A 55,525-nucleotide genomic window follows, 5' to 3' on the forward strand; every position below is an offset into this window, starting at 1 on the left:
GGCTTCGGCCGCTCGCTGCCCCGGGGGTGCGGGTCAGCGCTCGCCGGCGGTCCGGGTGTCCCCCGTACTGCCTTCCGGACGCGTCCGGAGGGATCCGGAGGACCGGCGGCGCCGGTTCCCCCCGGCGCGGGAGGCGGAGCGGCCGGTCTGCCGCCAGGTGGCGGCGGCCGCGTCCAGGAGGTGCCGGACGGCCCGGGAGCGGTTGGCGAGGCCGAGGCGCCGGCCGCGTCGGGGCCACCAGTCCAGGACGGCGAGGAGCGCGGAGTCGCAGAAGGTGACCCGGGCGGTGTCCAGGACGAGACCGGTGTAGCCGTTGTCCGCCGCGGAGGCGAGGAGGGTGCGCAGCGGGGCGGCGCTGTAGTGGTCGATCTCCCCGGCGAGGTGAACCACCAGGGTGGCGCCGAGGGTGGTGCAGGAGGCGACGACTATGTCGCCGGGCGCGGTGTCCGCGCCCGAGTCGTGCACGGCGGGGGCGACGGAGGAGACGGGGGAGACGGTCAGTATCGGAGCTCTGCTTGCGGTACTCACACCCGCTCCAACGCCCTCCGCCCCGGGCCGGGAACGGCCCCTGACTCCTGTTCACCCCAAGCGACCAGCAACGATCCCCGAAAAGGGGGAAAGTTCCCCGCCGGTGCGGGGAGGTGCTTGCCGGCCGTTCCCACCGGCCGTCCCTCCCGGGGCCCCGATGGCCGACGGCGGTCCCCGGTCCGCCTTCGAGCGGCGCCCTCGGGCCGGAACCCTAGGCTGGGGCCCGTCGCCGGAGACGGCTGCGGACCGCGTCCCGTCCGTTCCCCGTGACGCCCGTCCCCGTCGTCCGCCTCCCGGCCGACCCGACCCGCCTTCTGGAGTTCGCGTGCCCCGCCCGTACGTCCTGCTGTCCGCCGCCGTGTCGCTCGACGGCCACCTCGACACCCGCCCGGGCGAGGAGCGGCTCCTGCTGTCCAACGAGGAGGACTTCGACCGCGTCGACTCCGTACGGGCGGGCGTGGACGCGATCCTCGTCGGCGCCGGGACGCTGCGCGCCGACAACCCGCGGCTCCTCGTCGACTCGGCGGAGCGCAGGGCGGCGCGCGTCGCGGCCGGCCGCCCGGAGCACCCGCTGAAGGTCACCGTCACCGGCACCGGCGCCCTCGACCCGGCCTGGAGGTTCTGGCACCACGGCGGGGAGAAGCTGGTCCTGGCCGTCGGGGAGGAAGCCGCCGCGACGGCACGCGCCCGCCTGGGCGGCCTCGCCGCCGTGGAGACCGTCCCCGCCGGGGCCGTGTGGCCGTCCGCCCTCGACGTCCTCGGCGACGCCCACGGGATCGGACGGCTCATGGTCGAGGGCGGCGGCACGATCCACACCCAGCTCCTGGAGGCGGGGCTCGCCGACGAGCTCCACCTCGTCGTCGCCCCGCTCCTGGTCGGCCAGGCCGACGCGGTGCGCATGCTCGGCGCCGCGGACTACCCCGGCGGGCCCTCGGCCCGCCTCCGCCTCCTGGAGGTCCGCCGGATCGGCGACGTGGTACTCCTGAGGTACGCCCCCAAGGACACCTCGACGGAGCCCCGATGAGCACCCTCCCCTCCCCCGGCGCCCCGGGAACCGGCCGCGAGCCCAACGCCGCCGACCGCGGCTGGCTGGCCCTCGCCTGCGAACTGGCCGCCCTCTGCCCGCCCTCGGCGACCGCCTTCAGCGTCGGCGCGGTCGTCGTCGCCGCCGACGGCACCGAACTCGCCCGCGGCCACTCGCGCGAGAACGACCCCCACGACCACGCCGAGGAGGGCGCCCTCGCCCGGCTCTCCGCCGAAGACCCCCGGCTCGCCACCGCCACGATCTACAGTTCCCTGGAACCCTGCGCCGCGCGGGCCTCCCGGCCCCGCCCCTGCGCCCGGCTCATCCAGGACGCCGGCCTCCGCCGCGTCGTCACCGCGTGGGTCGAACCCGACACCTTCGTCGTCGGCGCCGACGGCACGGGCGTCCTCGAAGGGGCCGGCGTCGTGGTCGTCGCGCTGCCGGAGTACGCGGACGCCGCGCAGGCGCCCAACCGTCACCTGCTTTGAGCTCCGGGGCCGGTTCGCCCCGGCGCCCCGGTCCCGGGGGACCGGGGCGGCGAGACCGCCGGTGCGGTCGGACGGGATCGGCACGGGGTCCGCGAAGGCCCCTGCGCACGGAACACCGCGAACAGCGCGCAGGGCCCTTCCGGTCGGCAGGCCGAGGACGGCGAGAGCCACTCCTCCCCTTCGGTGGCGACGCGCCCCGGTCGAGCAGCCTCCGGCCTCCGGGCGCGAGGGGACGCGGGCACGGCCAACGCCCCTCCCGCACGGCGTCCCTCCCCCACGGCGTCCCCCCCAGCGGATCGTCCAAGAGGGAGAAGGGCCTTCGGGACACATCTGCGAGGTGGCTTCCCGGTCGCGTCTCGCCGATGCGCTCGAAGGATCCGCGCGGCGCGTTGCCCGTCTCCGGGACGGAGCCGCCGGACGGCGGGTGAGGGTCCGCCCCCATCGGCGGGTCTGCGGGCCCGCCCCATCGGCTGGTCTCCGGAGGAGGGGGATCCGTCCGGCCGGCGGACGGGACAGGGGGCACCGCGCGCCGGTCTCAGGACCAGAGCCGCCGGCGCTGCCAGCCGGCGGGCTCGCGCTCGTAGCGCAGGCGGACGTGGACGCGGTCGGCGGCGGCCTGCCAGAACTCCACGACGTCGGGCACCACGGTGTAGAGCGTCCAGTCCGGGTCGACGAGGCCGGGGTCGGCCTCGACCCGGGCCAGGCTCTCCCGCAGGGCGCGGTCGCCCGCGCCGGGATCGGTGAGGTAGCGGCTCTGCCGGCCGAGGAGGGACTCCGCCCGCGCGGTCGCCCCGCGGGCGAGGAAGTCGGCGGCCGAGCGCTCCGGCGCGTCGGGCGTCACCGCGCCCCGGACGCGGACCTGCCGGCCGAACTCGGCCCGATAGAAGGTGAGCGCGGCCCTGGGCGCGCCCGCGAGCTGCACTCCCTTCGGTCCGGCGGCGTGCGCGGCGAACTGGAAGCCGGAGGCGTCCACGTTCTTGAGGATGAGGACGCGGGCGTCGGGGTCCCCCGCCTCGTCGACGGTGGACAGGGTCATGGCGTGCGGGTCGGGGACTCCGGCGTCCACCGCCTCCGTCAGCCACTCCAGGAACAGGGCGGCGGGTTCGGCCGGCGCGCTCCCCGGGTCGAACGCGGGCAGCGGTCGGGCGAAGACCTCGATGCCGCGCAGCCAGGCGCGCACGGCCGAGGAGTCCCTCTGCGGCATGGGGTCCTCCCGGGGTCTCAGAGGGTGACGACGGTCGTCTCGGTCGCCTTGACGCTGCTCCAGACGGGCACGCCGTCGGCGAGGCCGAGTTCGGCGGCGGCCTGGGGGGTGATCTCGGCGACGAGGTCGGGGGCTTCTTCGGAGGTGACGAGGACGCGGAGGCGGCTGCCGCTGGTGGTGATCTCGCGTACGGTGCCGGGCCAGACGTTGCGGGGGCTGCCGGCGGGCCGCTCGCGGTGCAGGGAGACCGCTTCGGGGGCGACGATCGCGAGGGCCGGGGTGCCGGGCGGCGGGGGTTCGGCGGCGACGAGGACACCGCCGCCGTCGAGGGCGAGGCCGTCGGGGGTGGCGGTGCCGGGCCAGGCGTTGCGGCCGAGCATCCGGGCCACCCAGGGCGAGCGCGGGTGGCGGGTGACCTCGGCGGGGGCGGCGTCCTGGAGGGCGCGGCCGTCCTGGAGGACGAGGACGCGGTCGGCGAGCGAGACCGCCTCCACCGGGTCGTGGGTGACGATGAGGCAGACACCGCCGAAGCCGGCGAGGTGCGTGCGCAGGGTGTGGCGCACGTGCGCGCGCGTCGTCTGGTCGAGCGCGGCGAGGGGTTCGTCGAGGACCAGGAGCCGGGGCCGGGCGGCGAGCGCGCGGGCCAGCGCCACGCGCTGGGCCTGGCCGCCGGAGAGCTGCGCGGGCCTGCGGTGCCCGAGGCCGCCGACGCCGAGGCGGTCGAGCCAGCCCTGGGCCTCGCGGCGGGCCTCGGCGCGGGGGACGCCCTGGGCGCGGAGCCCGTAGGCGGTGTTGGCGAGGGCCGACAGGTGCGGGAAGAGGGCCCCGTCCTGCGGGACCCAGGCGACCCGGCGCCGGTGCGGGGGCAGGGCGGTGACGTCCTCGTCCCCGAGGCGGAGCTCCGCGTGCGCGCGCGGGGTGAGGCCGAGGAGGGCGCGCAGCAGGGTGGTCTTGCCGGCGCCGTTCGGGCCGACGACGGCGATCGTGGTGCCCGGGGCCGCGTCGAGGGCGAGGGCGGTGAAGCCGGTGACCTCGGCGTGCAGCGGCCAGCGTTCGCCGGGGGGCGCGGGAGGAGCGGCCGGGCCCCGCGGCTCGACGGCGATCGGGTCCGCCCCGTCCGGGACGGGCGCCCGGGCGGCGCGGCCGCGCCCGCTCGGGGTGCCCGTCCAGCGCCCGCGCAGGGCGATGAGCACGCCCATGGCGATGGCGAGGAGCAGGAGGGAGACCGAGGTCGCCGCCTCCGGTTCGTCCTGGAGGAGCAGGTAGACCTGGAGCGGCAGGGTCTGCGTCGTGCCGGGGAGGTTCCCGGCGAAGGTGATCGTCGCGCCGAACTCGCCCAGGGCCCGTGCCCAGGTGAGCGCCGCTCCGGCCAGCACGCCGGGCGCCACCATCGGCAGCGTCACGGTGAAGAACACCCGGACCGGCGAGGCGCCGAGGGACGCCGCCGTCTCCTCGTAGCGGGGCCGCAGTCCGCCGAGGGCGCCCTCCAGGCTGATGATCAGGAAGGGCATGGCGACGAAGGTGGCGGCGAGGACGGCGCCGGAGGTGTGGAACGGCAGGGTGATGCCGAAGGCGTCCTCCAGCCAGGGGCCGAGGAGTCCGCGCCGTCCGAAGGCGAGGAGCAGCGCGACGCCGCCGACGGTCGGCGGCAGCACCATCGGCAGCAGCACCAGCGAGCGGACGAACGCCTTGCCGGGGAAGGAGACCCGTGCCAGGAGCCAGGCGAGCGGGACGCCGAGGAGCAGGGACAGCCCGAGCGCCCAGAAGGAGACGAGGAGCGACAGCTTCAGCGCCTGGACGGTGCCGGGTGAGCGGAGGTGCGCGGCGAGCTCGCTCCACTCCGTGCGGACGAGGATGCCGATCAGCGGGAGGGCCAGGAAGGCCACCGCCGCGAGCGCGGGCAGCGCCAGGGCGAGGGGCGGGCGCGCACCCGAGGTTCGTGCGCCTGATCGTTTCATCGGAGGTCCCGGGGAGGTGCGGACGGGGAGCGGAGGGGCTGTCCGGTCCCCCGGTGCGGACAGCCCCCTCGCGGTCTGGACGGTCCCGGACGGTTACGGCTTCTGGAAGCCCGCGTCCTGGAGGATCTTCTGGCCCTCGGGCGAGGACAGCCAGGCGACGAACGCGGCGGCGGCCTCGGCGTTCTTCGAGCCCTCGACCGTGGCGGCCGGGTACTGGGCGATCGCGTTCCGGTCGTCGGGGATCTCGACGGCGTCGACCTTGTCCTTCGCGCTCTCGGCGTCGGTCTTGTAGACCAGGCCGGCGTCGGCCTCGCCGAGCTCGACCTTGCTGAGCACGGCGCGGACGTTGGGCTCCTGGGAGACCGGCTTCACCGTGATGCCCTGCTCGTCGAGGATCTGCTCGCTGTACTTGCCCGCGGGCACCTCGGGCGCGGCCAGGACGACCTTCAGCTTGGTGTCGGCCAGGTCCTTCAGGTCGTCGACCTCGAAGGGGTTGCCCTCGCCGGTGACGATGACCAGCCGGTTCTTCGCGATGATCGCGGGGGTGCCGGTGTCGGCCCTCACCTTGTCCATGCTCTTGGTGTCGGCGGTGACCAGGACGTCGGCGGGCGAGCCCTGCGAGACCTGGGCGACGAGCTCCTGGGAGCCGGCGAAGGAGAAGGTGAGCTTCGTGCCGGGGTGGGCCTTCTCGTACGCGGCACCGGCGGTCTTGAAGACGTCGGTGAGCGAGGCGGCGGCGAGGACCGTCAGGTTCGCCCGCGGCGCGGCGCTCGCGGAACCGGAGGCCGGGGACCCGTCGGCGCCCTTCCCGGTGTCGTCGCCGGAACAGGCCGCGAGCGGGGCGAGCAGGGCGGCGGTGAGCACGGCGGCGGCGGTGCGGCGTCTGGTGAGGGTGAGGGACATGAGGGTCGGAACTCCTCGCGGGGAAAGGAATGGTGACAAGACAGGCCGGCCGCGCCGACGGCCGAGGTGTGCGGTGCGTACTGCGTGAGGGGTGGTCAGGTGCGGTCGATGTGCACGCTGGTCGACTTCACGCGGGCGGTGGCCTGCATGCCGACTTCCAGTCCCAGCTCCTCCACGGCCTCACGGGTGAGGAGGGAGACCAGCCGGTGGGGCCCGGCCTGGATGGTGACCTGGGCCGCGATGTCACCGAGCTTGATCGCCGTGACGATCCCCGGGAACGCGTTCCGCGCCGAGGTGTACGACGCGTCCTCGTCCTCGCTCTGCGCGAGTTCCACGGAGAACGCCGCGAGCGACTTCCCGTCGATGACGCGCCGGCCGCTCTCGTCGCGGTGGGTCGCGACCCGGCCCGCGTCCGCCCAGCGCCGCGCCGTGTCCGGGCTGACGCCCAGCAGACGGGCGGCCTGCCCGATGGTGTAGGACTGCATATGCGACACCGTAGGCGGCTTCCGCGCTCATCTGCAACAACATCGTGGGACTCTCCATCGCTGATGAGAGGCCGGCCGTAGAAAGCGACGAGAGGGGTTTCCCGCCGGTCTCACGCCTCGGACGGAGGGGTGCCGCCGAGGAGGTGCCGGCCGTTCCGGACGCCGGTGACGGCGCTGACGTACCGGGCCCCGCAGCGGTCGGACGGCACGACGAGCCGCGGCCCGGCGCCGTCCGGCTCCCGGTCGTCCATGCGGGTCGCCAGGAGCACCGGGGCGTCGCCGAAGTCGGCGTCGATCTCCGCCCACGACAGGACCGTGTGGTGCCCTTCGCCGCCGCTCACCGCGAGCGGGAAACGGGAGCGCTCCTTGCGGCGCGCGGGGTCGAAGCGGGGGCGGACCGCGGCCACGACCTCGCGCAGGAGGGGGCCCGCGAAGGTGTGGTGCCGCGGTCCGGCCGTGGCGCAGTCGAAGACGACCTCGGCCCGGCGCCGCTCCCAGCCCGCGCGCAGGTCGGCGACGGTGAGCGAAAGGGGCTCGGCCACCTCGCCCCAGAGGGTGAGGGGCAGGGTGGCGGCGGGCGTCGGCTGGGGTGAGGTGTGCGGTCGGATCATCGTCGGTCCCCTCGCGGCGGTCGGTGCGGCGGCTGCGCGCAGTGATGCCCGACCGCCGGAGGGGGGAACCGTGTCTGCCATGCCGGATCGGCCTTTCGACCGGCATCTGTGAGCTTGGTACGAGTGCGACCCTCATGAATGCCTGGTTCATCGGCCGAGTTCCCCGGCCCGGTCGGCCAGGGCGAGCCAGACGCGGTCGCGGGTCACGGGCAGCTCGGTGAAGCGGATGCCGGTGGCGTCCCTCAGCGCGTTGGCGAAGGCGGGGGCGACCGGGTTGAAGGGGCTCTCGCTCATGGACTTGGCGCCGAGCGGGCCGATCGCGTCGGACGTCTCCGTGAAGTGGACCTCGGTCCGGGGCACGTCCGCGTACTGGGGAAGCCGGTAGCGCCGGAACGCGGCCGTCGTCACCTCGCCCCGTCCGTCGATCCGGACGGTCTCGAAGAGGGTGGCGCCGAGGGCCTGCGCGACGCCGCCCTCGACCTGCCCCCGGCACTGCATCGGGTTCACGACCTTGCCGGCGTCGGCCGAGTGGACGCTGCGCAGGATGCGGACCTCGCCCGAGCCGGGGTCCACGGCGACGCGGAACCACTGGGCGTTGAAGGCGACCGAGCGCGGCGAGCCGCCCCAGTGCCCGTCCGCCGCCAGTTCCTCCGCCGCCCCGAGGGCGTGCCCCGCCTCGTACAGCTCCTTGAGGGTGACGAGCCGTCCGGCACAGTCGACGGACTCGGCACCGAGGACGCACAGGTGCCGGGCGACGCCGGTGTGCCGGGCGGCGAGGGTGCGGAGCCGTTCGGCGAGGGAGGTCGCGGCGAGGAGGACGGCCTTGCCGGCGACGACGGTGCCGGCGGAGCCGAAGGCGCCGGTGTCGTGGCGCACGACGTCGGTGTCGGACTGGCGGACGGCGAGCCGGTCCTCGGTGGTGTTCAGGGCGCCGGCGGTGATCTGCTGGTGGACGGTGGTGGTGCCGTTGCCGAACTCGGCGGTGCCGACGGCGATGTCGTACGTGCCGTCCTCCAGCAGGGAGACGCGGGCGTCGGCGTGGTGTCCGCCGGGCGGGCCGGTGGCGATCATCGCCATGGCGGTGCCCTGCCCGACCAGCCAGCCCTCCGGCGCGTCCTCGGCGCTGCGGTCCTCGGCGAGCGCGTTCCGCACGACGGAGAGGCACTGGTCGAGTCCGTAGGAGGCGATGTACAGGTCCTCCTCCCCGCCGATCGGGCTGTGCATCGCGTCCCCGGGCCCGATGACGTTCCTCTCCCGGAAGACCAGGGGGTCCATGCCGAGTCGGCGGGCGAGCTCGTCCATGACGGACTCGACGGCGAAGGTGACCTGGCCGAGGCCGTAGCCGCGGAAGGCGCCGGCCGGGACGACGTTGGTGTAGACGGAGTAGGCGTCGACCTTCTTGTGCGGGGCGCGGTAGACGGCGAAGGACTCGCCCACGCTGTGGAACATCACCGCCGGGCCGTGGTTGCCGTAGGCGCCGGTGTTCGACACCACCCGCATCCGCACGGCGGTCAGCGTGCCGTCCTTCCGCGCCCCGGCCTTGACGCCGATGGTGAACGGGTGCCGGGTGGTCGCCCCGTAGAACTGCTCGGCCCGCGTGTACTCCAGCTTCACCGGCCGCCGCAGCTTCAGGGCGGCGAGCGTCACGACGTCCTCCGTGAGCATCTCCTGCTTGCCGCCGAAGCCGCCGCCGACGCGGCCCGCGACCACCCGCACCTCGTCCTCCGGCAGGCCGTACAGCGCGCACAGCGCCCGGCGGGTCAGGAACGGCGTCTGGGTGGAGGAGCGGACGGTGAGGCGTTCGCCCGTGCCGTCCTCCTTCGGCTCGAAGTACGCGACGCAGCCGTGGGTCTCCAGGCCGGCGTGCTGCACCCGCTGGGTGCGGAAGGTCTCCTCGTACACGACGTCGGCCTCGGCGAAACCGTCCTCGACGGAGCCGATCTCGCCGTGGACCTCGCCCGCCACGTTGTTCTCGACCCGGGCGATGCGCGCCTCCGGGCCCTTGCCGGCGTGGATCACGGGGGCGCCCGGACGCATCGCCTCCTCGGGGTCGACCACGTACGGCAGTTCCCCGTACGTCACCTCGATCCTGCGGCAGCCCTCCTCCGCGGCCTGCTCGCCGTCGGCGACGACCGCCGCGACCCGCTGCCCGACGTACCGGACGACGTCGTCCAGGACGCGGGTGTCGTCGGGGTCCTCGGTGGGGTGCTCGTGGCGGGCGGAGGAGTACAGGGTGTCCGGGGCGTCCTCGTGGGTGAGGACGGCGACCACGCCCGGGACCCTGAGAGCGGCGCTCGTGTCGATCGCGAGGATCCGGGCGTGCGGGTGCGGCGAGCGCAGCAGCTTCATGTGCAGCAGGCCCGGGACCTCGACGTCGAAGGTGTAGCGGGCCGTGCCGGTGACCACCTGCGGCCCGGCCGGCGCCCCGACGTTCCGGCCCACCGCCTTCCCCGCGCAGGGTCGTTCGACGTGCTCGACCCCGCGCACGGCGTCCTCGATCGCCCGGTAGCCGGTGCAGCGGCAGATGTTGCCCTTGAACGCCCGGGGCAGGTCGTCCAGCTTGCCGTCGTCGTGCGGGGTGCCGCGCTCCGCCTCCAGGGCGGCCGTCGTCATCAGGAAACCGGCCGTGCACATGCCGCACTGGTAGCCCTGGGCGTCCAGGAACCTCTGCTGGACGGGGTGGAGTTCGCCCTCCGGGGAGGCGAGTCCCTCCACGGTCGTCACCGCTCGCCCTTCGGCCCGTACGGCGGGGTGGACGCAGCTGTGCACGGGCTCGCCGTCGACGTGCACGGTGCAGGCGCCGCAGTCACCGGCGTCGCACCCCTTCTTCACGCCGAACCAGCCGCGCTCGCGCAGATAGGTGCGCAGGCACTGGCCGGCGCGCGGCTCGGTGTCGAACGGGCGGCCGTTGACCTGGATGCCGAAGCTCATCGGGCACCTTCCCCGGGGGTGTGGACCAGCTCGCGGCGGACCTCCTCGGCGAGGCGCAGGCCCATGTGCCGCCGCCACTCGGGGAGTCCGTGGATGTCGTCGAACCACTCGTCGCCGGAGACCGCCGCGTCGATCGTCGTCCGGAGATGCTCCGCGGTCGGCGGGAGCGGGAACCAGAAGCGGAACGGGCGGGTGGTGGCCGCGGTGACCGTCACCGCCAGCGACCCGTCCACCGGGTCGAGCGCCCCGATCACCAGGGCGCCGGAGCGTCCGAGGCCGTACAGCGACGCCTGCCGGAAGGCCGTACGGCACTCGAGCGCCCGCCCCGGCAGCGTCACCGACCGCAGCAGCTCGCCCTCCGCGAGGTCCTTCACGCCCGCGCCCCGGACGAAGCCGGCCGCCTTCACCTCGCGCGTCGACCCGTCCTGGGCCAGGAGGAGGCAGCTTCCGTCGAGGGCGGCGGTGAGCGAGATCATCGGCCCGGCCGGCAGGCCGTTGCACAGGTTCCCGCCGACGGTGGCCGTGTTCCAGATCTTGAAGGAGGCGAGGAAGGCCCGGCAGCACTGCTCGAAGAGCGGGGCCGCCGGGGCGTCCAGGAAGCGCCTGCCGTAGCGGGACAGCTGGGTGATCGTGCAGGTCGCGGCGATCTCCAGCGAGCCGTCCGGGCAGCGCGTGAGCGGCTCCCACCCCATCCGGCTCAGGTCGACCAGCCGCCGCAGGTGCGGCTGGGGTTCGGAGAACAGGTACGTCCCGCCGCCCAGCCACGCGTCCCCGGGCCGCCAGGGCTCGCGCAGACGCGCGTCCCTCACGTCCTCGACCGTGTTCAGATCCATGCCGCCCCTGCCTCCCGACCGATGCCTTCAGGCCAGTGAAGCCCGGGACGGACCCCCGGCACGACTGGAGGGGAACCCGGAAAACGGCCCTCGGACAGCCCTCCTCCCTGGAGGATCGACCAAGAGGCGTTTTCCGCCTGGACCTGGGCACTTACGATGCAGCGACTCGCATTCTCCTCGTGAATGTGAGCATGGGCTCCGGCCCGCGACCGAGCAGGGAGCCCCGCATGCACGTCGACCACCTCCTCCGCCTCGACCGTCTGGACCTCTTCCTCGTCTGGGGCGACGAGGCGCTGCTCGGCCAGGAGATCGCCGGGGTCACCGCGACCGACCTGGAGGACCCGGCGCGCTTCCTCCAACCGGGAGAGGTCGTGCTGAGCGGACTCGTCTGGTGGAACCGCGACGGCGCCGCGGCCAAGACCGAGCGCTTCGTCTCCGCCCTGCGGCAGGCGGGGGCCGTGGCGCTCCTGGCCGGCGAGGAGACCCACGGGCACGTCCCCGGAGAACTCGCCGACGCCTGCCGCAGGCACCGCGTCCCGCTCATCGCCGTGCCCCCGCACACCAGCTTCCGGGCCATCACCGAAGCCGTCTACCTGCGCCAGTGGGCCGAGCTCAACCGCCATCCCGCGAGCCACCACGCCCTGCCGGAGAACGTCCGCCTGGACCTCGACCGGGCCCTGGAGCACCGCGCGACGGCCGGTGAACTCCTCGACCGCGCCTTCGCCCACCTCGGCGCGCCCGCCTGCCACCTCCTCACCGCCTCGGGCCGCACCGTCGCCCGCACCGGCGACGCCCCCCGCCTCCCCGCCCGGGAGGCGAGGGAGGCCCTCGGCGGCGCACGCGGCACCACGCTGCGGATCGACGCCGAGGGCACCGACTTCGACACCTGGTACCTGCACCTGCCCGAGGAGGGGCAGGTGCCGCCGAGGGTCCTCCAGGAGATAGCCGAACTCCTCGGCCGCCACCGCCGCCGGCAGGACGGGGAACGGGCCGGGCGCGGCCCCGCGACCGGCCGGCTCCTGGAGGCCATCGGCACGCCGCGCGCCGACCCCGGCCGGCTCCAGCGCGCGCTGGCCTCCTGCGGGCTGGCCGACCGGCCCTCCTACACGGTCGTCGCCGCCGCCCTGGAACCGGACGGGAACGCCGGCGCCGACGGCGTCGCCGCGCTCGCCGAGGCCCTCGGACACCTGCCGTCCGCCGCGTTCGCCGTCGCCCTCGGCGACGACGACGCGGCGACGGCCGTCCTGGCGCACGGCGACGACACGGCGCACGCCACGGCGGAACGACTGCGCGAGGCCGCCGGCCTGATCCGGTCCTGCCGGCCCGGGAGCACCTGGCACATCGGCCTGAGCGAACCCGCCGACGCGAACGGCCTGAACACCGCCCTCGCCCAAGCCCGTTACGCCCTCGCGGGGGCCCGCACCACCGGGGCGCCGGCCTCGCGCGTCGCGCGGCTCCGCGACCTCGACGGGCTGGCGATGCTCCTCGCCGGCGTGCCCGCCTCCGTGCGCGACGTCTACCGCGAGACCGTCCTGGGCCCCCTGACGAGGGCCGGGCGGGGGTCGGGCACCATGCTGAGGGAGACCCTGGAGGTCTTCCTGGCGCACGACTGCTCCTGGACGCGGACCGCCGAGGCCCTCCACGTCCACGTCAACACGGTCCACTACCGCGTCGAACGCATCGAGACCCTCACCGGCCGCGACCTGTCCCGCCTCGACGACCGGCTGGACCTGCGCGCCGCGCTCCTGAGCCGCTGACGCCCCGCGCCTCAGGGCAGGTCGATGTGGACGCTGGTCGACTTCACCCGGGCCGTCACCGTGACGCCGACGTCGAGCGCCAGCTCCTCGACGGCCTCGCGGGTCACCAGCGACACCAGCCGGTGCGGCCCCGCCTGCACCTCCACCTGCGCGGCCACGTCGTCGACGCGCAGGGCGGTGACGATCCCCACGAAGGAGTTCCGCACCGACGTCGGCACGTCGTCCTCCGGCACGGCGTGCAGCCCGGCCCCCCGCTCCCGGGCGAAGGCGGCCAGGGCCACGCCGTCGATCACCCGACGGCCGGCTCCGTCGCGCACCACGGCGAGCCTGCCCCCGTCCGCCCACCGGCGGACGGTCTCCGAACTCACTCCGAGCAGCTGCGCGGCCTGCCCGATGCTGTACGACGCCACCTGCGCACTCTAGCCACACCCCCGCCCCGGCGTCCCGGCCGCCGCCGAAGGGGTGCGCACCGGCATCGCCGTGGTCCCGCGCTCCTTCGGCGCCCGGCCGCGCGGCCGGGGAGCCGTCGCCCTCGACGGCCTGATGGAGGACGCCGCCACCGCCGAGATCGCCCGCGTCCGGATCCGGCAGTGGCCGCGCCACCGCGTGATCGGCCGGGAGGCCGTGCTCGGCATGCCCGACGAGGAGCCGGCACGACTCGGCGCGGAACACCCGTGGGCCGCGCTCGACGAGATCGGCGAACTGTTCGAGCGGACCGCGCTCGTGCCGGAACCGCCCCCGTCCTTCACCTCCGAGGCCTCCACGCGCCGCCTCGTCCGGACCGCCGCCACGGGGGCGGCATGAGCGCCGCCTCCTTGGGGTCCGCCGGAGCCGGAACGCCGCCGGGTCCCGCCCCGCGCGAGCGGAGGGACGAGGAGCTCAGCCGTACTTCATCAGCGTCTCGAAGCCCACCGCGTCGCAGTACGCCGACACTCGCTTCTCCGCCTCCCGGTCCTGGTGCGAGACCGCCTGGGCGGTGTCGTTCAGGATGTGGCTGCCCTCGTGGTCGAGGTGCTCCCGGTCGATGACCTTCGCCGCGGAGATCACCGCCGCAGCGGTGAGCACGGGCTCGTTGCCGTACCCCTTCACCGGCGGGTCGTGGGTGATCCGCTGCCAGGCCGCCAGGTCCGAGCAGTAGTCCTCCCGCCAGGAAGCGACCCGTTCCGGATCGGGTCCCTGCTCGCCGCAGGCCGAGAGGACCGCCGCAAGGAGCACGGCCCATGAGGGCGACGCTCTCCGCCCGTTCGTCTTCCGCATCCTCAACCCCCCGTCTCCGGATACAGGTTGGAGCAGACGCGGCCGATGATCAAGCCGGTCTCCGCCGGTGCCCGACCCGGTCACGCGCCGACAGGCGGCGGCCGTCGGCGGCACGGCGGCTGCGGTCCGTGCGCTGCCGGTGTCGGCCGGCCCGGCCCCGCCGTCCCTTCGCCGGCTTGAACCCCTCCCGGCGGCGGGGCAGGGTGGTCCTATGACATGGACCGTGCCACCGGTCGAGCGCGCCGGGCAGCTGGGCGACCTCGGCACCGTGACCGAACGTCGGATGCTGGAAGGCTGGCTGGTCTGGCACCGCGAGACCCTGCTGGCCAAGTGTGCCGGGCTCGCACCGGAGCAGCTGGCCCGGACGACCGTGGAGCCGTCGAACCTCACCCTCCTGGGCCTGGTCCGGCACATGGCGGAGGTGGAGCGGTGGTGGTTCCGGCGGAGCTTCGCGGGTGAGGACGTCGGCGACGTCTTCACCGGCCCGTCGGACGGCGACGAGGGACTCGAAGGAGTGCGTCCGGCCGATGCGGAGGGGGACTTCGCACGGTTCCGGACCGAACTCGACGCGTGCGACGCGGCGGTGGCCGGGCGCGGCCTCGACGAGACCTTCGTGTCCTCTCACGGGGTGCCCCTCAGCCTGCGCTGGATCTACCTGCTGATGATCCAGGAGTACGCGCGCCACAACGGCCACGCCGACTTCCTCCGGGAACGGACCGACGGGGCGACGGGCGACTGAGCTTCGGGACGAGCGGCTCACCCCGCTCCGGCGTCACCGCGTGCGGCCATCCGTCCCGGTGGCGACACCCGTCCCGGTGGCGATCAGACGGGGCGGTTCCGCCGGGGTGTCGGCGAGGCGGTCGCGGACGGCGGTGGCCAAGGCCGGGGCCTCGTCCGCGCCGTCCTCGGCGGTGGCGGTGACGACCCGGACGCCGTGGGCGCCGGCCCGCTCCGGTCCCTCGCACCGGGGCGGGGGGCCGAACGCGTCCGCGTGCACGGCACGGACGCCGTCCGCGTACGCGAGCAGGCTGCTCCCGGAGACCGGCCGGACGGGGACGGGCATCAGGCGGCTCCCGGAGACCGGCCGGACGGGGACGGGCATCGGGCGGCTCTCGCCGGGGGCGCGGACAGCGGGGTCAGGGAGGCGTGCTCCAGCGGCGCGGACGGGTCGATCGACACGTCCAGCGGGGCGGGTCCGGCGCCGGAGCGCACGAGGAGGTCGCCGACGGCCGCGATCATGGCGCCGTCGTCCGTGCACAGCGTCATCGGCGGCACGCGCGGCTCGATCCCGGCGGCGGCGCACCGCCGTTCGGCCAGGCCGCGGACGCGTGAGTTCGCGGCGACGCCGCCGACGACGATCAGCGTCTTCACGTCGTACGCCCCGCAGGCCGCGAGCGCCTTGCGGGTCAGGACGTCGGCGACGGCCTCCCGGAGGGCGGCGGCCCGTCCGCGACGGCCAGCTCGGTCCCCTGCGCCCGGTGCTTCTCGACCCAGCGGGCGGCGGCCGTCTTGAGCCCGGAGAAGGAGAAGGCGTACGGGTCGTCGCCGGGCCGCGTGAGGGGCCGGGGGAAGTCCACGGCGCGCGGGTTCCCGTCCCGGGCGGCCCGGTCGATGGCCGGCCCGCCGGGGCAGGACAGGCCCATGATGCGGGCGGCCTTGTCGAAGCGCTCCCCGGCCGCGTCGTCGAGGGTGTCGCCCGGGTGCGGGATCGGCTCCCGCACCAGGTCCCGGACGAGCAGGAGGGACGTGTGACCGCCGGAGACGATCAGGACCACGCACGGGGTGGGCAGGGGTCCGTGCTCCAGGGTGTCCGCGGCGACGTGCCCGGCGAGGTGGTGCACCCCGTACAGCGGCGCCCCGGCCGCGTAGGCGAGGGTCTTCGCCCCGGCCAGGCCGACCTGGTGGTCCCCGGAGAGGCCGGGGCCGGCGGTGACGGCGGCGGCGGCGTCGATCCGTCCGGGCCGCAGACCCGCCCGGTCGAGCGCCTCCCGGACGACCGGGGTTTCCTCCGCGTGCCACTCCCGCGCGCGTTGCGCCGCGTGCGCCGATCACCGGACGGCGTGCCACGCCTCGTGGAGAGCCCGTCCGCCGAGCCCCGGCCCCGCGCCCCCGCCCTCCCGCGGATCGGAGGTCACGCGGAACACACCGAATGATGTAACCGCTGCTACATTCTCCGTCGTGTCGAAGAGTGAATCGGCGTCGGGCGAGCGGTGGCTCGTGCTCGTCGTCAAGGTCCCCGCGGAACCGTCCCGCCACCGGGTCGCCGTCTGGCGCGAGCTGCGCCGCATCGGCGCCCTCTCGATCGGGCAGGGCGTCTGGGCCGTCCCCGACGTGCCCGTCTTCGCCGACGGGGTGTCCCGCGCCCTGGAGTTGACCGAGAAGGCCGGCGGACAGGCCCTCAGCCTCCACGCCACGGGGCGCGGTCCGGATGACGCCGCCCGCTTCCGGGACCTGTTCAACGCCGCCCGGTCGGCGGACTGGGCCGAGTTCCTCGCCGACTGCGGGAAGTTCGAGGCCGAGATCGCCAAGGAGATCCGCACCGCCAAGTTCACCCTGGCCGAACTGGAGGAGGAGGAACAGTCCCTGGAGCGGCTGCGCCGCTGGCACCGGGACCTGACCGCGCGCGACGTCTTCGGCGCCCCCGAGGCCGCCGGGGCCGCGGCCCGGCTCAAGACCTGCGCCGCCGTCTGCGAGGACTACGCCGAACGGGTCTTCACCGCCCTGCACGAGACCGCGGAGGACCCCCGATGACCGCCACCGCACCCGCCGAGGTGCCGCCCGCGCACCGCATGTGGCCCCTGTACGCGGCCGGCTTCACCACCGCGTTCGGAGCGCACGGCATCGCCGCCAACCTCGGCGGCTTCTCCGACGACGCCGTGACCTCCCTGCTCGTCCTGGGCGGACTGCTCGCCCTCTACGACGGAGCCGAGGTCGTCCTCAAGCCCGTCTTCGGCACCCTCGCCGACCGGATCGGCGCCAAACCCGTCCTCGTCGGCGGCCTCGTCGCCTTCGCGGGCGCCTCCGCCCTCTACGTGATGGCGGACGGTCCCGGCTGGCTGTGGGCCGCCCGCCTCGGACAGGGCGCCGCCGCCTCCGCCTTCTCCCCCTCGGCCTCCGCTCTCGTCGCCCGCCTCAACCCGTCGGCCAAGCGCGGGCGGGCCTTCGGCAGTTACGGCTTCCACAAGTCCATCGGCTACACCCTCGGCCCCCTCCTCGGCGGCCTCCTGGTCTGGGCCGGCGGCCTGCGCCTGCTGTTCGTCGTGCTCGCCGCCCTCGGTGCCGCCGTCGCCCTCTGGGCCGCCGTCGCCGTCCCGGCCGCACCGCCCCTGCCCAAGCGGCGGCAGACCGTCCTCGACCTCGCGCGGCGCCTGGCGGACCCGGTCTTCCTCGGCCCCACCGCGGCCCTCGCCGCCGCCACCGCCGCCCTCTCCGTCGGCGTCGGCTTCCTGCCCGTCACCGGAGCCGTGGCCGGGCTCGGCACCATCGCCACCGGCGCCGCCGTCTCCGTCCTCGCCGCCACCGCCGCCTTCGTCCAGCCCGCTGCGGGCCGTGCGCTCGACGCCGGCCGCCTCACCACCGGAACCGGCCTCGCCTCCGGCCTGGCCCTCACCGCAGCCGGTCTGGCCTGCGCCGCGCTGCCCGGCCTGGCGGGCCTGCTGGCCGCCGCCGCCCTGATCGGCGCCGGCACCGGCCTCATCACCCCCCTCGGCTTCGCCGCCCTCGCCGCCGGCACCCCCGAGGAGCGCATGGGCCAGACCATGGGCGCGGCCGAACTCGGCCGGGAACTCGGCGACGCGGGCGGCCCCCTCCTCGTGGCCGCCGTGGCGACCGTCGCGACGCTCGCCCACGGCTATGCGGCCCTCGCTCTCCTCACCGCGCTCGGCGCCCTCCTCGCCTTCGCGCGCCGCTCCTCGCGGGCACCCGGGGGAACGGCCTCGGCGGCCCCTCGCCCCGCGCCCGCGCCCGCGTCGCCCGCCCGGGCGGATCCGGATGCCCGGTAGCCGTATCCCCGCTCCTGACGAACCGTGCCCGCCGATCGGGTCGTTGCCGCCCGTCCCGGCGCCGAAGCCGGTGACGGGGGCCGCGGGCGCCGGACCGGCGGGAGACGCGCCGCGGAGCGCACGGGTGCGCGGGAAGGCCGAAGGCCCCGGGGTGTGCCCGGGGCCTTCGGCGGTGGTGCGGCGGGGAGCGGTCAGGCGAACTGCCTGACGGAGCCCCAGGTCGCGCCGCCGACGGTGACGGTGGTGCCGTTGTTGAGGGTGCCGTCGGCCTTGCCGCTGTAGTAGTGCAGGGTGCCGTCGCCCCACACGGCCTTCAGGTCGGCGACGCCGTCCTCGTTGAAGTCGCCGGCGGTGAGGTGCTTGATGGTGGACCAGGTGGTGCCGCCCATCATCGTGGTGCCGGCGTTGAGCTGGCCGTCGCCCTTGCCCGTGTACCGGTGGAGGGAACCGTCCTCCCAGATCGCCATGAGGTCGGCGACGCCGTCCTTGGTGAAGTCGCCGGCGGCGATGTGCTTGACGGTGAGCCAGGTGGCGGCTCCCTGGGCGACGGTGATGCCGTTGTTGAGCTGGCCGTCGCCCTTGCCCGTGTACAGGTGGAGGGTGCCGTCGCCCCAGATGGTGATCAGGTCGTCGACGCCGTCCTTGTTGAAGTCGCCGGCGGTGATGTTCTTCATCGGCGCCCAGGTGGCGCCGCCCAGGGTGATGGTGCGCGGGCCGTCGATGGTGCCGTCGCCCTTGCCCGGGTAGTAGTGCAGGGTGCCGTCGCCCCAGATGGCGATCACGTCGGCGATGCCGTCGCCGGTGAGGTCGCCCTTGGTCAGGTGCTTGATGGTGGCCCAGGTCGTGCCGCCGAAGAGGGGGACCTGGTTGCCGAGCTGACCGTTGCCGAGGCCGGCGTAGGAGTGCAGGGTGCTGTCGTTCCAGATGGCGGTCAGGTCGGCGGTCTTGTCGCCGGTCATGTCCCCCTGCGCGCGGAACGCGGTCGCCGTGACCCAGGTGCGCACGTCGTCGGTGCGCGTGGCGACGGCGTCGGTGCGGGTCTCGAGGGAGTCGGTGCCGAGGCAGCCGCCCTGCCAGGACTTGCCCACGACGGCGACGAGCTCGCGGGTGGTGCCGTTCACGCGCACGACGGGGCCGCCGGCGTCGCCCTTGCAGAGGCCGGCGCCGGTGGAGGCGGTGAGGTCGACCGAGGTCGTGCCCACGGTGCCGGCGGTGAACGCGGCGGTGTGCAGGCGGTCGGGGACCCACGAGGTCTTCGTGCGGCCGTAGCCGGCCGCGCGCAGCTCCTGGCCGCCGGCGGCGGGCGTCGCGGCGAGGGCGACGGGCTGGACGTTGTTGACGCGGGCCGAGAGCTTGACCATGACGAGGTCGCGGTCGGGATGGGCCACGAGCGCGGTGGCGGTGCGGGCGGCGCCGGCGCCGGTCTGGGTGAGGTCGGGGCGGCCGACCGTGACCTTGGTGGCGGCCTGGGGCTTGCCGGGCACGACGCCGGAGGCGTCGGCGAAGCAGCTCTTGGAGGTGAGGACCCACTGCGGGGCGACGAGCGCGCCGCTGCAGGCGCGGTCGGAGTCGCCGACGAGGATGTGGGCGCTGTAGGGGTGGGCCGCGGCGTCGGAGTCGACGCTCTGCAGGGCCTGGGAGGGCGAGCTGACGAGGCTGGTGGCCAGCGCGGCGATGGCCGCGCCGCCGATCCAGGTCGCGCGGGTGCGCGCGTGGGACATGGCGAACTCCTGGAGGTGGTTCGGGTCCGTCCGCGGCGGAGGACGGGGAGCGCTGTCGAGGCGCGCCGCCGGGTCTTCGGCCGGTGGACGGGAAGCAGTGGGTGCCCTGGGAAGGCGGGCGGCCTGGGCTGAGCGCCCGTGGCGCTGCGGCGGGCGACGTCCCGGGCCCGTCCCGGCGCGTGCCGGGTCCGGGTGGGGGTCCGCCGGCCGGGCCGGGCGTGTCAGCCGGTGATGCGGAGTTCGACGAGCGTGGTCGGCGCGTCGCCGAGGCCTTCGCCGACGCCGACCATCTTGTCCTTGGCGACGTTGACCGTCTGGGCCTTGCCGGCGGCGGTCAGGTCGGCGCTGATGGGGTGGTCGGTCGTCTGCAGGGCGAAGACTTCCGGGACCTCCAGCGTGAGGAAGCCGGTGGCCGCGGTCGCACGGAAGCAGAACTTGTCCTCGGCGTCGCTGGTGCGGCTCCAGATCGTGATCTGGTTGGCGGTCGCGTCGCAGGTGGCGACCACGATGTGTCCGTCGCCGCGGAGCAGCTTGAGCTTGGTCTGCTCGAGGATCCCGGCGGCGTCCGGGTAGTTGAAGTCTTCAACCAACGAGGGCATGCCCGTGGTGGACTCGGCCGTGGTGACGGCGGCGACGGCCTGCGGAGCAGCCTGGGCGCCGGTGGCCATGGTGGCCGCCGCGAGGCATGCGGTCGCCACGCCGGCGACTGCGAGAGCGACGGTCTTACGGGTAGGCGATATCGCCATCTTGTTCTCCCCTCCCTGAAACATGAAACGAGCGGTCCCCCTCCGCTTGGCGGAAGTAAAGCACAAGGGCGATCCACGGAGGCAGGGCTGCCGCACCGTCTCGCGACGCCTGGAGCTGGCCCTCCAGGGCGGTACCCGACCCTGCGCAGAGGCTGGGCACGACTTCGACTCATGTATGTCTGCACTGATCAACGACATGATAGGGCCACCGAGGGGGCTGTTCGGCGCCTGCCGGCGGGACCTTATGCTGTGCGCTCCATCAGTCGCGCTGGCAGCGGGGGTCCAGCATTTCCGGGGAGGGTTCGTCCGTTGAGACGGGGTTCCAGTTTGCGTTTCAGAAAGGCTTCAGAGCGCCGCAAAGGCGAGCGGGGGCGTGGGGGGAACGGGGCAAGTGCAGGCTTTCCGCCGTCTTCGCCATCGTTTCGCGTCATATGCCTGAGTCTTCTGCTCGCGTTGCTCGTCGGCGGCATCGGTCCCGCCCCCGCGATACAGCGGGCCGCGGCGGTCGACGCCCCGTCGTCCGAGGCTCCGGCCGACATCCCGGCGACGGACCGGGGACGGGTCGTCGAGCTGTGGAGGGCCGGCGGTCCCGGCGTGAAGGCGGCCGCCGAAGTGGCGTTGACGGGCACCGACGCCGACGTGCGGCGGTTCCTCGACCACGAGAACGCCGTCAAGCAGGCCAGTGACAGCCGGGTGGCGGCCTTTCAGATCCACTCCGCCGGCGGCAGGTCCGTGCGCGCGGCGGCCGAACAGGCCCTCGGCGGCACTCCGGCGGAGCTCGAGGCCTTCCTGAAGGACGGCTGGAAGGCGCCCCTCGAAGAGGACCAGCGCGTCCGGGCCACCCAGATCATGTCCGCGGGCGGCCGCGGCGTGAAGGAAGCCGGCACCAAGGCCCTCAACGGCACCATCGAGGACGTCCGGACCTTCATCGCCGAAACCCAGTACGCCGCCCAGGACGAGGACGACCGCGTCCAGACCGTCCAGATCATGAGCACCGGCGGGCCCGCCGTGCGCGACGCCGCCACCACCGCCCTCAAGGGCGACATCCAGGACGTCCGCGAGTTCCTGGAGGTCGGCCAGCACATCGCCCGGACCCGCGACCAGGAACTCGCCACCGTCTCCGAACTCGCCGCCCTCGCCGAGGAGGCGGGCCGCCGGGCGAAGAAGGAGACGGAGGCCGCCAAGGAGGCGTCCAAGCGCGCGATCGACGCGACGGCCCTCGCCAAGCTGGAGGCCGAGAAGGCCGCCGCCGAGACCGCGGCCGCCAAGGAGAAGGGGATCGACGCCTCCGAGGCGGCCGGCCGCGCCGCCGACTACGCCAGTGGTGCCGCCAAGGCCGCCCAGGAGGCCATCAGTTCCTCGCGCGCCGCGAACACCTCGGCGCGCATCGCCGCCAACGCCGCCTCCCAGGCCGCCTCCGCGGCCGCGGGCGCCGCCCAGGCCGCCTCCCAGGCCCGCAACGCGGCCGCCGCCGCCGCGACCGACGCCTCGAAGGCGTCCGCCGCCCGAGCCGCCGCCGACACGGCCCGCAAGGCCGCCGAGGGCGCCAAGAAGGCCGCGCAGGCGGCCCAGTTCGCCGGCACCGCCGCCACCGAGGCAGGAAACGCCGCCAAGGCCGCGGCGAGCGCCGGCGTCAACGCGAACGCCGCGGCGGACGCCGCGGAGAGGGCCGGCGGCTACTCCAACGTCTCCAGCGCCCAGGCCCAGCGGGCCAAGGCCGCCGCCGCCGACGCCCGCCGCCACGCCGCCGCCGCCGGTGCCGCGGCCGACCGCGCGACCAGCCTCGCCGGCAAGGCCGCGAAGGCCGCCTTCGAGGCCCGCGACGCGGCCAACGCGGCCGCGACCCACGCCGAGAACGCGGCCGCCGCCGCCGACGCCGCGGCCGACCACGCCGGGGACGCCGCCACCGCGGCCACCGAGTCGACCAAGCACGCCCAGGCCGCCAAGACCGCCGCGGACTCCGCGACCGCCGCGGTCGCCAAGGCCCGCACCACCTTCGACCTCGCCCGCGAGGTCGAGGCCGCCGAACTCGCCGACCGCACCACCACCGCCGTCGAAGAGGCCAAGGCCGCCAAGATCACCGTCGACGAACGCAAGGCGACCGCGCAGCAGGACGCCGAGCAGGCCCGCCGGAACGAGACCGAGGCCCAGCAGCTCGCCACCGAGGTCTCCCAGCCCGGCGCCGACGTCCCGGCCCTGGCCCCCAAGGCCCGCAGGGTCGCCCTGCACATCGCCAGGACCCGCGGACCCTGGGCCGCCACAGCGGCCCAGGTGGCCCTCGCCGGATCCGACGGCGACGTCGTCGAGTACGTCCGCACCGGCCGCGCCCTCGCGGACCAGTACGACCACACCGACCGCGTCACCCGCCTCGCCTGGGACTCCGAGTACGCGGCGGTGCGCACGGCCGCCCAGACCGCGCTCGCCGGCGACCCCGCCACCCTCCGCGCGTTCCTGGAGACCGGGCAGCACACCGCGGCCGCCAGCGACTACCGCGTCCGCGTCGTCCAGCTCATGGAAGGAGCCGGCCCCGACGTCAGGAAGTACGCCCAGGCCGCCCTCGAAGCCCAGACGACCCAGGCCCTGCGCGACTTCGTCTCCACCGGCTACTACGACGCCCGCACCAGCGACGAACGCGTCCGCGCCGTCCAGCTCATGGAGAACGGCACCGCCGAGGTCAAGTCGGCCGCGCAGGCCGCACTGGCCGGCCCGCCGGAGCTGCTGCACACCTTCATCGAGGTCGGCCAGTACCGCGCCCTGCGCAAGGACCAGCTCGGCGCCACCCACATCGCACGCGTCCAGAAGGTGATCGCGGGAGCCGCGAGCACCGCCGCCACCGCCCAGCAGCAGGCGGCCCTGGCCGCCAAGGTCGCCGCCGAGGCCCGCAAGGCGGCCGCCGAGGCCGAGGAGTACGCCCGGCAGGCCGCGGCGTCGGCCACGCAGGCCGGCAAGTACGCCGACGACGCCCGCGCCGCCGCCACGGCGGCGGCCGCGTCCGCCGCCCAGGCCGCGCAGTCGGCACAGACCGCGCGCAAGGCCGAGGCCAGCGCGCACAACGCGGCCGTCCGCGCGACGAACTCCGCCTCCCAGGCGCAGTCCTCCGCCTCCTCCGCGCAGCGCTCGGCAAGCAGCGCCTGGGCCTCCGCCGGCGCGGCCCGCGCCTCGGCCGAGCAGGCGGGCAAGGACTCCGCGGCCGCGCAGCAGGCCGCCAAGGACGCCCTCATCGTCGCGGTCAAGAAGCAGCAGGCCGAAGACCTCGCCAAGCTCAAGGACGAGGAGGCCCGGGACTTCAACGAGGACGTCAAGGCGTTCAACGACTACCTGAGCCGGTCCGAGGACATCGACTGGGGCAAGGTCTTCTCCGAGGGCGGGCACTTCGCGCTCGACGTCCTCGGCCTGATCCCGGGTCTCGGGGAAGCCGCGGACGGGGCGAACTGCGCCTGGTACGGCGGCGAGGCGGCCACCGGCTCGAAGGACGCGCTCGGCGACGCCGCGCTTTCCTGCGCCGCCGCGATCCCGGCCGCCGGCTATGCCGCGAGCGGCGTCAAGTTCGGCAAGTGGGGCGACAAGGCCGGCAGCTTCTTCAAGTCGATGTTCGGGAAGGGGAGCAAGGCGCTCAAGCAGTGCAACAGCTTCACCCCCGGGACGCCCGTCCTTCTGGCCGACGGTTCCAGCAAGCCCATCGAGGACCTCGCCGTCGGGGACCGCGTCCTCGCCTCCGACCCCCTCACCCGGGAGACCGGATCGCGCTCCGTCGACCAGGTCTTCTCCAGCACCGCGCTGAAGGACCTGGTCAGCATCACCGTCGACGAGGACGGGCCGGGAGGAAAGGCCGCCGGCACGTTCACCGCGACCGCCGCCCACCCGATCTGGACCGCCAACCGGAACGGCTGGGAGCTCGCGGAGAGCATCGTCGCGGGGGACACGGTCCGTACGCCCGGGGGCGCCGCGGCAACGGTGGTGGAGACGCGGGAGACCAGCCGGATCCAGCAGGTCTACAACCTTTCGGTCAGCGGCCTGCACACCTACTACGTGCTCGCGGGAGAGACTCCCGTCCTGGTCCACAACACCACGTGTCCCATCGGCTTCCAGGACATGGGCGGCGACTACTTCGTGTCGCCGGGAGGCCTCACCTACGGCCCCTCGAAGAAGGCCAACAAGCCGCACAAGATCGAGCACGTCCTGGAGCACACCCGCCCCAACCCCGACAGGCTGCAGCACACGGTCTTCCTGGAGAAGGACCCCAAGAAGGTGTTCGACCTGATCGACGAGGCGTGGACCAGGACGCCCCTTCCCTCCTCCGACGCCGGCGCGAAGGTCTTCGACATGGGCAGGGTCGTCGGAACGGAGGGCGAGAAGTTCCTCAAGATCGCTTTCGACCCCCAGACGGGTCTGATCAACAGCGCCTACCCCGTGAGCGGCGGCTGAGGTCCCGAAAGGGCCACTGACCGCGCGATTCCCGCATAAAGGAGTGGGGGGTCCCGAGCACTCGGGACCCCCCACGGTCCTCTCCCCTCAGGCGATCCCGTAGAACGTGGCACCCGTCACGGGATTGACGAATTTCCTGGTGGCCGTTCCGAAAGTAGACGGCACACCGGGGTGCCGCTCCTGCATCTCGACGCAGAATTCCGCCAGGACGCCCTCCGCCCGCCCCATGTGCAGGCGAATCTCTTCCGGGCCGGAATCGAGAAAAAGCCGATTCCAGGACCGAGCGCCCTGACCGACCGGAGCCGGCCAGTCCTCCGACCCCGGGACCGCACGCGTCCCGGCCCGACGGGAGCCCTCGTCCCTCGCGGCGTCGATCCTCAGATCCGCGACGGACATCACCCTCCCCCGCGCCATGGCCAGCCGCATGGCCTCCGCGATGGCCGTGGACAGGAACTCGCTGTGCCCCTCGTCGTAGCCCCAGCTGGCGATCCCTCCCGCACGCAGGAGGCAATCGTCGAACGGGTCACGCCCCTCGTTGCCCCTGCGGTACTGGTCGACGAATTCCTGTACGTCGCTGCTCAACCGGATCTCCCTGCGACACCCCGAACAAAACACTTCAGCCATCGAAAAAATTAGCACGATCACCGCCCTCCCCCGCGATGCCCGCGTCCCCCGACCGGTCGTTCCTCAGCCGGTCACCGGCCGACTTCCGCGCGAGGAACTCACGCCCGACGAAGCACCACGGACCCTGGGAAAGGAAAAGCCGGACGTCTCGCGGGAGTCGCCGCCGGTGAACTCCCCACGACCTTCCGGACCACCCCCTCCGCGAAAAGCCGCCCGCCTCCGCCGAACCGCGCCCACGGGTACGGACGCTCCCCCGTGCTCCCCGGACCGCTTCGCCGCCGCACGAAGCCCCTCGACGCGGAACCGGCCGCTTCCGGTCGCGACGCACCGGTGCGCGACCGCGCCCCCTCTCCGATAATTGCGTCATCATGCACAGATGCAGAGAGCACCCTCCCCCCGTCGCGCCTGACGACCCGCCGGAAAGCCGGTGACGGGTCGGCACCGGTACCGCGCGAAGCCGCGCCCGAGCGTCGTGGGCCGCCGCGATCGATGACCCGTGCTTCCTGCTCCGACCCGCGAGAAGCCCGCTCATTCGCCTGTCCGTCAACCTCACCGGGAGATGTCCATGAGGATGTTGATCAACGTGCCCGAGACCGTCGTGGAGGACGGCCTGCGGGGGCTGGCCGCCGCACATCCCGAGTTGACCGTGGACGTCGAGCGGCGGGTGGTGGTGCGGCGGGACGCGCCGGTGGCGGGGAAGGTCGCGCTGGTGTCGGGGGGCGGGTCGGGGCACGAGCCGTTGCACGCGGGGTTCGTGGGGCCGGGGATGCTGGACGGCGCCTGCCCCGGGGCCGTGTTCACGTCGCCCGTACCGGATCAGATGGTGCGGGCCGCGGCCGCGGTGGACAGCGGGGCGGGGGTGCTGTTCGTGGTGAAGAACTACACCGGCGACGTGCTGAACTTCGAGATGGCCGTCGAGCTCGCCGAGGACGAGGGCGTCCGGGTGGCGACGGTGCTCGTCGACGACGACGTGGCCGTGACCGACAGTCTGTACACGGCGGGGCGGCGCGGGACCGGGGCCACGCTCTTCGTGGAGAAGCTGGCCGGGGCGGCGGCCGACGAGGGGGCGCCGCTGGAGCGGGTGGAGGCGCTGGCGCGGCGGGTGGTCGCGCGGTCGCGGTCGTTCGGGGTCGCGCTGAGCTCCTGCACGACGCCGGCGAAGGGCAGCCCGACCTTCGACCTGCCGCCGGGGGAGCTGGAGTTGGGCGTCGGCATCCACGGCGAGCCGGGGCGGGAGCGGCGCGGGATGATGACCGCGCGGGAGATCGCCGAGATCGCCGTGGACGCCGTCCTCGACGACCTGCGGCCGTCGGATCCGGTGCTGCTGCTGGTGAACGGGATGGGCGGGACGCCGCTCCTGGAGCTGTACGGGTTCAACGCGGAGGTGCGGCGGGTGCTGGACGCGCGCCGGGTGCCGGTGGCGCGGACGCTGGTCGGGAACTACGTGACCTCGCTCGACATGGCGGGGGCCTCGGTGACGGTGTGCGCGGCCGACGAGGAGCTGCTGCGGCTGTGGGACGCGCCGGTGGCGACGCCCGCCCTGCGCTGGGGCCGGTGAGGGGCCGTGGGAGAGGGGACGGCGATGACGGAGTCGTACGGCGCCGCTTTCGTGGTGCGCTGGATGGAGGCGGCGGCGGGTGCGGTGGAGCGTGAGGCCGGGCGGCTGACCGAGCTGGACTCGGCGATCGGCGACGCGGACCACGGGGCCAATCTGCGGCGCGGGTTCGCGGCCGTCGCCGAGGAGCTGGCGAAGGAGCCGCCCGGGACGCCGGGGGCGGTGCTGGTGACCGCCGGGCGGCTGCTGATCTCCACGGTCGGCGGCGCGTCCGGCCCGCTCTACGGGACGCTGCTGCGGCGGGCCGGGAAGGAGCTCGGCGAGGCCGGGGAGGTCACGCGGGACGGGCTCGCGCGGGCGCTGGCGGCCGGGGTCGCCGCGGTCGGGCAGCTCGGCGGCGCCGCGCCGGGCGACAAGACGATGCTGGACGCGCTGACCCCGGCGGTGGCGGCCCTGCCCGAGTCGTTCGCGGCGGCGCGGGCGGCGGCGGACGCGGGCGCCGCCGCGACGGTCCCGCTGCGGGCCCGCAAGGGCCGGGCCGGCTATCTCGGCGAGCGGTCGGTCGGGCACCAGGATCCGGGGGCGACCTCCTCGGCGCTGCTGTTCGCCGCGCTGGAGGAGGTGGCGGCCGGATGAGCGGGGAGCGGGTCGGGATCGTGCTGGTCTCGCACAGCGCGGCCGTCGCGACGGCGGTGGCGGAGCTGGCCCGGGGGCTGGCCGGCGGCGGGGACCCGGCGCCCCTCGCGGTGGCGGGCGGCACGCCCGACGGCGGCCTCGGTACGAGCTCCGAGCTGATCGCCGCGGCGGCGAGGTCCGTCGACGCGGGGGCCGGCGTGGCCGTCCTGGTGGACCTCGGCAGCGCGGTCCTCACGGTGAAGGCCCTGCTCGCCGAGGGCGACGGGCTGCCGGAGCGGACGCTGCTCGTGGACGCGCCCTTCGTGGAGGGCGCGGTGGCCGCGCTCGTCACGGCGGGCACCGGCGCGGATCTCGAAGCGGTGGCGGCCGCGGCCTCGGAGGCGTACGCCTACCGCAAGGTCTGAGGCGCGCGCGGGAGGGTCCGCTCCGGCCCGGACCGCCACCGTGCCGGGGTCCGTACCGGGCTTCGTTCCGGGGTCCGTGCCGGGGCGGTCCGCCGTCCGGTCTCCGAGCGCGAGTGACCGACCCCGCATTGTGATGAAGCAGGTCAACACACTAATGTCACAGGGCCTTGGTGTTCGGGAAACCGGTGCAGTACCGGTGCGGCCCTCGCCACTGTGATCGGGAGGTCAGGCTCCGTCCCCTCGGGGAAGCCACTGCTCCGCCGCGGGAGACCGTCGCGGGGTGGGAAGGCGGAGTCGGACGTCATGACCGTCAGCCAGGAGACCGGCCAGGGCGCGTTGTCCATCCACGAGGTGCTGGAGAGGGTCTCCCGATCATGCATATCGCCGAGGGGTATCTGCCCCCCGTCCATGCGGCCGCCTGGGGCGTCGCATCGGCCCCGTTCGTCGTCCACGGCGTCCGCGCGCTCACCCGCGAGGTGCGCGCCAACCCCGAGTCCACCCTGCTGCTCGGCGCCTCCGGCGCCTTCACGTTCGTCCTGTCCGCGCTCAAACTGCCTTCGGTGACCGGCAGTTGCTCCCATCCGACGGGCACGGGACTGGGCGCGATACTGTTCCGGCCGCCGATCATGGCGGTCCTCGGCACCATCACGCTCCTCTTCCAGGCGCTGCTGCTCGCCCACGGCGGGCTGACCACGCTGGGGGCGAACGTCTTCTCGATGGCGATCGTCGGCCCCTGGGCGGGGTACGGCACCTACGTGCTGCTGAAGCGGTCCGGGGCGCCGCTGATGGTGGGCGTGTTCTTCGGCGCGTTCGTCGCGGACCTGTCCACGTACTGCGTGACCAGCGTCCAGCTGGCCGTCGCCTTCCCCGACCCGGGCAGCGGCATCGCCGGGTCGCTGGCGAAGTTCGGCTCCATCTTCGCGGTGACGCAGATCCCGCTCGCGGTGAGCGAGGGACTGCTGACGGTGCTGGTGGTCCGGCTGCTCACGCAGTCCAGCAAGGGCGACCTGCTGCGCCTCGGCGTGCTCACCCGGACGGAGTCGAAGCGACGCGAGGAGGCGGCGGCGTGATGAGCCGGAACGCGAAGATCAACACCCTGCTGCTCGCGCTCGTGGCGGCGCTCGCGGTCCTGCCGCTGGCGCTCGGTCTCGGCGACCACAAGGAGGAGCCGTTCGCCGGCGCCGACGCGGAGGCCGAGACGGCGATCACCGAGATCGAGCCGGACTACGAGCCGTGGTTCAGCCCGCTGTACGAGCCGCCGTCGGGCGAGATCGAGTCGGCCCTGTTCGCCCTCCAGGCGGCGCTGGGCGCCGGTGTCCTCGCGTACTACTTCGGGGTGCGGCGCGGCCGGCGGCAGGGCGAGGAGCGGGCCGCGGCCCGCGCGGGGAGCGGATCGCCGGCCGCGGACGCGGACGCGTAGCCGCCGATGCTGCCGATCGACGCGGCGGCGCACAGCAGTCGCTGGCGCCGCCGCCATCCGGCCGAGAAGGCCGCGCTCGGCTTCGGCCTGACGCTCTGCGCGGTGTGCCTGCCGCCGTGGCCGGGCGCGGTCCTGGTCGCGGCGGCCACCCTCGCCGTGCTGCTCGGTCCGGCCGGCGTGCCGGGCCGGCAGCTGTGGCGGGCCTTCCGGATCCCGCTGGGCTTCTGCGTCACGGGCGCCGTGCCGCTGCTGTTCGCGGTGGGCGGGCCCGGGGGCGCCGTGGCCTGGGCTCCGGACGGACCGGCGCACGCCGGGGAGCTGCTGCTGCGGACGGCGTCGGCCTCCCTGGGGGTGCTGCTGTTCGCCTTCACCACCCCGGTGTCGGACGTGCTGCCGCGCCTGGTGCGGGCCGGGGTGCCGGCGCCGGTGGTGGACGTGGCCCTGGTGATGTACCGGATCGTCTTCCTGCTGCTCGACGCGCAGGCGAAGGTGCGGCAGGCGCAGGCGGCACGGCTCGGGGCGACGACCCGGGCGGCCGTCTGGCGGTCGCTCGCCGGTCTCGGCGCGACCTCGTTCGTGCGCGCCTTCGACCGGGCGCAGCGGCTCCAGACCGGGCTCGCCGGGCGCGGTTACGACGGCACGCTGCGGGTCCTGCTGCCCGGGGCGGCGGTCTCCCGCCCGTTCCTCGCGGCGACGGGCGGCCTCCTCGCGGGGCTCGTCGCCCTCACCCTTGTACTGGAAAGGCTTCTGCCATGACGGCCCCCATCCCGGTCGTGGAGCTGGTGCGCGCGGGCTTCGCGTACGAGGACGGGCCGGCCGTCCTGTCCGGCGTCGGGTTCGCGGTGACGGAGGGCCGGGCGATCGCGCTGCTCGGGCGCAACGGCGGCGGGAAGACCACGCTGCTGCGGCTGCTGAGCGGCGGGCTGCGCTGCGGCTCCGGGTCGCTCCTCCTGGACGGCAGGGAGGTGACGTACGACCGGAAGGGGCTGACCCGGCTGCGGACCTCGGTGCAGCTGGTGGTGCAGGACCCGGACGACCAGCTCTTCGCCGCCTCGGTGGCGCAGGACGTGTCCTTCGGGCCGATGAACCTGGGGCTGCCGGAGGAGAAGGTGCGGCTGCGGGTCGCGGAGGCGCTGGAGGCGCTGGACATCACCGCGCTGGCGGACCGGCCGACGCACCTGCTCTCCTACGGGCAGCGGAAGCGGGCGGCGATCGCGGGCGCGGTGGCGATGCGCCCCCGGGTCCTGGTCATGGACGAGCCGACGGCGGGCCTCGACCCGCACGGCCAGGAGCGGCTCCTGGAGACCCTGGAGCGGCTGCGGGCGGCGGGCACGACGGTGGTCATGGCCACGCACGACGTGGACCTGGCGCTGCGCTGGGCGGACGAGGCCGCCGTCCTCTCCCCCGCCGGACTGCGCACCGGCCCGGCCGCCGGACTCCTCGCGGACGAGGCGCTGCTGGACGCGGCCCGGCTGCGCCGCCCCTGGGCGGTCCCGGTCGGGCGGCTGCTCCGCGCGCGGGGGCTGCTGCCGGAGGGCGCACCGGGTCCGCGGACCGCCGAGGACCTGGACGCGCTGCTGGACCGGGTGGGGTGAGCGGCCGGTCCCCGGCGCGGTCGAACGACCCCGCCGGGTGCCGGCCGTGCCGTCGGGCGCTTCCCCGGCCCGTCGTCCGCCCCGTGGTCACCCCTCCGCCCCGCGAGGCTCCGCACGCCGCCTCGCGGGGTCGCGCCGTCAAGGGCGCGCCGGACTTCTACCGAGTAGTAACCATCACACCCCGAAGCTTCTGCAACTAGTTGCATAAACGAGGGCGGGTCGCCTACAACAGGATCCGACGATCCCTGCGCGAGGAGGCGCCCCCGTGACCGCGACGACCCCGTACCCGCACCTGCTCAGCCCGCTCGACCTCGGCTTCACCACCCTGCCCAACCGGGTGATCATGGGCTCGATGCACGTCGGCCTGGAGGAGACCGAGCACGGCTTCGAGCGGATGGCCGCCTTCTACGCGGAGCGGGCGCGCGGCGGCGTCGGGCTCATCGTCACCGGCGGCATCGCGCCCAACGAGGCCGGACGGCCGTGGGACGGCGGCGCCAAGCTGACCACCGCCGAGGAGGTCGCCGAGCACCGGCTGATCACCGGCGCCGTGCACGCCGAGGGCGGACGGATCGCGATGCAGATCCTCCACTTCGGCCGGTACGCCTACCACCCCGGGCTCGTCGCGCCGAGCGCCCTCCAGGCGCCCATCAGCCCCTTCGTGCCGAACGAGCTGACCGAGGCCGAGGTCGAGCAGACCGTCGAGGACTACGCGCGGTGCGCCGAGCTGGCCCGGGAGGCCGGCTACGACGGCGTCGAGGTCATGGGCTCCGAGGGCTACCTCATCAACGAGTTCATCGCCGCCGCCACCAACCACCGCACCGACCGCTGGGGCGGCTCCTACGAGAACCGCGTCCGCTTCCCGCTGGAGATCGTCCGCCGGATCCGCGAGCGGGTCGGCACCGACTTCATCGTCGTCTACCGCCTCTCGATGCTGGACCTCGTCCCCGGCGGCTCCACCCTGGAGGAGGTCGTCCGGCTCGCCCGGGAGATCGAGGCCGCGGGCGCGACCATCATCAACACCGGCATCGGCTGGCACGAGGCCCGCATCCCCACCATCGCCACCTCCGTCCCCCGCGGCGCCTACACCTGGGTGACGAAGAAGCTGATGGGCGCGGTGTCGGTGCCGCTCGTCACCAGCAACCGCATCAACACCCCCGAGGTCGCCGAGGAGATCCTCGCCGACGGACGCGCCGACCTCGTCTCGCTCGCCCGCCCCTTCCTCGCCGACCCCCACTTCGTGCGGAAGGCGTCCGCCGGGCGCTCCGAGACCATCAACACCTGCATCGGCTGCAACCAGGCCTGCCTCGACCACACCTTCAACCTCAAGATCACCTCCTGTCTGGTCAACCCGCGCGCCTGCCACGAGACCGAGCTGGTCCTCTCCCCCACCCGGCTCGCCAAGCGGATCGCCGTCGTCGGCGCCGGACCCGCCGGCCTCTCCTGCGCCGTCTCGGCGGCCGAGCGCGGCCACGGCGTCACCCTCTTCGACGCCGCCGCCGAGATCGGCGGCCAGCTCAACGTCGCCAAGCGGGTCCCCGGCAAGGAGGAGTTCGACGAGACCCTCCGCTACTTCCGCGTCCAGCTCGCCGAGCACGGCGTCGACGTCCGCCTCGGCACCCACGTCACCGCCGCCGACCTGGACGGCTTCGACGAGGTCGTCGTCGCCACCGGCGTCACCCCCCGCGACCCGGGCATCGAGGGCCAGGACCACCCGAGCGTCCTCGGCTACCTCGACGTGCTCCGCGACGGCGCGCCGGTCGGCGAGCGGGTCGCGATCATCGGCGCCGGCGGCATCGGCTTCGACGTCGCCGAGTTCCTGACCGACGGCGGCGAGGGCGCGAGCCAGGACCCCGAGACGTACTTCCGCCAGTGGGGCGTCGACACCTCCTACGAGAACCGGGGCGGGCTGCGCAGGCCCGAGCGGAACGCGCCGCCGCGCCAGGTCCACCTGCTCCAGCGCAAGACCACCAAGGTCGGCGCGGGGCTCGGCAAGACCACCGGCTGGATCCACCGCACCGAGCTCAAGCACCGGGGCGTCGCCATGGTCGCGGGCGTCGGCTACGACCGGATCGACGACGAGGGCCTGCACCTCACCGTCGACGGGGAGCGGCAGCTGCTGCCGGTCGACACGATCGTCCTCTGCTCCGGCCAGGAGCCCCGCCGGGGCCTGTACGACGAGCTGGTCGCCGCCGGCCGCACGGCCCACCTCATCGGCGGGGCCGACGTCGCCGCCGAGCTGGACGCCAAGCGGGCGATCGACCAGGGCACGCGGCTCGCCGCCACCCTGTGACCCGCTGACCGTCCCCCGGGACGCATGGCCCCCGAACCTAGGATGCGAGCATGTCCCTCCCGCACGCGATCCTCACCGCGCTGCTCGAGAAGCCGTCCTCCGGCCTCGAACTGACGCGCCGCTTCGACAAGTCGATCGGCTACTTCTGGTCGGCCACGCACCAGCAGATCTACCGGGAGCTGGGGCGCCTGGAGGAGGCGGGGCAGATCCGCGCCCTGCCCTCCCCGGTGCCGGTGCGCGGGCAGCGCAAGGAGTACGAAGTGCTGCCCGACGGGCGGGAGTTCCTGCGCGAGTGGGTCGGGGCGGCCGAGGACCCGAAGCCGCTGCGGTCCGCGCTGCTGCTGCGGCTGCGGGCCGCGGCCGTGGTCGGCTCGGCGGGCCTGCGCGCCGAACTGGAGCGGCACCTCGCGCTGCACCGGGCCCAGCTCGACGAGTACCACCTCATCGAGGAGCGGGACTTCCCCGCCGAACGGCGCGGCTCCGAACCCGACCGGCTGCGCCACCTCGTCCTGCGCGGCGGCATCGACCTGGAGCGCTTCTGGGTGGAATGGCTGACCGCCGCCCTGGCCGAACTGGGGCCGCAGGACTGACGGCCGCTCCCCTCCGCCCGCCGGGGACGACGGGCCCGCGCCCCCGCCCCGCGCCCTTCCGCCCCCGCCGCGCGCGGGCCCGCCCCCCGCCCGCCGTGGATACTGGTCGGCATCGGGTCATGGTCCACGACGGGAAAGGGCGGGTATGGCCGACGACTTGGGGCACCGCGGGACACGTCACGCGGTGGTCATCGGGGGAAGTCTCGCCGGACTCCTGGCGGCGCGGGTCCTCGCCGAACACGCGGAACGGGTCACGGTCGTCGAGCGCGACCGGCTGCCGGAGGGGCCGGACGCCCGGCCCGGGGTCCCCCAGGGCCGCCACCTCCACGTGCTGATCGCGGGCGGCCAGCAGGCGCTCGACGAACTGCTGCCCGGCTTCACGGACGAACTGCGCGGGCTGGGCGCGCCCCGGGTGGGGATGCCGACGGACATGGTCCAGTGGCAGTCCGGCCAGTGGTTCACCCGCCTGCCCGCCTCCGCTCACTTCTACAGCGGCCCGCGGCCCCAGCTGGAGTGGCTGGTGCGGCAGCGGGTCCTCGCCGACCCGCGGGTCGAACTCGTCGACGGCACCGAGACGGTGGGCCTGACCGGCACCGCCGCACGGGTCACCGGCGTCCGGGTGCGCGAGCGCGGCGCGGGCGGACGGGAGGAGCGCGTCCTCGCCGCCGACCTGGTGGTGGACGCCTCCGGCCGGTCGACGAAGGCGGCGGACTGGCTGGCCGCGATCGGCGCCGAGGCGCCGCACGAGGAGACCCTCGACACCGGTCTCGCCTACAGCTCGCGGGTGTACCGGGCGACGGACGCGGTGCCGGCCACGGACGCGCTCGGCTACTACGTCGTGCCGGGCCCGCAGCAGCCGTACGGCGGGGTGATCGTCCCGCTCGGGGACGGCCACCACATCGTCACCCTCTCGGGGCTGCGCGGCGACGAACCCCCCACCGACGAGGGGGGTTTCGAGGAGTACGCGAAGCGGCTGCCGCACCCGGTGGTGAGCGAGTGGCTGGCCGGCGCCGAGCCGGCCGGACCCGTCCACGGCTTCCGGCGTACCGCCAACATCCGCCGCCGGTACGACCGTCCGGGCCGCCGCCCGGCCGGGTTCCTCGCCACCGGCGACGCGTTGTGCGCGTTCAACCCGATCTACGGCCAGGGCATGGCGGTGGCGGCCCTCGGCGCGCTCGCGCTGCGCCGGGCGCTGTCCGACACCCGGCGGGTGCCGACCACCCGGCGGGTGCAGCGGGCGCTGCTCGACGCGTCCGCCCAGGCCTGGGACATCTCGGCGGGAGCGGACAAGAAGATGCCGGGCGCGACCGGTGACGCGGCCCGGTCGAAGCCGGCCGACCGGGTGACCGGCTGGTATCTGGCCCGGGTGCAGGAGCGCGCGGCCGGCGACGCCGTGGTCGGGGTGCCGTTCCGGGCGGCGCTGACCCTGACCGCCCCGCTCACGAGCCTGTTCGCCCCGGCGGTGGTCAGGGCGGCGCTCTTCTCGCCGGTCCCCGCGACCCCGGTGGAGCCGCCGTTGCGGCTCGGGGACTGACGGCACGGGGAACGGGGCGACGGCGGCCCCGGGCGGTGGACGCCCGGGGCCGCCGTCGCCGTCTCCGCCCGGCCGCTCAGGCGGAGGCGGACACCGGGGGCCTCAGCATGTCCACGGTGGCGTCGGCGGCCTCGGTGACCACCGGGTCGTGGGTGGCGACGACGGTGACGGAGCCGTACCGGTGGGTGGTGCGGACGAGGAGGGCGGCGAGGTCCTCGGCCCTGCTCCGGTCGACGGCGGCGGTCGGTTCGTCGACGAGGAGGAGTTCCGGCTCCAGGAGGAGGGCCCGGGCCAGGGCGATCCGCCGGCGTTCGCCGCCGGAGAGCTGGTCGGGGCGGTGGGCGAGGCGGTGGGCGAGCCCGACCTCGGTGAGCAGTTCCCTGGCCCTGGCGCGCAGGGCGCGGGGCCGTCGGCCGGCGATCGAGGCGGCGGCGAGGAGCTGCTCCTCGGCGGTGAGGCCGGTGAGCAGGTTGCCGCTCTGGAACACGTAGCCGACGCGCTCGCGCCGGGCCCGGGCGCGCTCGCGGTCGCCGAGGGCGGCGAGGTCGGTGCCGTTGAGGAGGACCCGGCCCCGGTCGGGGCGGAGCAGGGCGCCGGCGACCGCGAGGAGGGTGGACTTACCGGAGCCGGAGGGGCCCACGAGCGCGGTGAGGACGCCCGGGCGGAAGGTCGCCCCGAAGCCGTCGAGGGCGGTGGTGCGGGAGTCCCCGCGGCCCAGGGTGACGGTGAGGGCGTCGAGGTGGAGGCTCATCGGGCGGCTCCGAGCAGGGTCATGGGGTCCACGGTGGCGACCCGGCGCAGGGTGAGGGCGGTCCCGGCGAGGCCGACCAGGGCGACCGCGCCCAGGGTGGCCGCGAGGGTGGTGGCGGGCAGGCTGAAGGGCACCTGCGCGCCGACGAGGAGGCCGACGGCGGAGGCGAGCGCGCCGCCGGTGGCGGTGCCCGCGGCGACGACGAGGGCCGCCTGGGCGAGGGTGTGGCCGAGCAGGCGGCGCCGGGAGGCCCCCAGGGCGCGCAGCAGGGCGAGTTCGGGGGTGCGCTGGACGGTCCAGACGGCGAAGAAGGCGCCGACGACGAGCGGGGCGATGAGGAAGAGGAAGCTCTGGATCGACGTCATGGTGAGGCGTTCCCCGTCGTAGCCGGGGGCGGCCGCGAAGGCCTGCTCCAGGGTGACGGTGCGGGTGCCGTGACGCCGGTCGGCGGCGGCGAGCGCGGCAGCGCCGGCGTCGGGGGGGAGCCGGAGGGCCACGGCGCTGTACTGCGCGGGGAGTTCGGCGGGGCGGGCCGTGGCGCCGGGGACGGTGAAGCGGATCCGGCGCCAGGTGTCGGTGGTGACGTAGGCGACGGGGACGTGCCCGTAGGCGGACCGGCCGGTGGTGCCGACCACGTCGAGGGTGATGCCGAGGCGGTCGACGGTCAGGGTGTCGCCGACGCGGACGCCCTCGTCCACCAGCCGGCGCGAGACGACGATCCCCCCGGGCCGGGCCGCGTCGAGCGGCGCCCCGGCGTCGGCTCCGGGGTCGGTGAAGGCGCCGGGCACGACGCCGAAGGCGGCGAGGTCGACCTCGGTGCCCCGGCCGGTGGTGCCGCGGGTGAGGGTGACGCCGAGCGGGGTGGCCTCGGCGCGCTCCTCGCGGCCCCAGCCGGTGGCGGTCCGGTCGTCGACCAGGCCGCGGGCGAACTGGTCGGACGCGGAGCCGGAGGCGAAGGCGACGTGGGTGGCGGGGAGCCGGCGCAGGGCGGAGACGGTGTCGTCCCCGAGGCCGGTGGTGAAGCCGGAGACGATCCCGACGAGCGCGGCGACGAGCACGACGACGCTGCCCATCAGCAGGAAGCGGCCCCGGGCCGCTCTCAGCTCCAGCAGGGCGAGGAACATGGCGTGCACTCCAAAGTTGGGGACAAGGCGTCCCCAAGATAGAAGATGGCGACGCGCCGTCCCCAAGTGGGGGTGGATGTCGGCCCGGGGCGGGGCTCCGACGACCGGGACCGGGAGGCCGGGACCGGGCCCAGGGGACCAGGGGTCGGGCCCAGGGGACCGGGGGTCGGGGCCCAGGACTGGAGGGCTCAGGGGACGGAAGGCCCAAGGGGCCGGGCCGCGGGCTTCACGGAGGGCCCCGCGCGGCGCCGCCTAGACTGGCCCCGTGCCCAAGATCCACGCCGCCACGGTCGCCGACCACCGCTCCCGGCAGCGCGCCGCCCTGCTCGACGCGGCCCGCGCGCTGCTGGCCGAGGGCGACGCGTCGAAGGTGACGTTCGCGGAGGTGGCCCGGCGGACCGGCCTCGCCCGCAACAGCGTCTACAAGTACTTCCCCGACCGCGCGCACCTGCTGACCGAGGTGGTGCGCGAGGCGGCGCCGCACTGGACGGAGCGCATCAGGACCGCGCTCGCGGCGGCCGGGGACTCCCCCGAGGACCGCGTCGCCGCCCACGTGACCGCCCAGCTGGAGATGGTCCGCGACGGCGAGCACCGGATCGCCCGGGCCACCGCCGACGCGCAGGACGCCGCGGCGCTGCGCGCGGGGGCCGAGGCCGCCCACCGCGCCCTCCTCGACCCGCTCGTCGGGGCCCTCGCCGAACTGGGCGACGAAGCGCCGCTGATGACGGCCCGTCTGCTCCAGGGGTTCGTCAACGCGGCCACCACCGCCCTGGAGTCGGGCGCCGACTACGCCGCCGTGGCCGACCGCACCGTCCGGCTCACGGTGGCGGCCCTCCGGGGGCTCGCCCCGCTCCCCCGCGCCGACCGCTGACGCGGGGCCGGTGTCGGGGCCGGTCCCGGCTCAGACGCCCGGGGCGGCCGTGACCATGCCGGCGGCGATGCCGGCGCCGAGGCTCGCGTAGTCGTCGGCGTTCTGCCCGGAGTAGGCGAGGGCGAAGTCGGCCACGGCGCGGTCGAAGACGTCCGAGGAGCCGAGGTAGGCGGCGATGGCGACGCGGTCGCCGGAGCGGGCGTGGGCGCGGGCGAGGGCGCGGCCGCACAGCCGGGCGTACTCGCGCAGCATCGGGGGGGTCATCGTCTCGACCTCGGCCGAGCCCTTCATGTCGCGCAACTGCCTCCAGTAGAAGTGGCGCTGCTCCGGTCCGGTCATCCAGCCGAGGAAGATGTCGCTGGCGGCCTGGGTGAGGCGCTGGCCGCAGACGACGCGCCGGCCCTGGTGGGGGTAGGCGGTCGGCGGCAGGTAGGCCTCCAGGACCGAGCGGCCGGCCTCCTTGATCTGGAGGATCAGCGGGTCGGCGTCGTCGCGCCCTTCGAGGAGGACGACGAAGCAGCGGGTGCCGACGCTGCCGACGCCGACGACCTTGCGCGCGGCGTCGCGGAAGCGGTAGCGGTCGAGGAGGAGGCGGCGCTCCTCGGAGAGGGAGCTGCGGTAGTCGCTGAAGATCTTGCCGAGGGTGACCCGGTCCAGGTCGGCGACGCGCTCCAGGAGCGGCGGGTCCTCGGCGATGCGGCGGCCGCCGTCGCCGTCCCGGACGGTGAGCTTGTCGAGGGCCTGGAGGCTGGTGCGGCGGCGGGCCTTGGCCAGGTTCCGGGCCACCCGGTCGCGCTCGCGGGGGCGGACGAGGGCGCCGAGCTCGTCGGCGTCGATGCGCTCGTACCAGACGGTGAGCTCCCCCAGGCCGGCGAGGCGGCGCATGGTGGTGCGGTACGACTCGACGGCGACGAGCGCGGCGTGGCGGGCCTTGGCGCGGGGGCTGCCGTTCTGGAGGGCGGCGACGGTGACGCTGGCGGCGAGCCGCTTGACGTCCCACTCGAAGGGGCCGGGCAGCGTCTCGTCGAAGTCGTTGACGTCGAAGAGGAGGGTCCGTTCGGGTGAGGCGTAGACGCCGAAGTTGAGCAGGTGGGCGTCGCCGCAGAGCTGGACGGTGAGTCCGGTGTTGCGGGTGGCGCCGAGGTCGGCGGCCATGACGGCGGCGGCGCCGCGCAGGAAGGCGAAGGGGGAGGCCGCCATCCGCCCGTACCGCACCGGGGCGAGGTCGGGCAGCCGGTCGGCGGCCTGGCGCTCCAGGACCGTCAGCGGGTCGGGGCGCTGGGAACTCGGTATCCAGCGTCCGTGCGAGGAGCGCGGTACACGCTTGCGGGCCGTACGGCCCCGTGCGGCGCGCTCGGAGGGCGTCGTCATCCGGCCTCACCCCTGTTCCACCACCGGCATGGGCCGGTCCTGTCGCCTGGTCCCCATTACAGGGTGCGACGCGGGTTTCGGCCACTCTGCACGGCCGCTCTAGCGAAATGGTTTAGACCAATGATAGAAATTGATCACCCATCCGGCCCACGCGATCACGCTGAGCGAAGAAGGGGTTGATCATGGCCGTACCCGATCCCGAGCCCGATTCCGAGCCCCCCGAGGGGGCGGTCCCGCGCTATCTGCGCGTGGCCGCCGCCCTGCGGGACGACCTCGCACGCCTCGCCCTGGCCCCCGGTGGCCGGCTCCCCTCGGAGCGTTCCCTGGCACAGCGGTACCACGTCAACCGGCAGACCGTCCGCAGCGCGCTCCAACTGCTGCGCGAGGAGCGGCTGGTGGTCACCGACCGGCGCGGCACCTTCGCCGCGGGCGGACCGGCGGACCGCGGCGGACCGCCTCCGGCGCAGGCCCCGCCGCCGTCCGCCGCCCGGCCCGTCTTCCCCGGCGGGCCGCGCGCGGCGGAGGCCCTGGTGCGGGCCTCGCTCGGCTGGGAGCCGCCGCCGACGGCGCTGGCCCCCCGGCTGCACCTGGCTCCGGGCGAGCCGACGCTGGTCCACCGCCACCGGGTGCTGGCGCCGCAGGGCCAGCAGCTCCAGCGGGCGGTGTCCTGGTTCTCCCGGCCCGCCCTCGACGAGATCCCCCAGCTGGCCCGCTACCGGCGGGCCCGGTACTGCGTCCACCAGCCCGACCTGCGCCTCCTCTACCACTGGATGCACCAGGCGGGGATCCGCGCCACCCACCGGGAGTCGGTCCGGGTCCCGCCCGGGGCGGCCGGGACGGCGGCCGGCGCCACGGCCCGGCTGAACGTCCACCGGGTGGTGAGCGATCAGCACGGGCACGTCCTGGAGGTCACCGACATCGACTTCTCCGCCCAGGAGGCGGCGTGGACGTACGAGTACAGCCTCTGACCCCCGGGTCGGACGCGGGTCAGACCAGTCCCTCCGCGATCTCCGCCTCCTCGCGCTCGCTGCCGTACGGCGTGGGCGTGCCGTACGAGCGACGGGCGACGTACCACCAGACGGTGGCCAGGAGGAGGACGACGGCGAGGGCGATCACCGCGTAGTTCATGGTGTCGACGGTCACCGGACTCTTCTGGGGCAGGCAGAAGAGGACGGTCACCACCGCGACCCAGCCGACGGCGACGCAGCCGATCGGCCGGCTCCACCGGCCGAGGCTCCAGGGGCCGGGCGTGAAGTCGCGCCCGGCCCTCAGCCGCAGCAGGATCGGGATCGCGTAGGCCGGGGTGATGCCGATGACGTTGATCGCGGTGACCGCGCCGTAGGCGGTCGCCGAGTACAGCGAGGGCAGGGCGAGCACGGCGGCGGCGCCGACCGAGAGCCAGACGGCCGGCACCGGCGTCTGGGTGCGGGAGCTGACCTTCCGCCAGGTCGCGGAGGCGGGCAGGGCGTTGTCGCGGCTGAAGGCGAAGACCATCCGGCTGGCGGCGGCCACCTCGGCGTTGCCGCAGAAGAGCTGGGCGACGATGACGACGAGCAGCAGGGCGGTCGCGCCGCCGGTGCCGAGGGCGTCGAGCAGGATCTGGGCGGGCGGGACGCCGGTCGCGCTGTTCACGGTGCCGGCGTAGTCCTGGATGGCGAAGGTGAGCCCGGCGAGGAGCGCGAAGCCGGCGATCCAGGAGACCCAGATGGCGCGGACGATGCCCCTGGCCGCCGTGACGGAGGCGTTCGCGGTCTCCTCGGAGAGATGGGCCGAGGCGTCGTAGCCGGAGAAGGTGTACTGGGCGAGGAGGAGACCGATCGCGGCGACGTAGAACGGATTGGCCCAGCCGGTGTCGTTGACGAACTCGGTGAAGACGAAGCCCGCCGACTGGTGGCGGTCCGGGACGATCGCGAGCGCGCCGACGATCACGGCGACGCCCGCCAGGTGCCACCAGACGCTGATCGAGTTGAGGACGCTGACCAGGCGGACGCCGAAGAGGTTGAGCCCGGCGTGGAGCAGCAGGATCGCCAGGAAGATCAGGAAGGTGGAGCCGGGGGTGGGCTCGAAGCCCCACTGGAGGTTGAGGAAGGCGCCGGTGAAGAGGGCCGCGCCGTAGTCGATGCCGGCGATGGCGCCGAGCAGGCCGAGCAGATTCAGCCAGCCGGTGTACCAGCCCCAGCGGCGGCCGCCGAGCCGGTCGGCCATGTAGTAGAGCGCGCCCGAGGTCGGATAGGCGCTGGTGACCTCGGCGAGCGCGAGGCCGACGCAGAGGACGAAGAGGCCGACGCCGGCCCAGCCCCAGAGCATCACGGCGGGACCGCCGGTGCCGAGCCCGAAGCCGTACAGGGTCATGCAGCCGGAGAGGACGGAGATGACCGAGAAGCTGATGGCGAAGTTGCCGAACCCGCCCATCCGGCGGGCGAGCACCGGCTGGTAGCCCAGCTCGCGCAGCCGGGCCTCCTCGTCCGGCAAGGCTGCGGGCCGCTTGCGCGGCGCGTCCGTGGGGGCGGTGCGGGACATCGGGGGACCTCCGGCGGGGACGGGAGAGGGACGGGGCGGGGCGAAGGAGAAGGGAAAGGGCAGGGGAAGCGGGCGGTACGGGGAGCGTTACGGGTGCGGTACGGGGCTCAGCCGGAGAGGCAGCGGGCGCGGGCCCGCAGGAAGACCTCCTCGGCGAGGGCGCGGTCGGCCGGGCGCGGAGTGCGGTGGGCCCAGGGGGCGGTGGTGTAGTACGGGCCGAGGGCCTCGAAGACGCGCGCCGCGTCGGCGAACCGCAGCGCGCCGAAGAGGGCGTGCGCCAGGTGGTTGAGGTCCAGCTGCGAGGCCTCGGGCACGTCGCAGTAGAGGAACCAGGAGTCCATCGCCCGCCGGGCCTCGCGCACCGCGTCCTCCGCGACCCAGTGCAGGTCCAGGGCGTGCTCGTGCCCCCGGGCGCGCCGGTAGCGCTCGACCCGGACGTAGAGCGGCAGGGCGTGCAGGGCGGAGCCCCGGGGAGCCGTGGAGGCGGCCCACTGGGCGTAGTTGACGGCCTCGGCGACCGAACCGTCGCCGCGCGCGTGGAGGAACTGGAGCATGCGGTGGTACGCCTCGCGGTTGTGCGGGTCGCGCTTCTCGATCTCGGCGAACAGGCCCCAGGGGCCGGACGGCAGCATCGGCGCGGGCGGGCGGACCCGGTGTTCGGCGCGGGGCGCGCGGGCGTCGCAGCCGGCGAGGGCGAGGAGGCCGATCCAGGGCACCGGGTCGGCGGGGGCGCGGGCGGCGGCCTCCCGGCAGGCGGTCCACGCCTCCTGCAGGAGCGCGCGGGCGTGGGCGTGGCCGGCGCGGTGGGCGCGGACGGCGCGCTCGACGGCGACCCGGCCGTGCATCACGGCGGCGGGGCCGCTCCCGGGCTGTTCGCCGCGCCAGGCGAGGACGACGTCGGTGCCGGCGGCGACGGTGGCGAGGATCTGGGTGCGCCGGGTCCAGCCCTCCCAGCGGCCGGCGCCGGCGGTGGCGGCGGTCTCGGCCGTCTCGTCGAGGAGGCGTGCCATCGCGCCCCAGCGGCCGGCGCGCAGGTCCTGGAGCGCGTGGCGCAGCGCGTGGTCGAGACCCGCGGGGTGGAACACGGGCCGGAAGCCTTGCCCGGGCATCAGCGGACGGGGCCCGTGCGTGCGGACCGGACGGAACCGGCCGACGCGGACCGGAACGGGCCCGTGCGTGCGGGCCGGAACGGGACTGCGGATGCCGATGCGGACGCGGGCGGGAACCGGACTGCGGACGCGGATGCCGATGAGAGCCGGAACCGGACTGCGGACGCGGACCGGACGGGCCCGGCCGGAGCGGGACGGAAGCGGCCGGGCGGTGCGGGGCGGGCGGGGCCGGGTGGTGCGGGACGGGCGGTGGGCGTGGTCATCGGTCCTCGGTCGGGCGCGGTCGGTCGGCGAACGGCGCCCGCGGTCCGTCGGCGAGCGGCGCTCACTATAGGCGCGACCGAAGGTGATCGTCCGGATCTCCATTGTGACCGCAACTATCCGGCCAGCGTTCAGTTTTGAACTACCGTCAGCGGGTGCCGCGGGACCTGACAGGCTCGTCCGGGCCGTCTTGACGGGCCGCCCGCCGGCCGCGAGCCTGACCCCTTTCCACGACCCCCTCCGCCTGCGCCGGACGGGACGACCCAGGACGGGAGCATGCATGACGAGCGGTCCGGTCCTCGCCGTCGACCAGGGCACCTCCGGCACCAAGGCGCTCGTCCTGTGCCCCCTGCGCGGGGTCCTGGGCAGCGGCACGGCGCCGGTCACGCCCCGCCACCTGCCGGGCGGAGGCGTCGAGGTCGACCCCGGCGAGCTGTACGGTTCCGTGGTCGCGGCGGGCCGCGCCGCGCTCGCGCGGGCCGGCGTCCCGGTGGTCGCCGTGGGCCTCGCCAACCAGGGCGAGACGGTCCTCGCCTGGGACCCGGCGACCGGCGATCCGCTCACCGACGCGCTCGTCTGGCAGGACCGGCGGGCCGCCTCGATCTGCGAGGAACTGGGGCCCCACGAAGCCGACTTGGAGAAGCTGACCGGGCTCCCCGTCGACCCCTACTTCGCCGCGCCGAAGATGGCCTGGATCCGTCGGCACCGGACCGGCGCCGGGGTGGTGACGACCAGCGACGCCTGGCTGGTCCACCGGCTGACGGGCGCCTTCGTCACCGACGCGGCCACCGCCGGCCGCACCGGTCTCCTCGACCCGGCGGCCGTCGCCTGGTCCGCGCCCGCCCTCGACCTGTACGGCCTCGGCGGCGAGCGCCTGCCCCGGATCGTCGACTGCGACGAACCCGTCGGCACCACCCGCGCGTTCGGCCCGCCGCTCCCGCTGACCGGGCTCGTCGTGGACCAGCAGGCCGCCCTCCTCGCGCAGAGCGCCACCGCGCCCGCCGCCGCCAAGTGCACCTACGGCACCGGGGCGTTCCTGCTCGCCCGCACCGGCCCGCTCCCCCGCCGCACCACCACCGGCCTCGTCGGCTGCGTGGCCTGGCGGCTGCGGGGACGCACCGAGCACTGCCTGGACGGGCAGGTCTACACGGTCGCGTCGGCGGTCCGCTGGCTCTCCGACCTCGGGATCGTCGCCGGCGCCGGGGAGCTGGACGCCGTCGGCGGCTCGGTCCCGGACAGCGGCGGCGTCGCCTTCGTGCCCGCGCTCGCCGGGCTCGCAGCCCCCTGGTGGCGCGGCGAGGCCCGCGGCACCCTCACCGGCCTGGGCCTCGGCACCGGTCGCGGTCACCTGGTGCGGGCCCTCGTCGAGGGCATCGCCGCGCAGGTGGTGGAGCTCGCCGCCGCGGCCGCCGCGGACCGGGGCGCCCCGCTGGAGGCCCTGCGCGCCGACGGCGGCCTGACCCGTTCGGCGCTGCTCATGCAGACCCAGGCGGACCTGCTCCAGCTGCCGGTGGAGGTGGCCGCCCTGCCCGACGCGACGGCGATCGGCGTCGGCGCGACGGCCCGCCTCGGCCACGAACCGGGCCTCACCGTGCCGGAGGCCGTACCGCGGTGGAAGCCGTCCGCCACCTACGAGCCCGCGATCTCGGCGGACGAGGCGGCGGACCGGATGGGCCGCTTCCGCGCGGAGGTCGCCGCGCTCCTCGCCCGCCCGGCGGCACCCGCCGGGACCCCCGCCCCGGAGCCGGCGGCGTGACCCCGCACGGACGGCGCCCGCGGACCGGCGCGGCCACCGCGTCTCCCGCCGGACCGAAGGCCGCGTCCGGCGCCGCGCCCCGCCCCGCGTCCGCCGCCCCGCCCCGCGCCGGGACGCACGTCAGCCGGCGCGGACCGCTGCCCGGCGGCGCCGGGGAGACGTACGACGTCGTCGTGGTCGGGGCCGGGGTCGTGGGGTGCGCGATCGCCCGGGCCCTGGCCCGGTACCCGCTGCGGGTGGCGCTGGTCGAGGCGGCGGACGACGTCGGCGAGGGCAGTTCCAAGGCCAACACCGCGATCCTCCACACCGGTTTCGACGCCTCCCCCGGCACCCTGGAGGCCGGACTCGTCCGCGCGGGCCACCGGCTCCTCACCGGATACGCCGCCGAGGCCGGCATCCCCGTCGAACCGGTCGGCGCGCTGCTCGTCGCCTGGGACGAGACGCAGCGGGCGGCGCTCCCCGGACTCGCCGCCAAGGCGGCCCGCAACGGCCACCACGCCACCCGGATCATCGACGCCGCCGAACTGCGCCGCCGCGAGCCCCACCTCGGCCCCGGGGCGCTCGGGGCGCTCGCCGTGCCCGGCGAGTCGCTGGTCTGCCCCTGGTCCACCACCCTCGCCTACGCCACGCAGGCCGTCCGGTCCGGGGTCCGCCTGCTGCTCGGCTGCCGGGTGACCGGGATCGCCCCGCGACCGGGGGCGCCCCACCGGCTGACCACCACGCGCGGCCCGCTCACCGCCCGGTTCCTGGTCAACGCCTGCGGGCTGCACGCCGACCGGTTCGACGCGCTGCTCGGCGTCCGGGACTTCGCGGTCACCCCCCGCCGGGGCCAGCTGCTCGTCTACGACAAGCCCGCCCGCTCCCTCGTGCGGCACATCCTGCTCCCCGTCCCCGGCCCGCTGGGGAAGGGCGTCCTCGTCGCGCCCACCGTGTACGGGAACGTCCTGCTGGGCCCGACCGCCGAGGACCTCGACGACCGCGCGGCGACCGGCACCACCGCCGACGGCCTCGCCGGGCTGCGGGAACGGGGCGCGCGGATCGTGCCCGCCCTCCTGGACGAGGAGGTGACGGCCGCGTACGCGGGGCTGCGCGCCGCGACCGGCCGCGAGGACTACCGGTGCGCGGCCCGCCCGGACCGCCGGTACGTCACGGTCGGCGGGATCCGCTCGACCGGCCTGTCCGCCTCCCTCGCCCTCGCCGAGCACGTCCTCGGCCTGCTCGCCGAGTGCGGCCTGCGCACCGGCCCCGAACGGCCGCTCGCCCCCGTGCGGATGCCGAACCTCGGCGAGGCGTTCCCCCGCCCCTACCGGGACGCCGCGGCGATCGCCCGGGACCCCGCCTTCGGGACGGTCGTCTGCCCCTGCGAGCACGTCACCCTCGGCGAGGTGCGGGCCGCGCTCGCCTCCGACCTCCCGCCGGCCGGACTCGGAGGGCTGCGCCGGCGCACCCGGGCCGGCGCCGGCCGCTGCCAGGGCGGCCACTGCCGGCCCGCCCTGCGCGCCCTGTCCGAGGAGTACGGGAAGGGGGCCGGGACCCGGTGAACCCACGGCCGGAGCAGGACAGGGCGGCACGCTCCGTCGACGTGCTGGTGATCGGCGCGGGCCCGGCCGGGCTCGCGGCGGCGGCCCGGCTCGCGGCGGCGGGCGCCGGCCGGGTCGAGGTCCTGGAACGGGAACCGGAGGCCGGTGGCGCGCCCCTCTTCTGCGCCCGCCCGGGCTTCGGCGCCGACCCCCGCGGGCGCGCCCTCGACGGCCCGGGCTACGCCCGGCGGGCGGTGCGCGCCGCGGTCCGGGCGGGCGCCGTCGTGCGCACCGGCGTGACGGTCACCGGCTGGGCGGGCCCGCTCACCCTGGAGACCACCGCCCCGACCGGGCTCGCGGCGGTCGGGGCGCGGGCCGTGGTGCTGGCGACGGGCGCCCGCGAGCGGTCCCGCCCGGCCCGTCTGCTGCCGGGATCGCGCGCGCCGGGCGTGCTGACGACCGGTGAGCTCCAGCGGACGGTGACCCTCTTCGGCGCGCGCCCGGAGCACATCGGGCGGCGCGCCGTGGTCGCCGGCGGAGACCCGGTGGCCGGACACGCCGTCCGGCTGCTGCGCCGCGCGGGCGTCGCGGTCGCGGCCGTGGTGTGCGAGGGGCCGCGCGCGGCGGCCGGGCCGGCGGGCCTGCCGGCGGACGTGCCGGTGCTGGCCGGGGCGGTGGTGACGGAGCTGGCCGGCCGCGGCCGGCTGGACGGGGTGACGGTACGGGACCGGGACGGGCGGACGCGGACGGTGCGGTGCGACACGCTCGTGCTCGCCGGCGACTGGATCCCCGAGCACGAACTGGTCCGCGCGGGCGGGCTGCCGCTCGCGCCCGGCGGGCGGGGCCCGCTGGTGGACGCGGCGCTGCGGACCGGGGTGCCGGGCGTCTTCGCGGCGGGCGGCCTGCTGCGCGGCGGGGAGCCCGCGGCGCGGGCCGCCGCCGAGGGCCGGGCGGTCGCCGACGCCGTCCTGGCCCGCCTCGACGGCCGGGACCCCGGGCCGGCGCGGGGCCTGCCGGTGGTGGCCGGGGGCGCCGTCCACCGGGTGCACCCCGGGCTCCTCGGCCCGGAGCCGGCGCCGCTGGTGCTCTGGGCCGCGCGTCCGCTCGTCCGCCCCGTCCTGTCCGTCGGCCAGGACGGGCGGATCCTGCGCCGCGCCCGCCTGGGGACCGGCCTCGTGCCGTGGCGCCCGCTGCGGCTCGGCCCCGGCTGGACGCAGGACCCGGACCCGGGGGGCGGTCCGGTGGTGGTGCGCGCCGAGGACGGCGGCGACGGGACGGGGTGACGCGCCTTCGGCGGGCGGGGCGCGCCCGGCGCGGTCAGACTGGGGGCATGCCGGTCACACGCAGTGCGGGGCTGCTCGTCTTCCGGCGGACCGGGGACGGCGGGATCGAGGTGCTCATCGGGCACATGGGCGGACCGTTCTGGGCGCGCCGCGAGGCGGCCGCGTGGTCGGTGCCCAAGGGCGAGCACGGCCCCGGGGAGGAGCCTCGGGACGCGGCCCGGCGGGAGTTCCGGGAGGAGCTGGGGCTGCCGGTCCCGGAGGGCGACTGGCTGGAGCTCGGGGAGGTGCGGCAGTCGGGCGGGAAGACCGTCGCCGTGTGGGCGGTGGAGGGCGACCTCGATCCGGCGGCGGTGGTGCCGGGCACCTTCACCCTGGAGTGGCCGCCGCGCTCGGGCGCCCGGGCCGAGTTCCCCGAGCTGGACCGGGTGGGCTGGTTCGCGCCGGAGGAGGCGGAACCGCTGCTCGTCGCCGGGCAGCGGGTCTTCCTGGAGCGGCTTGTCACGCGGGTGCGCGGGCGGGCCTGAGGGGCATTGTCAGACCCGTGCGAGAGGGTGGGGTGCGTCAAGCCGTCGAGAGGGAGCCCGACATGACCACCATCACCGCCACCGAGCGCGCCGCGGCCCAGGCGTACCTGCGCCTCCTCGAATCCACCCAGGCCGTGCTGACGGATCCGTCCCTCGCGCCGTACGCGGGAGTGATGCTGACCAACCCGATGGCGGAGGCCGACGAGGCGCTGCGCGCGGCGGGCCTCGCGGGCAACGAGGACCGGCTGCTCCGCCTCGTCTCCACCCTGCGGGCCGCCCCCGTGCCCCCTCCCGGCGCGGCGGGCCTCGCGGGCGACCGGGGGCGCCGCGCCTGACCGGCCGGACCGGTCCGGGGCGTCACGACCGGCCGGGCGGGGGGACGGGTCGGTGGGTTCAGGCGGAGCGGCCGAGGCGGACCGGCAGGGCGCGGACGCTGTTGCCGACGAAGCCGGCGTGCCGGGTCAGGCCGGCCTCGGGGACCGCCTGGTCGAGCTCGGGGAAGCGGGTGAAGAGGGCTTCGAGGGCGACGGCCGCCTCCATCCGGGCGAGCGGGGCCCCCAGGCAGTAGTGCGGTCCGTGTCCCAGGGACAGGTGCTTGGCGCCGCCGGCCCGGGTGAGGTCGAAGCGGTCGGCGTCCGGGCCGTGGGCCTTGGTGTCGCGGCCCGCCGCCGAGTAGCCGGCGAGGACCGGGGTGCCCCGGGGGATCAGCGTGCCGTCGAGCGTGAGGTCCCGGGTGGGGTAGCGGAACGGGAAGTAGCTGACGGGGCTGTCCCACCGCAGCGTCTCCTCCACGACGTCCGCCCAGGTCGCCCGGCCCTCGGTGACGTGGGCCAGCTGGTCGCGGTGGGCGCACAGGGCGCGGACGGCGTTGGTGACGAGGTTCAGGGTGGTCTCGTGGCCCGCGACGATCATCAGCAGCAGGGTGCCGATGAGCTCCGGCTGCGACAGCCGGTCGCCGCCCTCGTCGCGGGCGGCGATCAGGGCGCTCGTCAGGTCGTCGCCGGGCTCGGCGGCCTTGGCGGCGGCGATGGAGGCGAGCAGTTCGACCAGCTCGCGGTTGGCGGCGACGGCCTGTGCGGGCTCGGTGTCGGTGGCGACGACGAGGCTGGACAGCCGGTGCAGCCGGTCCTGGTGGGCCGGGTCGACGCCGAGGAGCTCGCAGATGACGCCGAGCGGCAGCGGCAGGGCGAAGTGGCGGCGCAGGTCGGCGACGCCGCCCCCGGCCTCGGCGGCCCCGGCGAGGCCGTCGAGCAGGCCCGCCGTCACCGCCTCGACGCGCGGGCGCAGCAGCTCGACGCGGCGGGCGGTGAAGGCGCTGCTGACCAGGGCCCGCAGGCGGCGGTGATCGGCCCCGTCGGCGGTCGTCATGCCGGGGACGGTGGCGAAGGTGCGCAGCGGCCACCCCTCGGGGACGCGGCCCTCGGCGAGTGCGGTGAAGTGCTGGGGTCCCTTGGCGACGTCGGGGTCGGAGAGGAATTCCCGGAGGGCGTCGTGACCGAGCACCGCCATGCCCTCGATGTCGCCGGGCAGCACCACGGGGGCCACGGCCCCCCGTGCGAGCAGTCGCGCGTTGGCGGCGTGCGGGCAGCCTCCGGCCGGGTCGAGCCGGTACGGCTCCGGCGCGGGGGCGCGCTCCTCGGCGGGTCCGGGACGTGCGTCCATGTCCACTCCTGACGACGGGTGGGATCCGCCGGGCGTACGCCGGGCGGCCGCCCGCATCCTAGGCTCAACACACCCGTGTTCGCCCCCGGTTGGCCACGTTCCGCACGCCGGGCCGGTGCCGGCCGGAAACGGCCGCCGGACCGGTCCGCGCCCCCTCGCGGCGCCGCGCGACGCCCGGGCCCGCGCCCCCCTCGCGGCGCCCCGGGCCGGGCACGGCGGGGCCGGGATCCCGAAGCGCCCGCCCCGAGGTCGCCGGAGAGGCCTCCGGGACCGGGGCGTGCGGGGTCCGTCCGGGGCGCGGGGCGCCCGCCGCCGGAGGCCCGGGGGGCGTACGACCACCCGCCCGGCGGCACGACGCGCCGCCCGGCGATGCGTTCCCTAGGCCGGGTGGCGCACTCCGTCCTGCGCCCTCCATCCCTCCTTCCTACGGTGATTGAATGATCGTCACGTCGGCTCTTCGCCATGCCGCCGCGGGCTCCGCCGCGATGCTGCTCGTGCTCTCCGCCCCCGTGTCCGCCACCGCGACCGCGCCCCGCGCCCCGGCGGCCGCGCCCGGTCCCGCCCTCGGTCCCGCCCTCGGTGCGGGGGCCGTCGCCGAACCGAGCCCGCCCGCGCGCCGGTTCGTGGACCGGACCCGGCTCGACCGTTCGGGGACGCAGGTGGAACCGCTGGCGGGCGCGCCGGCCGTGCCCTCCCTCTCGGCGCTGTCCTGGGTGGTGGCGGACGCCGGGACGGGCGAGGTGCTGGCGGCCCGCGCGGCCCATCGGAAACTGCCGCCGGCCAGCACGCTCAAGACCCTCTTCGCGCTCACCGCGCTCCCGCACCACGCGGCGTCCGAGCAGCACACGGTGGCCGACGAGGAGCTGACGGGGATCGGCGAGGGCAGCAGCCTGGTCGGGGTGAAGGAGGGGTACACCTACCGCGTCTCCGACCTGTGGAACGGCGTCTTCCTCAGCTCCGGCAACGACGCCGTGCACGTCCTCGCGTCGATGAGCGGCGGCTGGGAGTCGATGGCCCGCCAGATGCAGGACAAGGCGCGGTCGCTGGGGGCGAAGGACACCCACGTGGTCTCCCCCGACGGGTACGACGCGCCGGGCCAGGTCTCCTCCGCGTACGACCTGGCGGTGTTCGGGCGGGCGGGCGTCCAGGACCCCGAGTTCACCCGCTACTGCTCGACCGCGTACGCGGACTTCCCCGCGGGCTCGTGGTCGTACGGCATCGCCAACACCAACCGGCTCCTCACCGGCGCGGACGGCATCGGCCGCTACCCGGGCATCATCGGCATCAAGAACGGCTACACCAGCAACGCGGGCAACACCCTCGTCGCCGCCGCCCGCCGCGGCGAGCGGACCCTCGTCGTGTCGGTGATGAACCCCCAGTGGGGCGGCGGGCTCGCCGTGTACCAGGAGGCGCGCTCCCTTCTCGACTGGGGCTTCGCGGCCGCGGACAAGGTCCGGCCGGTCGGTTCGCTGCTGCCCCCGAAGGCGCCGGAGGAGCCGGAGGCCGAGCGGGAGGAGGCGCGGGCCGTGGCCGTGCGCGGCGGGGCCGGCGCGCCTCCCGCCGCCCTGCGGACCGCGGAGCCCCGCCCCCGCCCGGTCACCGCGGCCGCGGCGGCGGCGCCCGCGGACTCCGGCCCTTCGGTGGCCCTCCCCCTGACGCTCGTCGCCTCGGCCTGCGCGGCCGCCCTCGCCCTCTGGGTCCTGCGCCGCCGCGCCGCCCGCGCCTGAACGGCGGCCGGGGCGGCGGCGGTCTCCGCCCCGCTCCGGTCTCCCTCGGCAGGCCCCCGCCACGGGTGTTCGGTCCGTGCCGGGGGCCTGCGGCGTCCGGACCGGCGGTGGGCGGCCACCCGCTCGCGGGTCGCGCACCGGCGGGAGCAGGAGCGGCGCTCGGGGCCGCTGCCGCGGGCGACGGCCGCCTCGGTCGGGTGCGCGGCGGGTCAGGGCATGGTGGCCGCCTGTCTCCCGGCGCTCGGGGCGGGGGCGCCGGGCGGTTCCGGCCGCGGCGCGCTGCCGCTCTCCGTCGCGGCGGCCACCGCCCTCGCGGCGACCGCGCCGCACGACCGGTTCCGCGCGGCGGTGGCGCCGGTGCGGGTGCCGTGGGGCGGGGCGCTGGCGCAGGCCGGGGCGTGGGCGGTGGCGGCGACGGGCCGGTGGCCCTGGTGGCAGCGTTCGCGATGTCGGGCGCCGCCGAGGGGCCGCAGCTGACCGCCGTCTTCGCCGTCCGCCACGAGCAGACGCCGCGGGCGCTGCGCGGCCGGGTGTTCGCCGCCGGGGCCGGTCTGAGGATCACCGGCTTCGCGGCGGGCGCGACGGCCGCCGGGCCCGTCGCGTCCCGCTCCGTCGCGGCGGTGGTGTGCGCGCTGTCCGCCCTCCCCTGCGCCGGGCGGGCCGCCCGGCCCGGCGGTCACACGACGCCGGGGGCGCGGGCCGGGTCCGGGGCGAGGTAGCGCTCGGCGGCGCGGAGCGCTTCGGGGGTCGAGCGGACGCCCATGAGGACGCACAGGGTGTAGGCCGTGTCCTCGAAGCGCCGGCGGACCGAGAGGTCGCAGGGGGTGGCCAGGACGGTGCGTTCCTGGGCGCGGTAGTGCCGGAGGAGGCGTTCGACGGTGTTGCGGTCGGGCAGCAGCATGCGTTCCTCCGTGGCGGCCCCCGTCTCGTGCGTCGCTCCATGGTGCGCGCGCCCGGCCACCCGCGCGAGCCGTGCGGTCACGTTCCGTCACCGCACCCGCGTCCGAGGTGCGGGGGTCGCCCGGATGGCGGAGGGTCGAAGACATGAACGCGAGTACGCGGCTGAGGGTGGTCGTCACCGGCGCCACCGGGAACGTGGGGACGAGCGTGGTGCGGGCGCTGGCCCGCGAGGCGGGGGTCGGCCCGGTCCTCGGGCTGGCCCGCCGGCTGCCCGCCCTCGACCTGCCGGACGTCGAGTGGGCCGCCGTCGACCTGTCCGAGGACGGCGACGAGCCCCGGCTGGCCCAGTACGTGGCCGACGCCGACGCGGTGGTGCACCTGGCGTGGCGCTTCAACCCGACGCACGACCCCGTGACGACCTGGCGGACCAATGTGCTCGGCACCCTGCGGGTGTGCGACGCGGTCGCGGCGGCGCGGGTGCCGGCCCTGGTCTGCGCCTCCTCCGTGGGGGCGTACTCCCCGGGGCCGGAGAGCGGCGCGCCCGTCTCGGAGGCGTGGCCGACGCACGGCTGGCCGGGGGCCGCCTACAGCCGGGAGAAGGCCTATCTGGAGCGGGTCCTGGACACCTTCGAGCGGGACCACCCGCAGACCCGGGTGGTGCGGATGCGGCCGGCGTTCCTCTTCAAGGAGGAGGCGGCGAGCGAGCAGCGCCGGATCTTCGCCGGCCGGTTCCTGCCCGGACAGCTGGTCCGCCCCGACCTGCTGCCGGTGCTGCCGGAGTTCGGCGGCCTCCGCTTCCAGGTGCTGCACACCGACGACGCCGCCGACGCCTACGTGCGGGCGGTGCTGCGGGACGTGCGGGGTGCCTTCAACCTGGCGGCGGAGCCCGTGGTGGACGCGGCGCTGCTCGGCGAACTCTTCGGGGCCCGCCCGGTGCGGGTCCCGGCGGGCGCGGTGCGGGGCGCGCTCGCCGCGGCCTGGCACCTGCGCCTCGCCCCCGCCTCCCCCGGCCTCTTCGACCTGCTGCGCCACATCCCGGTGATGTCCGCGGACCGGGCGCGCGAGGAGCTGGGGTGGAGCCCGGCGGCGACCTCGGTGGAGGCCCTGGAGGCCTTCCTGCGCGGGGTCCGCTCCGGCGCGGGCGACGACACGGCCCCCCTGTCCGGCCGCCGCGTCGCCTGAGACCCGTCTAGACGGTCCCGCTCCAGTCGACGACGCGGATGCCCGCGCCGGCCGCCTCGCGGCCCCGGCAGTGGGCGCGGTGGCGGCGGAGGACGGCCTCCACGTCGAGGTGGCGGGCGAACGCGGGCCGGGCGGCGAGCCGCTGGGCGTAGGCCCAGAGCGCGCGGAAGCCGGCGACCCGGTCGAGGGCGGCCGCGTCGAGGTGCCAGCGGTGGACGGTGTCCAGCTGCACCAGGGCGCCCCACACGTGCACGTCGGCGAGGGTCGGGTCGGGGCCGAGGAGGTACGCCCGGCCGGTGAGCCGGGCGTCGAGGTCGGCGAGCGCGGCGAAGAGCGTGCCGAGGGCCTCCTCCGCCTCCCGCCGGGCGCCCTCCTCCGTGTCGAGGCCCAGCTCGCCGGCGCGCTGCGCGGCCCGGTGGACGCCGTCCGCGCAGAGCGCGGCGAGGGCGTCGATCTCCTCGTGGTGCTCCTCGGGGAGGAGGTCCGGCCCGTCCCCGCGGAAGCGGAGCGCGAGGTCGCGCAGGATGTCGGGGACGTGGGTGCTGACGATCCGTCCGGTCCAGGCGTCGCCGAGGACGGGTGCGGCGGCGGGGCCGGCGTAGAGGTGGGCGCTGGCCTCGTAGAGCGGGCGGAGGGCGGTGTACGAGCCGTCGGGGGCGTCGGGGACCTCGGGCAGGAGGCGCAGCGGGAGGGTGGCGTCGAGGCCGAGGAGTCCGTGGGTGACGGCGATGCTCAGACAGTCGGGGTCGGCCGGGGCCACGTGGAGGCGATAGCGGTGCGGCACGGCGTAGTGGCCGCTGTCGGCGGAGCGGCCGATCCGGCCGCGGAAGGCGGGCGAGGCGGAGGCGGGCAGCAGCGAGGAGGGGACGACGACGGACATGGTGCTCCCAGGGTTGCTCGGTGCTGGGTCCGGGCGGGCTCCATGACGTGCGGGAACGCCCGTGCGGCGGCAGCAGAGTGACGGGAAGGCGGTGACGAGGGGCCGCGGCACGGACGGGCGGCGGCGGACCGGGCGCGGTCAGACCGCGCTGCACACCCGCAGCAGGTCGATGTGGCGGCGGGAGGTGAGGGGGAGGGAGCGCGGCAGGGTCGGGGCCGGGTGGCCGTGGAGCCCGTCGCCGTGTCCCATGTGGTTCCCTACCCGTCCGCTCGGATTCCCTGACCCGAGTGTCCGGCGGGCGGCGGACGCCGTCAAGGGCGCGGACAGGACTGCCCGCCGCGTTCCCGCCCCGATGCGGGGAGGCCGCCGCGTCCGGCCGCGCGGCGCCCCGCGGGCACCCGGCGCGGGCGGGGACGGGACCAGGGGACCCGGTGTCCGGCGACCCTCGGAGCCGTACGGAATAATGCGCCGCATGCGCATTTCAGCCAGGGCCGACTACGCCGTGCGGGCCGCCCTCCAGCTCGCGGCCGCCCGGGACGCCGGGCCGTTGAAGGCGGAGGCGAT

General features: G+C 75.8%; 50 protein-coding genes, 3 pseudogenes and 1 riboswitch (1 of these 54 running past the window's edge). Of the genes and pseudogenes, 29 read left to right on the plus strand and 24 right to left on the minus strand.

The features are described 5' to 3' along the window. Positions 1-33 precede the first annotated feature (33 nt). Entirely contained in the window at positions 34-528 is a 495-nt protein-coding gene (locus IE287_RS19800; RefSeq protein WP_189850431.1) for an STAS domain-containing protein, read from the minus strand. Positions 529-853: 325 nt separating this feature from the next. Between IE287_RS19800 and IE287_RS19805 the strand changes: the two are divergent. Beyond that, positions 854-2,040 (plus strand): annotated as a pseudogene (locus IE287_RS19805) (dihydrofolate reductase family protein). 535 nt (positions 2,041-2,575) lie between these two features. Here the strand turns inward: IE287_RS19805 and IE287_RS19810 are convergent. The 7 genes from IE287_RS19810 to IE287_RS19840 form a co-directional block, all read right to left on the minus strand. After that, positions 2,576-3,244: a pyridoxine/pyridoxamine 5'-phosphate oxidase gene (locus tag IE287_RS19810; RefSeq protein ID WP_189850432.1), complete on the minus strand. Its 669-nt coding sequence runs from the start codon at positions 3,242-3,244 to the stop codon at positions 2,576-2,578. Between the two features lie 17 nt (positions 3,245-3,261). Continuing rightward, positions 3,262-5,202: an ABC transporter permease gene (locus IE287_RS19815; protein ID WP_189850433.1), complete on the minus strand. Its 1,941-nt coding sequence runs from the start codon at positions 5,200-5,202 to the stop codon at positions 3,262-3,264. 93 nt (positions 5,203-5,295) lie between these two features. Further along, positions 5,296-6,105 carry a molybdate ABC transporter substrate-binding protein gene (gene modA, locus IE287_RS19820; RefSeq protein ID WP_189850434.1) on the minus strand — a complete coding sequence of 270 codons (810 nt, stop codon included), beginning with the start codon at positions 6,103-6,105 and terminating at the stop codon, positions 5,296-5,298. Positions 6,106-6,200: 95 nt separating this feature from the next. Beyond that, positions 6,201-6,590 (minus strand): TOBE domain-containing protein, encoded by a 390-nt coding sequence (locus tag IE287_RS19825; protein WP_189850435.1) that lies wholly within the window; start codon positions 6,588-6,590, stop codon positions 6,201-6,203. 110 nt (positions 6,591-6,700) lie between these two features. Beyond that, on the minus strand, positions 6,701-7,201 hold the full coding sequence (locus IE287_RS19830) for a molybdopterin-dependent oxidoreductase (RefSeq protein WP_189850436.1): 501 nt from the start codon (positions 7,199-7,201) through the stop codon (positions 6,701-6,703). A 147-nt stretch (positions 7,202-7,348) separates the two neighbouring features. Then, positions 7,349-10,132, minus strand: coding sequence for a molybdopterin-dependent oxidoreductase (locus IE287_RS19835; protein WP_189850437.1), 2,784 nt, complete (start codon positions 10,130-10,132; stop codon positions 7,349-7,351). Then, entirely contained in the window at positions 10,129-10,965 is an 837-nt protein-coding gene (locus IE287_RS19840; RefSeq protein WP_189850438.1) for an FAD binding domain-containing protein, read from the minus strand. The genes IE287_RS19835 and IE287_RS19840 overlap by 4 nt, the downstream gene beginning before the upstream one ends. Before the next feature lie 227 nt (positions 10,966-11,192). Here IE287_RS19840 and IE287_RS19845 point away from each other — a divergent pair, with 227 nt between their 5' ends. After that, positions 11,193-12,722: a PucR family transcriptional regulator gene (locus tag IE287_RS19845; RefSeq protein WP_189850439.1), complete on the plus strand. Its 1,530-nt coding sequence runs from the start codon at positions 11,193-11,195 to the stop codon at positions 12,720-12,722. Between the two features lie 11 nt (positions 12,723-12,733). On the opposite strand, the gene IE287_RS19850 is transcribed toward IE287_RS19845, so the two are convergent. Beyond that, positions 12,734-13,132, minus strand: a complete 399-nt coding sequence (locus tag IE287_RS19850; RefSeq protein ID WP_189850440.1) for a TOBE domain-containing protein — start codon at positions 13,130-13,132, stop codon at positions 12,734-12,736. A gap of 52 nt (positions 13,133-13,184) precedes the next feature. On the opposite strand from IE287_RS19850, the gene IE287_RS19855 reads away from it, so the two are divergent. Further along, positions 13,185-13,526 (plus strand): hypothetical protein, encoded by a 342-nt coding sequence (locus IE287_RS19855; RefSeq protein ID WP_189850441.1) that lies wholly within the window; start codon positions 13,185-13,187, stop codon positions 13,524-13,526. Positions 13,527-13,601: 75 nt separating this feature from the next. On the opposite strand, the gene IE287_RS19860 is transcribed toward IE287_RS19855, so the two are convergent. After that, a complete protein-coding gene (locus IE287_RS19860) occupies positions 13,602-13,937 on the minus strand; it encodes a hypothetical protein (RefSeq protein WP_189850442.1) in 336 nt (111 codons plus the stop codon). A 253-nt stretch (positions 13,938-14,190) separates the two neighbouring features. Between IE287_RS19860 and IE287_RS19865 the strand changes: the two genes are divergently transcribed. Then, complete coding sequence (locus tag IE287_RS19865) at positions 14,191-14,718, plus strand: DinB family protein (protein ID WP_189850443.1); 528 nt, start codon at positions 14,191-14,193, stop codon at positions 14,716-14,718. A 33-nt stretch (positions 14,719-14,751) separates the two neighbouring features. Here IE287_RS19865 and IE287_RS19870 read toward each other — a convergent pair whose 3' ends face one another. Beyond that, complete coding sequence (locus tag IE287_RS19870) at positions 14,752-15,042, minus strand: hypothetical protein (protein ID WP_189850444.1); 291 nt, start codon at positions 15,040-15,042, stop codon at positions 14,752-14,754. Then, a pseudogene (locus tag IE287_RS19875) lies at positions 15,042-15,982 on the minus strand (tRNA (adenosine(37)-N6)-threonylcarbamoyltransferase complex transferase subunit TsaD); the annotation flags it as partial. The gene IE287_RS19870 and the pseudogene IE287_RS19875, both read right to left, overlap by 1 nt. 175 nt (positions 15,983-16,157) lie before the next feature. Here IE287_RS19875 and IE287_RS19880 point away from each other — a divergent pair. Further along, positions 16,158-16,730, plus strand: a complete 573-nt coding sequence (locus IE287_RS19880; RefSeq protein WP_189850445.1) for a Chromate resistance protein ChrB — start codon at positions 16,158-16,160, stop codon at positions 16,728-16,730. After that, positions 16,727-17,980, plus strand: a complete 1,254-nt coding sequence (locus IE287_RS19885) for an MFS transporter (RefSeq protein WP_229883597.1) — start codon at positions 16,727-16,729, stop codon at positions 17,978-17,980. The genes IE287_RS19880 and IE287_RS19885 overlap by 4 nt, the downstream gene beginning before the upstream one ends. 191 nt (positions 17,981-18,171) lie before the next feature. On the opposite strand, the gene IE287_RS19890 is transcribed toward IE287_RS19885, so the two are convergent. After that, positions 18,172-19,701 (minus strand): FG-GAP-like repeat-containing protein, encoded by a 1,530-nt coding sequence (locus IE287_RS19890; RefSeq protein ID WP_189850446.1) that lies wholly within the window; start codon positions 19,699-19,701, stop codon positions 18,172-18,174. A gap of 221 nt (positions 19,702-19,922) precedes the next feature. After that, positions 19,923-20,399: a hypothetical protein gene (locus IE287_RS19895; RefSeq protein ID WP_229883598.1), complete on the minus strand. Its 477-nt coding sequence runs from the start codon at positions 20,397-20,399 to the stop codon at positions 19,923-19,925. Between the two features lie 501 nt (positions 20,400-20,900). On the opposite strand from IE287_RS19895, the gene IE287_RS19900 reads away from it, so the two are divergent. Then, the gene (locus IE287_RS19900) at positions 20,901-24,872 is read left to right on the plus strand and encodes a polymorphic toxin-type HINT domain-containing protein (RefSeq protein WP_229883599.1); all 3,972 of its coding nucleotides are present in this window, start codon (positions 20,901-20,903) and stop codon (positions 24,870-24,872) included. Positions 24,873-24,959: 87 nt separating this feature from the next. On the opposite strand, the gene IE287_RS19905 is transcribed toward IE287_RS19900, so the two are convergent. Next, the gene (locus IE287_RS19905; RefSeq protein WP_189850449.1) at positions 24,960-25,454 is read right to left on the minus strand and encodes a hypothetical protein; all 495 of its coding nucleotides are present in this window, start codon (positions 25,452-25,454) and stop codon (positions 24,960-24,962) included. 607 nt (positions 25,455-26,061) lie between these two features. Between IE287_RS19905 and dhaK the strand changes: the two genes are divergently transcribed. From dhaK to IE287_RS19955, 10 genes are all read left to right on the plus strand, one after another. Next, a complete protein-coding gene (gene dhaK / locus IE287_RS19910) occupies positions 26,062-27,054 on the plus strand; it encodes a dihydroxyacetone kinase subunit DhaK (protein WP_189850450.1) in 993 nt (330 codons plus the stop codon). 24 nt (positions 27,055-27,078) lie between these two features. Beyond that, positions 27,079-27,687, plus strand: a complete 609-nt coding sequence (dhaL, locus tag IE287_RS19915; protein WP_189850451.1) for a dihydroxyacetone kinase subunit DhaL — start codon at positions 27,079-27,081, stop codon at positions 27,685-27,687. Next, positions 27,684-28,091 (plus strand): PTS-dependent dihydroxyacetone kinase phosphotransferase subunit DhaM, encoded by a 408-nt coding sequence (locus tag IE287_RS19920; protein WP_189850452.1) that lies wholly within the window; start codon positions 27,684-27,686, stop codon positions 28,089-28,091. The genes dhaL and IE287_RS19920 overlap by 4 nt, the downstream gene beginning before the upstream one ends. 151 nt (positions 28,092-28,242) lie before the next feature. After that, a riboswitch (cobalamin riboswitch) is annotated at positions 28,243-28,436 on the plus strand. Between the two features lie 29 nt (positions 28,437-28,465). Continuing rightward, a complete protein-coding gene (locus IE287_RS19925) occupies positions 28,466-29,161 on the plus strand; it encodes an energy-coupling factor ABC transporter permease (RefSeq protein ID WP_189850453.1) in 696 nt (231 codons plus the stop codon). Beyond that, positions 29,161-29,511: an energy-coupling factor ABC transporter substrate-binding protein gene (locus IE287_RS19930; protein WP_189850454.1), complete on the plus strand. Its 351-nt coding sequence runs from the start codon at positions 29,161-29,163 to the stop codon at positions 29,509-29,511. Before IE287_RS19925 ends, IE287_RS19930 begins: the two co-directional genes overlap by 1 nt. A gap of 6 nt (positions 29,512-29,517) precedes the next feature. Then, entirely contained in the window at positions 29,518-30,267 is a 750-nt protein-coding gene (cbiQ, locus tag IE287_RS19935; protein ID WP_189850455.1) for a cobalt ECF transporter T component CbiQ, read from the plus strand. Further along, complete coding sequence (locus IE287_RS19940) at positions 30,264-31,106, plus strand: energy-coupling factor ABC transporter ATP-binding protein (protein ID WP_189850456.1); 843 nt, start codon at positions 30,264-30,266, stop codon at positions 31,104-31,106. Before cbiQ ends, IE287_RS19940 begins: the two co-directional genes overlap by 4 nt. A 265-nt stretch (positions 31,107-31,371) precedes the next feature. After that, positions 31,372-33,396 carry an NADPH-dependent 2,4-dienoyl-CoA reductase gene (locus IE287_RS19945; RefSeq protein ID WP_189850457.1) on the plus strand — a complete coding sequence of 675 codons (2,025 nt, stop codon included), beginning with the start codon at positions 31,372-31,374 and terminating at the stop codon, positions 33,394-33,396. A gap of 50 nt (positions 33,397-33,446) precedes the next feature. After that, positions 33,447-33,986 (plus strand): PadR family transcriptional regulator, encoded by a 540-nt coding sequence (locus IE287_RS19950; protein WP_189850458.1) that lies wholly within the window; start codon positions 33,447-33,449, stop codon positions 33,984-33,986. Positions 33,987-34,131: 145 nt separating this feature from the next. Next, positions 34,132-35,520, plus strand: coding sequence for an FAD-dependent oxidoreductase (locus tag IE287_RS19955; RefSeq protein WP_189850459.1), 1,389 nt, complete (start codon positions 34,132-34,134; stop codon positions 35,518-35,520). Between the two features lie 76 nt (positions 35,521-35,596). Here the strand turns inward: IE287_RS19955 and IE287_RS19960 are convergent, their stop codons facing one another. After that, positions 35,597-36,271, minus strand: coding sequence for an ABC transporter ATP-binding protein (locus IE287_RS19960; RefSeq protein WP_189850460.1), 675 nt, complete (start codon positions 36,269-36,271; stop codon positions 35,597-35,599). Then, positions 36,268-37,395 (minus strand): ABC transporter permease, encoded by a 1,128-nt coding sequence (locus IE287_RS19965; RefSeq protein ID WP_189850461.1) that lies wholly within the window; start codon positions 37,393-37,395, stop codon positions 36,268-36,270. Before IE287_RS19965 ends, IE287_RS19960 begins: the two co-directional genes overlap by 4 nt. Before the next feature lie 265 nt (positions 37,396-37,660). On the opposite strand from IE287_RS19965, the gene IE287_RS19970 reads away from it, so the two are divergent. Beyond that, positions 37,661-38,266: a TetR/AcrR family transcriptional regulator gene (locus IE287_RS19970; RefSeq protein ID WP_189850462.1), complete on the plus strand. Its 606-nt coding sequence runs from the start codon at positions 37,661-37,663 to the stop codon at positions 38,264-38,266. A gap of 30 nt (positions 38,267-38,296) precedes the next feature. On the opposite strand, the gene IE287_RS19975 is transcribed toward IE287_RS19970, so the two are convergent. Continuing rightward, a complete protein-coding gene (locus tag IE287_RS19975; protein WP_189850463.1) occupies positions 38,297-39,637 on the minus strand; it encodes a DUF2252 domain-containing protein in 1,341 nt (446 codons plus the stop codon). Between the two features lie 182 nt (positions 39,638-39,819). Between IE287_RS19975 and IE287_RS19980 the strand changes: the two genes are divergently transcribed. Continuing rightward, positions 39,820-40,605: a GntR family transcriptional regulator gene (locus tag IE287_RS19980; protein ID WP_189850464.1), complete on the plus strand. Its 786-nt coding sequence runs from the start codon at positions 39,820-39,822 to the stop codon at positions 40,603-40,605. Between the two features lie 19 nt (positions 40,606-40,624). Here IE287_RS19980 and IE287_RS19985 read toward each other — a convergent pair whose 3' ends face one another. Beyond that, positions 40,625-42,157, minus strand: a complete 1,533-nt coding sequence (locus IE287_RS19985) for an amino acid permease (RefSeq protein WP_189850465.1) — start codon at positions 42,155-42,157, stop codon at positions 40,625-40,627. Between the two features lie 107 nt (positions 42,158-42,264). Then, positions 42,265-43,266, minus strand: coding sequence for a hypothetical protein (locus IE287_RS19990; protein ID WP_189850466.1), 1,002 nt, complete (start codon positions 43,264-43,266; stop codon positions 42,265-42,267). Between the two features lie 541 nt (positions 43,267-43,807). Between IE287_RS19990 and IE287_RS19995 the strand changes: the two genes are divergently transcribed. From IE287_RS19995 to IE287_RS20015, 5 genes are all read left to right on the plus strand, one after another. Continuing rightward, positions 43,808-45,283, plus strand: a complete 1,476-nt coding sequence (locus IE287_RS19995) for an FGGY family carbohydrate kinase (protein WP_189850467.1) — start codon at positions 43,808-43,810, stop codon at positions 45,281-45,283. Positions 45,284-45,420: 137 nt separating this feature from the next. Then, complete coding sequence (locus tag IE287_RS20000) at positions 45,421-46,824, plus strand: FAD-dependent oxidoreductase (protein ID WP_189850578.1); 1,404 nt, start codon at positions 45,421-45,423, stop codon at positions 46,822-46,824. Continuing rightward, positions 46,821-48,086: an FAD-dependent oxidoreductase gene (locus IE287_RS20005; RefSeq protein WP_189850468.1), complete on the plus strand. Its 1,266-nt coding sequence runs from the start codon at positions 46,821-46,823 to the stop codon at positions 48,084-48,086. Before IE287_RS20000 ends, IE287_RS20005 begins: the two co-directional genes overlap by 4 nt. 47 nt (positions 48,087-48,133) lie before the next feature. Next, positions 48,134-48,610: an NUDIX hydrolase gene (locus IE287_RS20010; RefSeq protein ID WP_189850469.1), complete on the plus strand. Its 477-nt coding sequence runs from the start codon at positions 48,134-48,136 to the stop codon at positions 48,608-48,610. 62 nt (positions 48,611-48,672) lie between these two features. After that, positions 48,673-48,945, plus strand: coding sequence for a hypothetical protein (locus IE287_RS20015; protein WP_189850470.1), 273 nt, complete (start codon positions 48,673-48,675; stop codon positions 48,943-48,945). A gap of 58 nt (positions 48,946-49,003) precedes the next feature. Here IE287_RS20015 and IE287_RS20020 read toward each other — a convergent pair whose 3' ends face one another. Continuing rightward, on the minus strand, positions 49,004-50,272 hold the full coding sequence (locus IE287_RS20020) for a cytochrome P450 family protein (RefSeq protein WP_189850471.1): 1,269 nt from the start codon (positions 50,270-50,272) through the stop codon (positions 49,004-49,006). A gap of 437 nt (positions 50,273-50,709) precedes the next feature. Here IE287_RS20020 and IE287_RS20025 point away from each other — a divergent pair, with 437 nt between their 5' ends. Further along, positions 50,710-51,999, plus strand: coding sequence for a D-alanyl-D-alanine carboxypeptidase family protein (locus tag IE287_RS20025; protein ID WP_189850472.1), 1,290 nt, complete (start codon positions 50,710-50,712; stop codon positions 51,997-51,999). 98 nt (positions 52,000-52,097) lie between these two features. Here the strand turns inward: IE287_RS20025 and IE287_RS38610 are convergent. Beyond that, positions 52,098-52,181 (minus strand): annotated as a pseudogene (locus IE287_RS38610) (CGNR zinc finger domain-containing protein); the annotation flags it as partial. 34 nt (positions 52,182-52,215) lie between these two features. On the opposite strand from IE287_RS38610, the gene IE287_RS20030 reads away from it, so the two are divergent. Together IE287_RS20030 and IE287_RS20035 are read left to right on the plus strand one after the other, a co-directional pair. Continuing rightward, a complete protein-coding gene (locus IE287_RS20030; RefSeq protein WP_189850473.1) occupies positions 52,216-52,476 on the plus strand; it encodes a hypothetical protein in 261 nt (86 codons plus the stop codon). Then, positions 52,431-52,718 carry a hypothetical protein gene (locus IE287_RS20035; protein ID WP_189850474.1) on the plus strand — a complete coding sequence of 96 codons (288 nt, stop codon included), beginning with the start codon at positions 52,431-52,433 and terminating at the stop codon, positions 52,716-52,718. The genes IE287_RS20030 and IE287_RS20035 overlap by 46 nt, the downstream gene beginning before the upstream one ends. Here IE287_RS20035 and IE287_RS20040 read toward each other — a convergent pair. Next, positions 52,676-52,900 carry a DUF5133 domain-containing protein gene (locus IE287_RS20040; protein WP_189850475.1) on the minus strand — a complete coding sequence of 75 codons (225 nt, stop codon included), beginning with the start codon at positions 52,898-52,900 and terminating at the stop codon, positions 52,676-52,678. The two genes, IE287_RS20035 and IE287_RS20040, sit on opposite strands and share 43 nt — an antisense overlap. Before the next feature lie 143 nt (positions 52,901-53,043). Between IE287_RS20040 and IE287_RS20045 the strand changes: the two genes are divergently transcribed. After that, entirely contained in the window at positions 53,044-54,081 is a 1,038-nt protein-coding gene (locus tag IE287_RS20045) for an NAD-dependent epimerase/dehydratase family protein (RefSeq protein ID WP_189850476.1), read from the plus strand. A gap of 7 nt (positions 54,082-54,088) precedes the next feature. Here the strand turns inward: IE287_RS20045 and IE287_RS20050 are convergent, their stop codons facing one another. Further along, positions 54,089-54,961 carry a glutathione S-transferase C-terminal domain-containing protein gene (locus IE287_RS20050; protein ID WP_189850477.1) on the minus strand — a complete coding sequence of 291 codons (873 nt, stop codon included), beginning with the start codon at positions 54,959-54,961 and terminating at the stop codon, positions 54,089-54,091. A 472-nt stretch (positions 54,962-55,433) separates the two neighbouring features. Here IE287_RS20050 and IE287_RS20055 point away from each other — a divergent pair, with 472 nt between their 5' ends. After that, positions 55,434-55,525: the 5' end (the start) of an RrF2 family transcriptional regulator gene (locus tag IE287_RS20055; RefSeq protein ID WP_189850478.1), read on the plus strand. 364 nt of this gene lie beyond the right edge of the window; only the first 92 of its 456 coding nucleotides appear in the window; the start codon lies at positions 55,434-55,436; the stop codon falls past the right edge of the window.

It is taken from the genome of Streptomyces omiyaensis, assembly GCF_014650895.1.
Taxonomy (GTDB): domain Bacteria; phylum Actinomycetota; class Actinomycetes; order Streptomycetales; family Streptomycetaceae; genus Streptomyces; species Streptomyces omiyaensis.

Excerpts from the sequence above, each read along its gene's own strand:
- dhaL (WP_189850451.1), top strand. The coding sequence starts at position 27,079 with ATGACGGAGTCGTACGGCGCCGCTTTCGTGGTGCGCTGGATGGAGGCG.
- modA (WP_189850434.1), bottom strand. The coding sequence starts at position 6,105 with ATGTCCCTCACCCTCACCAGACGCCGCACCGCCGCCGCCGTGCTCACC.
- IE287_RS19965 (WP_189850461.1), bottom strand. The coding sequence starts at position 37,395 with ATGTTCCTCGCCCTGCTGGAGCTGAGAGCGGCCCGGGGCCGCTTCCTG.
- IE287_RS19920 (WP_189850452.1), top strand. The coding sequence starts at position 27,684 with ATGAGCGGGGAGCGGGTCGGGATCGTGCTGGTCTCGCACAGCGCGGCC.
- IE287_RS19810 (WP_189850432.1), bottom strand. The coding sequence starts at position 3,244 with ATGCCGCAGAGGGACTCCTCGGCCGTGCGCGCCTGGCTGCGCGGCATC.
- IE287_RS20015 (WP_189850470.1), top strand. The coding sequence starts at position 48,673 with ATGACCACCATCACCGCCACCGAGCGCGCCGCGGCCCAGGCGTACCTG.
- IE287_RS19825 (WP_189850435.1), bottom strand. The coding sequence starts at position 6,590 with ATGCAGTCCTACACCATCGGGCAGGCCGCCCGTCTGCTGGGCGTCAGC.
- IE287_RS19925 (WP_189850453.1), top strand. The coding sequence starts at position 28,466 with ATGCATATCGCCGAGGGGTATCTGCCCCCCGTCCATGCGGCCGCCTGG.
- IE287_RS20040 (WP_189850475.1), bottom strand. The coding sequence starts at position 52,900 with ATGCTGCTGCCCGACCGCAACACCGTCGAACGCCTCCTCCGGCACTAC.
- IE287_RS19835 (WP_189850437.1), bottom strand. The coding sequence starts at position 10,132 with ATGAGCTTCGGCATCCAGGTCAACGGCCGCCCGTTCGACACCGAGCCG.
- IE287_RS20020 (WP_189850471.1), bottom strand. The coding sequence starts at position 50,272 with ATGGACGCACGTCCCGGACCCGCCGAGGAGCGCGCCCCCGCGCCGGAG.
- IE287_RS19930 (WP_189850454.1), top strand. The coding sequence starts at position 29,161 with ATGAGCCGGAACGCGAAGATCAACACCCTGCTGCTCGCGCTCGTGGCG.
- IE287_RS19975 (WP_189850463.1), bottom strand. The coding sequence starts at position 39,637 with ATGACGACGCCCTCCGAGCGCGCCGCACGGGGCCGTACGGCCCGCAAG.
- IE287_RS19950 (WP_189850458.1), top strand. The coding sequence starts at position 33,447 with ATGTCCCTCCCGCACGCGATCCTCACCGCGCTGCTCGAGAAGCCGTCC.
- IE287_RS19840 (WP_189850438.1), bottom strand. The coding sequence starts at position 10,965 with ATGGATCTGAACACGGTCGAGGACGTGAGGGACGCGCGTCTGCGCGAG.
- IE287_RS19870 (WP_189850444.1), bottom strand. The coding sequence starts at position 15,042 with ATGCCCGTCCCCGTCCGGCCGGTCTCCGGGAGCAGCCTGCTCGCGTAC.
- IE287_RS19845 (WP_189850439.1), top strand. The coding sequence starts at position 11,193 with ATGCACGTCGACCACCTCCTCCGCCTCGACCGTCTGGACCTCTTCCTC.
- IE287_RS20010 (WP_189850469.1), top strand. The coding sequence starts at position 48,134 with ATGCCGGTCACACGCAGTGCGGGGCTGCTCGTCTTCCGGCGGACCGGG.
- IE287_RS20025 (WP_189850472.1), top strand. The coding sequence starts at position 50,710 with ATGATCGTCACGTCGGCTCTTCGCCATGCCGCCGCGGGCTCCGCCGCG.
- IE287_RS19955 (WP_189850459.1), top strand. The coding sequence starts at position 34,132 with ATGGCCGACGACTTGGGGCACCGCGGGACACGTCACGCGGTGGTCATC.
- IE287_RS19940 (WP_189850456.1), top strand. The coding sequence starts at position 30,264 with ATGACGGCCCCCATCCCGGTCGTGGAGCTGGTGCGCGCGGGCTTCGCG.
- IE287_RS19990 (WP_189850466.1), bottom strand. The coding sequence starts at position 43,266 with ATGCCCGGGCAAGGCTTCCGGCCCGTGTTCCACCCCGCGGGTCTCGAC.
- IE287_RS20045 (WP_189850476.1), top strand. The coding sequence starts at position 53,044 with ATGAACGCGAGTACGCGGCTGAGGGTGGTCGTCACCGGCGCCACCGGG.
- IE287_RS19865 (WP_189850443.1), top strand. The coding sequence starts at position 14,191 with ATGACATGGACCGTGCCACCGGTCGAGCGCGCCGGGCAGCTGGGCGAC.
- cbiQ (WP_189850455.1), top strand. The coding sequence starts at position 29,518 with ATGCTGCCGATCGACGCGGCGGCGCACAGCAGTCGCTGGCGCCGCCGC.
- IE287_RS19995 (WP_189850467.1), top strand. The coding sequence starts at position 43,808 with ATGACGAGCGGTCCGGTCCTCGCCGTCGACCAGGGCACCTCCGGCACC.
- IE287_RS19830 (WP_189850436.1), bottom strand. The coding sequence starts at position 7,201 with ATGATCCGACCGCACACCTCACCCCAGCCGACGCCCGCCGCCACCCTG.
- dhaK (WP_189850450.1), top strand. The coding sequence starts at position 26,062 with ATGAGGATGTTGATCAACGTGCCCGAGACCGTCGTGGAGGACGGCCTG.
- IE287_RS19815 (WP_189850433.1), bottom strand. The coding sequence starts at position 5,202 with ATGAAACGATCAGGCGCACGAACCTCGGGTGCGCGCCCGCCCCTCGCC.
- IE287_RS20050 (WP_189850477.1), bottom strand. The coding sequence starts at position 54,961 with ATGTCCGTCGTCGTCCCCTCCTCGCTGCTGCCCGCCTCCGCCTCGCCC.
- IE287_RS19885 (WP_229883597.1), top strand. The coding sequence starts at position 16,727 with ATGACCGCCACCGCACCCGCCGAGGTGCCGCCCGCGCACCGCATGTGG.
- IE287_RS19890 (WP_189850446.1), bottom strand. The coding sequence starts at position 19,701 with ATGTCCCACGCGCGCACCCGCGCGACCTGGATCGGCGGCGCGGCCATC.
- IE287_RS19985 (WP_189850465.1), bottom strand. The coding sequence starts at position 42,157 with ATGTCCCGCACCGCCCCCACGGACGCGCCGCGCAAGCGGCCCGCAGCC.
- IE287_RS19980 (WP_189850464.1), top strand. The coding sequence starts at position 39,820 with ATGGCCGTACCCGATCCCGAGCCCGATTCCGAGCCCCCCGAGGGGGCG.
- IE287_RS20030 (WP_189850473.1), top strand. The coding sequence starts at position 52,216 with ATGGTGGCCGCCTGTCTCCCGGCGCTCGGGGCGGGGGCGCCGGGCGGT.
- IE287_RS19960 (WP_189850460.1), bottom strand. The coding sequence starts at position 36,271 with ATGAGCCTCCACCTCGACGCCCTCACCGTCACCCTGGGCCGCGGGGAC.